Origin of the sequence: Acetivibrio mesophilus (assembly GCF_004102745.1) — a bacterium.
GTDB classification, from domain to species: Bacteria; Bacillota; Clostridia; order Acetivibrionales; family Acetivibrionaceae; genus Hungateiclostridium; species Hungateiclostridium mesophilum.
This window is the reverse complement of the sequence record NZ_RLII01000005.1, coordinates 57,672-115,342: the sequence shown is the minus strand read 5'-3', so window position 1 is coordinate 115,342 and position 57,671 is coordinate 57,672. Positions and strand designations below refer to the sequence as shown.

Annotated in this window: 41 protein-coding genes and 1 other annotated feature (1 of these 42 only partly in view); of the genes, 11 read left to right on the top strand and 30 right to left on the bottom strand. The window is 37.5% G+C overall.

Annotated elements, in window-relative coordinates:
- The 3 genes from EFD62_RS06390 to EFD62_RS06380 all read right to left on the bottom strand — a co-directional run.
- A protein-coding gene (locus tag EFD62_RS06390; RefSeq protein WP_069194153.1) for an OmpA family protein crosses the window boundary here: on the bottom strand, window positions 1-781 show its 5' portion. The gene continues 176 nt to the left of window position 1, outside the view; only the first 781 of its 957 coding nucleotides appear in the window; the start codon lies at window positions 779-781; its stop codon lies beyond the left edge, outside the window.
- Window positions 782-817: 36 nt separating this feature from the next.
- Window positions 818-2,293, bottom strand: a complete 1,476-nt coding sequence (locus EFD62_RS06385) for a MotA/TolQ/ExbB proton channel family protein (protein ID WP_069194154.1) — start codon at window positions 2,291-2,293, stop codon at window positions 818-820.
- 203 nt (window positions 2,294-2,496) lie between these two features.
- Window positions 2,497-3,135 (bottom strand): class II aldolase/adducin family protein, encoded by a 639-nt coding sequence (locus EFD62_RS06380; RefSeq protein WP_128705876.1) that lies wholly within the window; start codon window positions 3,133-3,135, stop codon window positions 2,497-2,499.
- Between the two features lie 211 nt (window positions 3,136-3,346).
- On the opposite strand from EFD62_RS06380, the gene EFD62_RS06375 reads away from it, so the two are divergent.
- Together EFD62_RS06375 and EFD62_RS06370 are read left to right on the top strand one after the other, a co-directional pair.
- A complete protein-coding gene (locus EFD62_RS06375) occupies window positions 3,347-4,105 on the top strand; it encodes a L,D-transpeptidase family protein (RefSeq protein WP_235832582.1) in 759 nt (252 codons plus the stop codon).
- Between the two features lie 99 nt (window positions 4,106-4,204).
- Window positions 4,205-4,867: a DUF4190 domain-containing protein gene (locus EFD62_RS06370; RefSeq protein WP_069194156.1), complete on the top strand. Its 663-nt coding sequence runs from the start codon at window positions 4,205-4,207 to the stop codon at window positions 4,865-4,867.
- A gap of 98 nt (window positions 4,868-4,965) precedes the next feature.
- On the opposite strand, the gene EFD62_RS06365 is transcribed toward EFD62_RS06370, so the two are convergent.
- The 3 genes from EFD62_RS06365 to EFD62_RS06355 form a co-directional block, all read right to left on the bottom strand.
- Window positions 4,966-6,912, bottom strand: coding sequence for a PA14 domain-containing protein (locus EFD62_RS06365; protein WP_235832581.1), 1,947 nt, complete (start codon window positions 6,910-6,912; stop codon window positions 4,966-4,968).
- Window positions 6,902-7,657 (bottom strand): RNA polymerase sigma-I factor, encoded by a 756-nt coding sequence (gene sigI / locus EFD62_RS06360; protein ID WP_069194157.1) that lies wholly within the window; start codon window positions 7,655-7,657, stop codon window positions 6,902-6,904. Before sigI ends, EFD62_RS06365 begins: the two co-directional genes overlap by 11 nt.
- Window positions 7,658-7,857: 200 nt before the next feature.
- Window positions 7,858-9,063 (bottom strand): glycosyltransferase, encoded by a 1,206-nt coding sequence (locus EFD62_RS06355; RefSeq protein WP_069194158.1) that lies wholly within the window; start codon window positions 9,061-9,063, stop codon window positions 7,858-7,860.
- A 259-nt stretch (window positions 9,064-9,322) separates the two neighbouring features.
- Here EFD62_RS06355 and EFD62_RS06350 point away from each other — a divergent pair, with 259 nt between their 5' ends.
- Complete coding sequence (locus tag EFD62_RS06350) at window positions 9,323-9,541, top strand: zinc-ribbon domain-containing protein (RefSeq protein ID WP_069194159.1); 219 nt, start codon at window positions 9,323-9,325, stop codon at window positions 9,539-9,541.
- A 73-nt stretch (window positions 9,542-9,614) separates the two neighbouring features.
- Here EFD62_RS06350 and EFD62_RS06345 read toward each other — a convergent pair whose 3' ends face one another.
- The 3 genes from EFD62_RS06345 to uvrA all read right to left on the bottom strand — a co-directional run bounded on the left by EFD62_RS06345 (window position 9,615) and on the right by uvrA (window position 16,455).
- Window positions 9,615-10,643, bottom strand: coding sequence for a nucleoid-associated protein (locus EFD62_RS06345; RefSeq protein ID WP_069194160.1), 1,029 nt, complete (start codon window positions 10,641-10,643; stop codon window positions 9,615-9,617).
- 290 nt (window positions 10,644-10,933) lie between these two features.
- Window positions 10,934-13,297 (bottom strand): ATP-dependent Clp protease ATP-binding subunit, encoded by a 2,364-nt coding sequence (locus tag EFD62_RS06340; protein ID WP_069194161.1) that lies wholly within the window; start codon window positions 13,295-13,297, stop codon window positions 10,934-10,936.
- 329 nt (window positions 13,298-13,626) lie between these two features.
- Window positions 13,627-16,455: an excinuclease ABC subunit UvrA gene (uvrA, locus tag EFD62_RS06335; RefSeq protein WP_069194162.1), complete on the bottom strand. Its 2,829-nt coding sequence runs from the start codon at window positions 16,453-16,455 to the stop codon at window positions 13,627-13,629.
- Between the two features lie 635 nt (window positions 16,456-17,090).
- On the opposite strand from uvrA, the gene EFD62_RS06330 reads away from it, so the two are divergent.
- Window positions 17,091-18,155, top strand: coding sequence for a 3D domain-containing protein (locus EFD62_RS06330; RefSeq protein ID WP_069194163.1), 1,065 nt, complete (start codon window positions 17,091-17,093; stop codon window positions 18,153-18,155).
- Window positions 18,156-18,278: 123 nt separating this feature from the next.
- On the opposite strand, the gene uvrB is transcribed toward EFD62_RS06330, so the two are convergent.
- From uvrB to EFD62_RS06305, 5 genes are all read right to left on the bottom strand, one after another.
- Entirely contained in the window at window positions 18,279-20,258 is a 1,980-nt protein-coding gene (gene uvrB, locus EFD62_RS06325; protein WP_069194164.1) for an excinuclease ABC subunit UvrB, read from the bottom strand.
- A gap of 168 nt (window positions 20,259-20,426) precedes the next feature.
- Window positions 20,427-20,762: a DUF2752 domain-containing protein gene (locus tag EFD62_RS06320; protein WP_083225124.1), complete on the bottom strand. Its 336-nt coding sequence runs from the start codon at window positions 20,760-20,762 to the stop codon at window positions 20,427-20,429.
- Window positions 20,763-20,819: 57 nt separating this feature from the next.
- Entirely contained in the window at window positions 20,820-21,179 is a 360-nt protein-coding gene (locus tag EFD62_RS06315; RefSeq protein WP_069194166.1) for a DUF4234 domain-containing protein, read from the bottom strand.
- A gap of 177 nt (window positions 21,180-21,356) precedes the next feature.
- Entirely contained in the window at window positions 21,357-23,540 is a 2,184-nt protein-coding gene (locus EFD62_RS06310) for a DNA gyrase/topoisomerase IV subunit A (RefSeq protein WP_069194167.1), read from the bottom strand.
- 72 nt (window positions 23,541-23,612) lie between these two features.
- Window positions 23,613-25,598, bottom strand: coding sequence for a DNA gyrase/topoisomerase IV subunit B (locus tag EFD62_RS06305; RefSeq protein ID WP_069194168.1), 1,986 nt, complete (start codon window positions 25,596-25,598; stop codon window positions 23,613-23,615).
- A gap of 330 nt (window positions 25,599-25,928) precedes the next feature.
- Between EFD62_RS06305 and EFD62_RS06300 the strand changes: the two genes are divergently transcribed.
- Together EFD62_RS06300 and EFD62_RS06295 are read left to right on the top strand one after the other, a co-directional pair.
- Window positions 25,929-26,375, top strand: a complete 447-nt coding sequence (locus EFD62_RS06300; protein WP_069194169.1) for a hypothetical protein — start codon at window positions 25,929-25,931, stop codon at window positions 26,373-26,375.
- Window positions 26,376-26,510: 135 nt separating this feature from the next.
- Window positions 26,511-26,696 (top strand): hypothetical protein, encoded by a 186-nt coding sequence (locus tag EFD62_RS06295; RefSeq protein WP_069194170.1) that lies wholly within the window; start codon window positions 26,511-26,513, stop codon window positions 26,694-26,696.
- Between the two features lie 57 nt (window positions 26,697-26,753).
- Here the strand turns inward: EFD62_RS06295 and EFD62_RS06290 are convergent, their stop codons facing one another.
- Window positions 26,754-27,194 (bottom strand): threonine/serine exporter family protein, encoded by a 441-nt coding sequence (locus EFD62_RS06290; RefSeq protein ID WP_128705875.1) that lies wholly within the window; start codon window positions 27,192-27,194, stop codon window positions 26,754-26,756.
- Between the two features lie 14 nt (window positions 27,195-27,208).
- Complete coding sequence (locus tag EFD62_RS06285) at window positions 27,209-27,964, bottom strand: threonine/serine exporter family protein (RefSeq protein WP_069194172.1); 756 nt, start codon at window positions 27,962-27,964, stop codon at window positions 27,209-27,211.
- Window positions 27,965-28,167: 203 nt separating this feature from the next.
- Between EFD62_RS06285 and safA the strand changes: the two genes are divergently transcribed.
- Window positions 28,168-28,776: a SafA/ExsA family spore coat assembly protein gene (gene safA / locus EFD62_RS06280; protein WP_069194173.1), complete on the top strand. Its 609-nt coding sequence runs from the start codon at window positions 28,168-28,170 to the stop codon at window positions 28,774-28,776.
- A gap of 155 nt (window positions 28,777-28,931) precedes the next feature.
- Here the strand turns inward: safA and EFD62_RS06275 are convergent, their stop codons facing one another.
- From EFD62_RS06275 to EFD62_RS06260, 4 genes are all read right to left on the bottom strand, one after another.
- Window positions 28,932-30,302: an MATE family efflux transporter gene (locus tag EFD62_RS06275; protein WP_069194174.1), complete on the bottom strand. Its 1,371-nt coding sequence runs from the start codon at window positions 30,300-30,302 to the stop codon at window positions 28,932-28,934.
- Window positions 30,303-30,400: 98 nt separating this feature from the next.
- The gene (locus EFD62_RS06270) at window positions 30,401-32,647 is read right to left on the bottom strand and encodes a methyl-accepting chemotaxis protein (RefSeq protein ID WP_083225125.1); all 2,247 of its coding nucleotides are present in this window, start codon (window positions 32,645-32,647) and stop codon (window positions 30,401-30,403) included.
- Window positions 32,648-32,721: 74 nt separating this feature from the next.
- Window positions 32,722-34,203 (bottom strand): hypothetical protein, encoded by a 1,482-nt coding sequence (locus tag EFD62_RS06265; protein WP_069194175.1) that lies wholly within the window; start codon window positions 34,201-34,203, stop codon window positions 32,722-32,724.
- 220 nt (window positions 34,204-34,423) lie between these two features.
- Window positions 34,424-35,629 carry a methyl-accepting chemotaxis protein gene (locus EFD62_RS06260; protein ID WP_069194176.1) on the bottom strand — a complete coding sequence of 402 codons (1,206 nt, stop codon included), beginning with the start codon at window positions 35,627-35,629 and terminating at the stop codon, window positions 34,424-34,426.
- 408 nt (window positions 35,630-36,037) lie between these two features.
- Window positions 36,038-36,244: a binding site (T-box leader), on the top strand.
- An 86-nt stretch (window positions 36,245-36,330) separates the two neighbouring features.
- Between EFD62_RS06260 and EFD62_RS06255 the strand changes: the two genes are divergently transcribed.
- Window positions 36,331-37,449, top strand: coding sequence for a phosphoserine transaminase (locus EFD62_RS06255; RefSeq protein ID WP_069194177.1), 1,119 nt, complete (start codon window positions 36,331-36,333; stop codon window positions 37,447-37,449).
- Between the two features lie 346 nt (window positions 37,450-37,795).
- Here EFD62_RS06255 and EFD62_RS06250 read toward each other — a convergent pair whose 3' ends face one another.
- Window positions 37,796-38,635 (bottom strand): GNAT family N-acetyltransferase, encoded by an 840-nt coding sequence (locus EFD62_RS06250; protein WP_141695911.1) that lies wholly within the window; start codon window positions 38,633-38,635, stop codon window positions 37,796-37,798.
- Window positions 38,636-39,126: 491 nt separating this feature from the next.
- Window positions 39,127-39,483 (bottom strand): RidA family protein, encoded by a 357-nt coding sequence (locus EFD62_RS06245; protein ID WP_069194178.1) that lies wholly within the window; start codon window positions 39,481-39,483, stop codon window positions 39,127-39,129.
- Between the two features lie 780 nt (window positions 39,484-40,263).
- On the opposite strand from EFD62_RS06245, the gene EFD62_RS06240 reads away from it, so the two are divergent.
- The 3 genes from EFD62_RS06240 to EFD62_RS06225 all read left to right on the top strand — a co-directional run bounded on the left by EFD62_RS06240 (window position 40,264) and on the right by EFD62_RS06225 (window position 43,639).
- Window positions 40,264-40,689 carry a DUF4279 domain-containing protein gene (locus EFD62_RS06240; RefSeq protein ID WP_069194179.1) on the top strand — a complete coding sequence of 142 codons (426 nt, stop codon included), beginning with the start codon at window positions 40,264-40,266 and terminating at the stop codon, window positions 40,687-40,689.
- 410 nt (window positions 40,690-41,099) lie between these two features.
- Complete coding sequence (locus EFD62_RS06230) at window positions 41,100-41,471, top strand: hypothetical protein (protein ID WP_069194181.1); 372 nt, start codon at window positions 41,100-41,102, stop codon at window positions 41,469-41,471.
- 125 nt (window positions 41,472-41,596) lie between these two features.
- Window positions 41,597-43,639 (top strand): thioredoxin domain-containing protein, encoded by a 2,043-nt coding sequence (locus EFD62_RS06225; RefSeq protein ID WP_128705873.1) that lies wholly within the window; start codon window positions 41,597-41,599, stop codon window positions 43,637-43,639.
- Between the two features lie 242 nt (window positions 43,640-43,881).
- On the opposite strand, the gene EFD62_RS06220 is transcribed toward EFD62_RS06225, so the two are convergent.
- From EFD62_RS06220 to EFD62_RS06185, 8 genes are all read right to left on the bottom strand, one after another.
- Entirely contained in the window at window positions 43,882-45,165 is a 1,284-nt protein-coding gene (locus tag EFD62_RS06220; protein WP_069194183.1) for a homoserine dehydrogenase, read from the bottom strand.
- Between the two features lie 68 nt (window positions 45,166-45,233).
- The gene (locus tag EFD62_RS06215; RefSeq protein ID WP_069194184.1) at window positions 45,234-47,591 is read right to left on the bottom strand and encodes an ATP-dependent DNA helicase; all 2,358 of its coding nucleotides are present in this window, start codon (window positions 47,589-47,591) and stop codon (window positions 45,234-45,236) included.
- Window positions 47,592-47,596: 5 nt separating this feature from the next.
- Window positions 47,597-48,748, bottom strand: coding sequence for a CheR family methyltransferase (locus EFD62_RS06210; protein ID WP_069196287.1), 1,152 nt, complete (start codon window positions 48,746-48,748; stop codon window positions 47,597-47,599).
- 96 nt (window positions 48,749-48,844) lie between these two features.
- The gene (locus EFD62_RS06205) at window positions 48,845-52,321 is read right to left on the bottom strand and encodes a response regulator (protein WP_128705872.1); all 3,477 of its coding nucleotides are present in this window, start codon (window positions 52,319-52,321) and stop codon (window positions 48,845-48,847) included.
- A gap of 47 nt (window positions 52,322-52,368) precedes the next feature.
- Window positions 52,369-53,643 carry a hybrid sensor histidine kinase/response regulator gene (locus EFD62_RS06200; protein ID WP_128705871.1) on the bottom strand — a complete coding sequence of 425 codons (1,275 nt, stop codon included), beginning with the start codon at window positions 53,641-53,643 and terminating at the stop codon, window positions 52,369-52,371.
- 54 nt (window positions 53,644-53,697) lie between these two features.
- Window positions 53,698-54,435, bottom strand: a complete 738-nt coding sequence (gene truA, locus EFD62_RS06195) for a tRNA pseudouridine(38-40) synthase TruA (protein WP_069194187.1) — start codon at window positions 54,433-54,435, stop codon at window positions 53,698-53,700.
- Between the two features lie 119 nt (window positions 54,436-54,554).
- A complete protein-coding gene (locus tag EFD62_RS06190; RefSeq protein WP_069194188.1) occupies window positions 54,555-55,763 on the bottom strand; it encodes an NADP-dependent isocitrate dehydrogenase in 1,209 nt (402 codons plus the stop codon).
- A gap of 384 nt (window positions 55,764-56,147) precedes the next feature.
- Window positions 56,148-57,509 (bottom strand): ATP-binding protein, encoded by a 1,362-nt coding sequence (locus EFD62_RS06185; RefSeq protein WP_128705870.1) that lies wholly within the window; start codon window positions 57,507-57,509, stop codon window positions 56,148-56,150.
- Between the last annotated feature and the right edge of the window lie 162 nt (window positions 57,510-57,671).

Below are 57,671 nucleotides of genomic sequence, written 5' to 3'. Positions count from 1 at the left end.
CAAAATAGGCTCCATATTTTTGCTCAAGGTTTGGATTTGCTTCCATTAAATAGTTTAGAACTGCTGTTGATCTTTTGGTAGACAGCTCCCTGTTGTAATTGGAATCTCCCATGTCATCGGTATATCCCTCAATATTTATTGAATCAATATAATCTCTAATGCTCTTATCATCTAAAATTACTTCAAAGGCTCGGGCAAACTGTCCTAAGACTTTCTTCCCCTCATCTTTGATGGTGTAGGAATCGTACCCGAAGACCAAACTTTCATTTATAATAATATTGGCATTATCACCTATAGTTACTAAAGCCTCGCCTTTGTTATTTGTTTTCCCTACCACATTTTCTATTGATTCTTTAACCTTCTCCAATACGCTAAGACGAAGCACTGCAATTTGCTCCAGCTTTTTTCGAAGCTGTTCAAGCTCCTGATTGCTCATTGTAATTATCTCACGCTGTTTTTCAATCTCTTTCTGAGAAAGTACCAATTTTAAATTACGCTGTTCCACCTCTTCTCGAGTCAATTCCAATTCGTTCTTTTTAAGCGCCAGCTCCTTTTCCGCTTTTTCCAGTTCAAGCTGCGAACTCTCCAGCAACTTTTCAGTATTCTTAAGCTGATTCCTTTTATATTCCAGATTGCTTCCGGTGATCAAATTCTGAACATATGCCAGGAGCATAAGAAAAAACAGCACTAGCGCAATAGTAGACATCACATCCGTAAAGGAAGGCCAAAAATTCTCCGTCTCATAAGAATTACCTCTAAAATTCCTTCTCCTGGTTTTCACCTGTCCTCACCTCGATAATAGCATGGAATATTCTGGTTACTCAAATTTTCTAAACAATCTCTTTACCTCGTCAAGCTGCTTATTCATCTGTGCCGCAGCCGCTTCATTGTATGCAGTAATCTGTTCGGGAAGCATAACTATTGTTTTGGCAAGAATTTTTTCATTTTCCTTATATTCATCCATAAGTTCCATAACTTCCTTCATAACGTTATCTACGCTACTGACAACCTTCTCTGTCACAGCCTTGCTGTTTTCATCAAGAGTTCTCGAAAAAGCCTCCGCCGTTTTTTGTCCCAAAAGATTAATTTCTTCACTAAGCCTAGATGTCAAGCTGCTGAATTTTTCCTGATAATCTTTCAACTCGTCTGTTCTAACAACAAGGTCATTCCTTATGGCTTCCCCAAGCTCCCTTATTGATGAAACAGAAACTTTAACTTCCTCCACAATATTGCCGACATCCTGAACCACCTGTCTATTGTAACCGGTTATCTCCTCCGCTGCCCCTTTAATGTCCTTTGAAAAACTCTCAACAGAACTATAGTTATCAACAATTATCTTTGATGTGTCCTTAAGGGCCTCAGTAACCGTCACAAAGCTTACATCCATTTTTTCTATATTATTCTTTAGATTGTCATTAAACTCTGTAAAATCCTTTATGTTTTCGCCAAAATTCTTAAGCGACCGGTCAAATTTCTCCACAGTATTATCCAAGGTCTTTGACGTAATATCTACTTCCATTGCCACAGTGGTTAGCTTTTGACCGAAGGTATCCACCGTTTGCTGAAGAGCTCTTTCTATTTTCTCCCCAAACTCAACAAAGCTTTCCCTTAGTATCTTATTCATCATGGTGTATTCTGTTTCTTTATCTTTTGCAATTACAAGAGACACCGTATTATCGAGATATTCTTCAATGCGCACCATCAATGTTTCACGAGCTTCCTCCGCATTAAATACTATATTCACCAAAGTAAATATAATAGAACATGCTATGCCGAAAAGACTGGTAGTAAAGGCAACTCCCATCCCATACACTGAAGGCATCAGGTCTTTAAGAAAGGTACTGGAGAAAGTTGGGTCCGACATAGCATCGGATTCCATAATGGTATTAAATACCCCTACAAGGTCATTAACTGCAAGACTCAGCCCTAAAAATGTACCTAAAAGTCCTAAGGTGATAAGTATTGACACTGTGTGCTTAACAAATTTTTCGCACACCAACAGTACTCTTAATTGTTTATTGAAACAGTTTTCAATTATTGCCTGGGTATTAACTTCATTATAGTTGCCCTTGGCTGCATTTTTATATGTTTCGACTATCTTATTCAGGAGATTGGTTTTAAACTTCTCCGACTTCATGTTGCAAGTTCTTTCCAGATCCTTCTGGACCGCAATATATTTCCTTCGAATATTCAAATTGACAATAAAGGAGAATACAAAGACTGCTACGATAAAAAATATAATTGTCAACCCTACAGGATCCAATTTGAGTATCAAATCAGTAAAAAAGCGCATACTACCACTCCCAATTTCAATTTTTAAACCTACGAACTTCCTTATTGACATGCATAAAAAAGAATTTTAATAAGTATTACATAATAAATATATTCATTTGAGACCTAATATAAATATAATATCATATTTGCAGTAATTTAAATAGATGTTTTTTGCTTCGGAATATTTAGCCAAGCTTAAAGTAATATATTTAATTCCTAGAATTACTGGTAATTTTTACTTCTTTTTCTTATATCACCAAGTTCCTTTAATTTGCCCTCCGGAAGGTCCTTTTCTCCACCGAGAACCTGCGACAATATCAGGGTTTTAGCTATATCCTCTGCTGCCTTGAGCTTAAAATAGGCATCAAAAACATCTCTTCCGGCGGATACTATACCATGATTGGCAAGAAGTATAACATCGTACTCATTAATATATTCCTCCACACCGCTGAATATCTCATCCGTTGACGGAGTCCCATATGCTGCAAGAGGTATCTTCTCGAAAAAAATAACCATTTCTGCACATGCTTTTGATTCAATCGCCTTATTTGCAACTGCATATGCAGTGGTATAAGGAGGATGCGCATGTGCCACAGAATAAACATCCTTTCTTTCCCTGTATATTCCCAAATGAAGCTTTATTTCTGAAGAAGGCCTGTACATCCCTTCCAATACGTTTCCGTTCATATCGGTTTTTACAATCATGTCTTCCCTTAAAAAACCTTTACATATACCGCTGGGAGTAATATAAAGGTTATCGCCATCCCGAACGGATAAATTGCCGGCAAAGGCATTTACCATGCCCTTGTCATACATTAGCTTTGACACTTTAACTATCTGTTCTCTAATTGTATCTGACATTGTTTTCCTCCTTAAAAGTTATTCCTAATGGGATTCTAACACTTTAGTCATGAAAGATACAACTTATTTCTTTATATATATTTTACTTTATTTATTTATCGGGTTTTTAAACAGGTTATTATAGTCCAAGCAGTATAATTCATATAATTTAGCAGTCATATATATTTTAATGTTTATTGCAAAATATAAAGCATAATATGTGGTGATGTGATTGAAGAAAAAAATTGTGTTTTCACTGGCAGTGTCAATGCTTATACTTGTATTCTATAGCCTATGGAATAATATATTGATTCTGGACGACTTTCATCCTTCCGAAGATCTGCTTGATGTAAGCATCGACGATATGCTGGAGGAAACAGAAGATGCCGTCGCGGTTACCAAAGGTTACTATATATATATAAATCTCGATGAACTTAAACTGTACCTGTATAAAGACGGGGTGCTGTTAAAAACCTATATGGTGTCAGGAGGAAAGCCCGAAACCCCTTCTCCCGAAGGTACTTGGAAAGTAATAAGCAAATCCGATTGGGGAGGTAGCTTTGGAGGCTCATGGATGGGGCTTAATGTCCCCTGGGGGCAATACGGAATACACGGAACCAAACATCCATGGTGCATCGGCAAGCAAAATGCGTCCCATGGCTGTATACGAATGTATAATGATAGCGCAAAGGAGCTGTATAATATCATTCCTCATGGTACAATTGTCACTATTGTTCAGAAAAACAGGCCCTTTAAGGAGCTAAAAAGCGGAGATGTGGGCTCTGATGTCCTAAAGGTCCAAAAGGCATTAAAAAATCTGGGATATTATCATGACTGGCCCAGCGGTAAATTTCAAGACAATCTCAAAAAAAGTGTTATAAAATTTCAGAAGGATAATAATATTAAGGTTACCGGTACAGTAAACAAATCATTATATAACCTCATATTAAAAAAGTATGAAGAAAAGCTGGGAAAAGATCAAAACCAATAACCATAATAACCTCCTTTGCGTATATTGACTTTTTCATGTGGGTTTGATATAAAAAGATAGTCAGTTGTATAGAAAAATTGTAAAGGGGGATAAACTCAAGTGGCACGTTACACAACAAATATCGTTCTCAATAAACCCGATGATTTTGTAAACTTTATCATAAAGGATTTTATGAATAAGGAGGGCTTTAAATATAAGGTTTATAATGGTGAGAACGTATGGCAGTATGGAAATGGCTGGCTTGCTAGCCCGCAATTTATCAAAACCACCTATGTCAATGGAACCATAACAATTGAGGCATGGCTAAAGTTTGCATGGCTCCCCGGCGTTTATTCCGGTGAAATGGACTTAACTGGATTCACTGGAGCTTTAATTAAAAATGCGTTAAAAGAGAAAATCAACAGTTTAATTAATCTTCTTCAGCAGTCATTGCCCAATGAAGCAGGTTTAAATCATCAGGGAACCGAAGTTAACGACATACCTAATCGTCAAAACACTCGCCCAAGAGAGCCAATACCAGTGAAAACTCATGACACCACCAGCAACGCCAAATTTGGACTTATATTCGGATTAATATCACTGTTAGGCCTTATATTTCCGTTATTAGGAGTTTTATTCGGCTCACTGTCTATTGTTTACGCAAGAAGGGGTCTGAATTCCTCGAAAAGTGGAATGGCAACGGCAGGTATGATAATTGCCATTATAATGATCATTATTTCAGTTCTGCTCTGGTTTCTAAATATTTTAAGTAATATTTTGTAATTTGTCCTAAAGCTGACCATAGTTGCTTTAATAAATCATAAAACAGGACGGATACCGAAGCTTATAGTATCCGTCCTTTATACTATTAAAAATTAATACTAATTCGCATATAAGTTTTTGGTAGGTACTACCTCTTTCTTTTGCCTTCTGCTGGACCATAAAAGCTTCATGGACGCAGGCCCCCCATAGTTATAATACTCAATTTTAATATCATACTGTCGGCCGGCTTTTAATTCAATTTTTCCGGTGCTCTCAACTTCATTCTCCTGTTTTTTCCAATTATCAATTATCAACACATTGTTTATCCATACTCTTACCCCATCATCTGAAAGAGCGTGGAATGTGTACTCTTCAGTATATCTGGCATCTATTTTCCCCACCCATCTTACCGAAAACTTATTATCTTTTAATTCACTAACCGGAAGTTCCCTTCCCCAGCTAAAGTTTATGACCTCATCTATTTGGCTAAATCTCTTGTCTTTTAAATCCATATCCCCATAATACTCTGCATTCAGACCGTTTACAGCCTTTTGAGGCAAAGGCCCGTCAGACGGATACAGTTGACTGGAAGGTATTATCTCCTTTTCCTGGCTCATGCTTGACCACATAAGCTTCGCTGAAGCATCTCGTACATGCTGATAATACTCCATCTTGATATCATACTTCCTTCCTGCCTCAAGAGTAATTTGTCCGCTGTGTTCGGTAGCCGACTGGCTTTTCCATTGATCAATAAGCAGAACACCATTTACCCATAATCTTACACCATCATCAGTGCTGGTATAGAATGTGTATGTTTCAGAATACCTAGGTTCGATCTTCCCTATCCATCTTACAGAATAAGTATCCTTCGCAATAGATTGGTCAGGCGTACCTTCACCCCAGTCAAAGTTTATACAAGGGTCAATCCTGGCGAACTGAAAAAGGGTCAAATCCATATTACTGTAATACTCTCCTCTAAGTCCGCTGCCTGTGCCGTTTTTGGCTGTCGGCGTCGATGTTGGCGTTGCTTTAGTATGGTCATCTTTCAATGTGGGTATAGGCGTTGATGTTAGTGCTGGTGTTGGCGTTAATTTGGGTATTGAACTCTCCGTTGGTGTTATTGCAGGTTTTGACGATGTTATGGGTGTATTTGCAGGTGTATTTGCTGGCGTAAATATTGCTTCTAATGTTGTTTCGGGAGATTCTGGCTTATTTGTTGTCGGTGCAGCAGGACTTTCACTAGTTGGTGCAGCTTCATCCTGCGTTTTATCATATTCAACCCCAGTCAATTCAGCAAAATCCAGATTGTACTGTTTTAATATCTCGTCAATCCCCACGGATTTTAATTGCTCTATAGATAATTCCACTCCCATATCCTCCAATTTCCGATAAGTCAAATACCTTCCCATGGATATGTGATTTTCCTCTGACATTGTCCTATATTCAAACGGTACCTTTACAGTTTCCGGCTGTATAATACCGCCATAGGTCCTATCAATATCTGCCCTTATACTGTCCAGAAGCTCTTCAAGCTCTGCTTCTGCCAATAATCTATCGCCTTCTTTAGCATTGTAATTATAGTTTAAAACAGCACAAACCAATACATAGTTAGTTTTATTCTCATCTATAATCCCCTGAGCTTTCGACAGTTCAATAACCTGTGCAAAAGCTTCTGTAAAAAGCATACCTTCAAATTCGACACCTCTAATTAATTCCTGAGCCTCATCATTTAATGGATTTAATGCCTTTATCTTGCCGTGTCGGTCAATCGAAAAGTTTAAGCTAGGGTTTATGTCAACATCAATATATGCATATATATCATTTAGTCTGTTAACCCACATTAATGATATGAATACCAAAAATACAGCAGCTATACTGGCCATGACAGCTAAAGCTTGCTTTATTCTTTTACTTCCGCTACGCTCCATCTCATCATTAGGAACAAGTATTTTTTGTCCCGGAAACATTCCGCTTTTCTTTTTGATTTTTTTGAAAGAACAATCATCCGTCATTACAATGGCTTCGTTTCCTTGTATCTTAATGATTACTCCTATGTTATTCATCATACTTTCCCTCCCTTTCGAAGCCCTGTACATACTCCTTAAGATCATATAGATTGCTTCGTAAAATCAGGCTGACAGCAATTATAAATTTCCTGTTTCTCTGGATTGTCTTGTGGTTTACCTTTATTCGACTGAGCAGCTCTTTCATAGGTATATATTTCTTGGTGACCAGTTTTTTAAATATTTCATCATCCGCAGCAATTATTCTGGCGATTTTTATTAATAAAAGCCTTGAATCCTTATGTTTTGGAGAGGACAATACCAAGTCTTCCAGTGAAATTCCGAATTCCTTTAAATTTTTCTCAAAACTTACAAGTTCCTGCCTTACCTCAATTTTTTCGAATTGCCCATTTGAATCACATGACAAAAGTCTTTCTTCTACTCGAGTTGATTCTTCAATATATGAAAAAGGTAAAACATTTCTATGCTTTCTGTTTTTTCTTATAAAGTCAAACAATCTACTTTTGATAACCAAAAAGGAATAGGTATAAAAATTGCCGTTTTTATTGCAATCGTATCTGTCAATAGCTTCATTAAAAGCCGCAAGTCCAATGCTGAATTCTTCACTGTTCCTGTCATCCACCACTATACCCAATACATTTGAAATCGTTCTTATAATGTATGGAACATTATCTTTGATAAACTCTTCCTTAAGTCTCAAGTCACCTTTTTGAATCATTTTAATAACAAGCGCTATGGAACTAGTGTCCGTATTATTCTTCTTTTTGTTTATATACAACCCATGCAAGCTTTTTCACTCCTTTAATACTTGTACGCATCAAGTTATTTTTTTGAGGGGTTTATAAATAAACAACTTAAATGTAAAAATTCATTTGTGTATTTATGCTAAGCAAGAAAATATGTTGAGGTCAAAACTTTACATGGATATGTAATACCGAATTGATATGACAGTCACTTATTAAATCAGGCTTTTGCTACATATCTTATCTATAGTGAATCTACTAACTTCACGACTTTATCAAGATTATTAAAATCACTGAATACTTTCTCTTTCCAATCGCAAACACTATTTTTATAAGTTAAATTATTCAACACATCATTTATGTTCTCCTTCAAATTTGCACTATTTAGATTTCTTCTCGAGACCATTTTACCAATATGCAATTTTTCACACATTCTTGCATTGTATTCACGCTCAGTATGAGTAGGTATTATAACAGAAGGAGCTCCATAGTAAAATTGTGCCAGACAACTCCCATGACCACCGTGATGTATTATTAAATCAGAATTTTTATAGGCTACATCCAAAGGCACGTAATCAACTATGCTGACTCTGCCATTTTTTACTTTCTCTGCAGCAATATCTAAAGCAAGCGATTCATCATTTTTATTCCCAGTCGAAATAATAATGGAGGCGTCTATTTCATCAATAATTTTAATCATATTATCGAAAATTACTTTCCCACTTTCTCCTACGTTATCGTAAAATCTGGCTGTATAGCAAAAGACTATCGGTTTATCGGCATCAAAAAGCTTCAAAATCCTTTCAGAAACCTCTTCTTTTGGGGTATACAAAACAGGACCTACATAATGGGTATTATATTTTTCAATATCCGGTATCGGGTCAAAATCATAGAAACTGGGAATAATCGTCAACTCGCCTGTAAATATCTCCGTAAATGTATTTAATTGCGGTGCACCTTTCTTCTTCAGATATATATTTAATTTATCTAAAAGACTATTTTCAGCTTTATAATTATCTTCCCACCATTTTAATTTAACATTTGGATGATAACAACTCTGGTTAATGGCAATCAATGGAATTCTCATTATTCTTGCTGCAAGACAGGCTAAAATACCAAGGTCAGATAGTATGTAATCCGGTGAAAACTCTTTTAATAAACTCATTAATTCATCAACTTTACGTTCTACCCATGGCATATTTCCATATCCTATCATGGTCCAGAATTCATCTGCTGTGTTCCAGTACGGATCAAGACTTCCCTTCGTTATATCGCTTATACTGAATTCACTGCCCAGCTCTTCTATACCGGCTTTTTTCATATATGTTTTGGCCATATCATAGCCCAAATATTTTATTTCGTATCCGGCCTCAGCTAAAGCTAGAGCAATCGGAAGACTTCGAGACATTGGTCCGAGACCTGACCCAAATTGCAAAAATATACGTTTCATTGAAGTTTCCCCCTGTTCAGTCGATGATTAAATAATACATAACCAAATAATTTTTTTCATTTTAACATTGAAGGCGCAATATGTAAATATATAATAATAATCATTATATTTCTGTTTTTAGTTTATTATTGTATAAATTACTTTTTATCGGATAATAATATTAGCAAAGAATTAATTAATTTTGGACTCATACCTCCTTAATCAAACGGAGTAAAGTCAAAAATCAGTTAATTCCCAAGATCTAAGGAGGTAAAATAATATGGCAGACAAAACTTTAGTGTGCAAGGATTGCAATACGCAGTTCATTTTTTCCGAAGGGGAACAAGATTTCTATAAAGAAAAAGGATTTATGAATGAACCCCAGAGGTGTTCAAGTTGCAGGACTGCAAAGAAGCAGCAGAGGAAATCCTTTGGTGGCAACAATTATTCAAGGAACAGAGGATTTGGAAATAAACTGGACTTTAAAGCCTGGCAATAACTCTAAAATGTGGGCCTTATAAAAAGCTCGGGGAGCTACTATTCCCGAGCTTTTATTGCCATTCATAAAACCTTTATTTTTCCACTATACTTATTATATTTTTAATAATTATATTCCTCGTACCATCAGGGTTTTTTACTATTTCAAACTTTTCTCTGTCATTATACTGTTCATAATCAATGACCAGTTCTATATCACTCTCGGTTTTGAGCCTGATTTTACTAAGCTTTCTTTCAACCCATTCTCTATCAACTTCAAATTTGTCGCTGGTAAGTCCCTTTTCTTTCATGGTGCTTATGTACTCATCTCTAAGGTCAACCTTATTGGAAAACACCTTACTGGAAAAGGAATCCAAATCTATTTCATCCTCCTTGCGTATTGCCTCATTCACAAATTCTCGGACCACCTCTATAGAGGTCTCACCTTCTTTTGCTTTATTGCGTATCCAGTTTTCCGTCTCCTTTTTAAAAATCCGGGTACAGGTTTTACTATCCAATAGCAAGTCGGCCCCCAAAAATGTCTGAAGAAAAAACTGTGCTATTGGCTCCTCTTGATTCTTTTTGCTGATTTGATTATCCAGTATAATCAAATCATAATCTCCCACTTCTTGTTCCGCCCTAATAAAAGCACATTTTTGAATTCTTTGATTTACCCCGGGCAGGCTTATATCCTGCTTCTTAATAGATATTTTAAACTTGTTGTCAACCAACTCCACTTCATGTATAAAAGAAACCGTATAGTCCATTTTTAAGATTGCAACACTTTCTTCATCGTTTTCTTCATATATGCAAATTATTAAATCTGTGGACGAAATACTACTATTCGTCTTCATAGCCTTGAAAAGCTGCCTTGCTATCTCCTTTGAGCCTTCAATAAAGTAATCATTATCTATAAAAATCTTTTGGCACACTTCTTTAATGATATTTCTGCCGTTTTTGAAAACTGCCTTTCTTGATTCATCATCCCCCAGTGACCGGGTTATATGCTTCTCAAGGAAATAGTGGATATCATCATCAATACCAAGCTCAAATTCGTTCAGCATAGGCTCATTTGCCTCTTTATCCAACACATGTATTATTGCTCTTTTAATGTTTATTGGCAATACGTATTCCCCACCTTCATATGTTTATATTTTAAATAATTACGATTTTATCATAATAATGAATGCCTGAGCAAGCATTGTACACTTCGATATCTTTGCAGCAGCTTGCATTTGGTGATTGTTAAAAAAATTAACAATAATTTAATAATTCAATATAGGTTTTCTTGATATAATAATATTAAGCTCAACACATTTTTTCATACTCAATTCTTATACAATATATAACATAAAAAAGCATTTACTTAGGTGTCCTAAAGCAAATGCTTTTTTATGTTGTTATCTTAAAATACTCATCCGACGTTAGAACTGTCTATCGTTCCGCCTTTTATATCAAATGCAATACTTCCATCCTTAACACCAACTACAATATTGCTGCCTTCCGCAAACAAACCTTTGAGATACATATCGGTAAGTTCGTCTTCAATATACTTCTGTATTGTTCTTCTAAGAGGTCTTGCACCGTATTTGGGGTCATAGCCCTTCTCAAGGATAAACTCCCGGACCTCATCCTCAAATTCGATACTCATTTTCTTATTTTCAACTTCTTCGACAACATCTTTGAGCATCAAATCAACTATTTGTCTGAGTTCTTCCCTAGTAAGCTCATTAAATACTATTATCTCATCTATTCTGTTTAGGAACTCCGGTCTGAAGGTTTCCTTCAACACTTCCTTAATTTTATTCTCCATAGCAATATAGCTGTCATTTGCAAAGCCTATGCCACTCGCCTTAAGACTGGTTCCAGCATTGGATGTCATTATCAGTACTGTATTTTCAAAGCTTACAGTCCTTCCATGGCTGTCCGTAGCCCTGCCATCCTCAAGAATTTGCAGCAGCATATTGAATACATCAGGATGCGCTTTTTCAATTTCATCCAAAAGTATTACCGAATAAGGCTTTCTCCTTACTTTTTCCGTAAGCTGTCCACCTTCCTCATAACCCACATACCCCGGAGGTGCCCCGATAAGCTTAGATACCGTATGCTTTTCCATATATTCGGACATATCCATCCTAATAAGTGCTTCTTCACTTTCAAAGAGCTCTATCGCCAGCGCCCTTACCAGCTCCGTCTTACCCACACCGGTAGGACCCACAAAAATAAATGATGCCGGTTTCTTTCTTTTCTTAAAGTCAGCTCTATTTCTTCTGATGGCCTTTGCAACACTGCTTACTGCATCGCGCTGTCCAATGACTCTGCCATGAAGCCTCTCTTCAAGATTAAGAAGCTTTTTGGCTTCAACTTCAGTAAGCCTTTGAACCGGAATCTTGGTCCAAGACTCTATAACATAAGCTACATCGTCAAGGGTTATTTCCATATCCTTATTCTTATACTCTATTTCCTTTATCTGCTGAAGAAGCTTACATTCCCTAACCTTAAGGTCAGCCGCCTTCTGATAGTCCTCAATTGAATCTGCGGAAATGGCGTTCTCCTTTTCTTCCTGTACTTTCTTCAATTCTTCCTTTAAAGCTTCAAACTCCACAAGACCAACGTTTTTTATATTGGCTCTCGAACCGGCCTCATCCAGTACGTCTATTGCTTTATCCGGCAAAAATCTGTCCGTAATGTACCTCTCGGAAAGAATCACCGCAGCCCGTATTACCTCATCGGATATCTTAACCCTGTGATAGCTTTCATAGTAATCCTTTATACCCTGCAATATCTCAATGGTTTCCTCAATTGTAGGCTCATCTACCAATATCGGCTGGAATCTTCTTTCCAATGCTGTATCCTTTTCAATATGCTTTTTGTATTCATTTAGGGTTGTAGCACCTATAACCTGTATTTCACCTTTTGCAAGAGCAGGTTTTAAAATATTGGCAGCATTCATAGCTCCTTCGGCCTCTCCAGCTCCCATAATATTATGAATCTCATCTATAACCAGTATTATATTTCCCAGGGCCTTACATTCCTCGATAATACCCTTCATTCGGTTTTCAAATTGGCCTCTGAACTGGGTACCTGCTACTATACCGGTAAGATCAAGAACATAAACCTCAGCATTAAAGAGCTTTGCCGGAACATCTCTATCGACGATTCTCACAGCAAGGCCTTCTGCAATTGCTGTCTTACCTACACCCGGCTCACCGATTAGGACTGGATTATTCTTATTTCTCCTGTTTAATATCTGAATTATCCTTTCAATCTCCCGATTTCGCCCAATGACGCGATCTATCTTCCCTTCTTTCGCCTTGGTAATCAAGTTTGTACCATAAGTGTCAAGGTACTTTTTCTTTTTTGGCGCCTTTTTCTCCTGAGTCTTGGTTCTGGTATTGTTTTTGTTGTCCTTATCTTCCTTCTCTGCTTTGCCGTCGGATTCCGATTCCTCCTTTGAATCCTTCAATCCCATATTATCCATCGACCTGTGCAATGACTTGTTAATCAGGTTTAAAAACGGATTGGTAGGATTTGGACTGGCATCAGCATCATTTATATTGGTCAAATCTATTTCTTCAAAAAAGCTCCCTACCTGCTTGTTTAAATCATCTATTTCTTCATCGGATATACCGGTTTGTTCTAATATTTGATTTATCGGTTGAATTCCCTGCTTCTTTGCACATGAAAAACATAAGCCCTCTTGGGTTTGCTTGCCGTCTACTATCTTGGTAATAAAAACAACTGCCAAATTTTCTTTACAAACTGAGCACATCATCATAGCCTAATCATCCCTTTCACTTCGCTTGAAGCACAAAACGGAGCGAAACCGCTGCCTTCCAGCTAATTAGTAGTAATAAATATATTATTTTCAGCTCATAGTAATAATCCTTATTGTTAAATTGCGGATTGTCCATGTTTATTGCATAAAATTATTATGTTTCAAGTATAACACATATTTATGCATTAGGTCTAACAATATTCCATTGCCATTAAAACGCATCTTGATTAAAAATTGAATTTAAACCTGCCGAAAATGGCAAAACCTGCGTTTTAAGTAATCTATCTTCCTCTTTATCAAACATAAACACAAAAAAGTGTGGGCCGGATCTAGGATGGTAAAACATTTTTTAGAAAATGCCCTGTATAAGAACCCTCAACCTTTACTATCTCTTCCGGTGTTCCCCAAGCAACAACTGTGCCACCGCCGCTGCCACCCTCCGGTCCCAAATCAACAATATAATCGGCAGTCTTTATAACGTCAAGGTTATGCTCAATAACAACCACGGAATTGCCTGCTTCAACCAGTCTGTGAAGTATACCGACAAGCCTGTGGACATCAGCTATATGAAGCCCTGTAGTAGGCTCATCAAGAATATACATTGTCTTTCCTGTACTCCTTTTGGAAAGCTCAGTGGCAAGCTTTACTCTCTGCGCTTCTCCCCCGGACAGAGTGGTAGATGACTGTCCCAATTTGATATAACCAAGACCCACATCATACAATGTCTCCATTTTTTTCTGTATCCGCGGTATATTCTTAAAAAACTCAAGAGCCTCTTCAACGGTCATATCCAGAACCTCTGCTATATTCTTGCCCTTATATCTTACTTCAAGAGTCTCCCTGTTGTAGCGCTTGCCTTTGCAAACCTCGCAGGGAACATAGATGTCCGGTAAAAAGTGCATTTCAATCTTGTTTATACCATCACCTGTGCAAGCCTCACATCTTCCGCCCTTTATATTGAAGCTAAAACGCCCGGACTTGTATCCCCGGGTCTTGGCCTCAGTGGTACCGGCAAATATTTCCCTTATTAGGTCAAACACACCTGTATATGTTGCAGGATTGGACCTCGGCGTACGCCCAATGGGTGATTGGTCAATATCTATAACCTTATCAAGATGTTCAATCCCTTTCATTAAATCATGTTCTCCCGGCTTCTGATTTGCTCTATTGAGTTCATTAGCCAAGCGCTTGTACAATATTTCATTCACCAGAGAGCTTTTCCCTGACCCTGAAACACCTGTAATGCACGTAAATACCCCTAAAGGTATATTTACATTAATATTCTTTAGATTATTTTCTCTGGCTCCCATAATTTCCAGCCATTTCCCATTGGGTTTTCTTCTCACTTCCGGAACTTCAATTTTTTTCGTTCCGCTAAGATACTGTCCAGTGATAGAATTTGGATTCTGCTTAATCTCTTCAACAGTACCTTCTGCAACTATTTCTCCCCCATGGCTTCCTGCTCCCGGACCCAAATCAATAATATAATCCGATGCATACATTGTATCCTCGTCATGCTCAACAACCAGTAAGGTATTTCCCAAATCCCTCATCTTCTTGAGGCTCTTAAGAAGTTTGTCATTATCCCTCTGGTGAAGACCAATGCTAGGCTCATCCAGGATGTATATCACCCCCATAAGCCCTGAGCCGATTTGCGTAGCAAGCCTGATTCTCTGAGCCTCTCCTCCGGACAGAGTTCCTGCTGCCCTAGAAAGGGTTAGGTAATCAAGACCCACATCAACCAGGAATCCTAATCTTGCATTTATTTCCTTCAGTATTTGACGGGCAATGAGCCCCTGTCTTTCTGTAAGGCTTAGGTTGGCAAAAAATTCTTTTATTTCTCCGATGGACATGGAGCAGACCTCATGTATATTTTTACCGCCAACAGTAACGGCAAGACTTTCTTTTTTCAATCTTGCCCCCTTACACTCAGAGCAGAGAGTATTGCTCATAAAACCCTCATAGTACTGCTTCATACTCTCCGAATTTGTCTCTTTGTATCTTCTTTCCATGCTGTTTACAATTCCCTGAAAACTTGCTGTGAACGATCCTCTTTCATCTTCTCTTTCATAATCTATTTTAATTTTTTCCCCGTTATTGCCATAGAGTATAATATCAAGAATATGAGGAGGAAGCTTCTCAACAGGAGTATCTACACTGAATTTATAGTGCCTTGCAAGAGCATCTATATACATCCTGGCATAACTTTCGCCATTGGCTATATTCCATCCTGTTGCCCTGACAGCTCCGTCTGCCAAAGAGATCTTCTTATCAGGTATAACAAGATCTGGGTCTATTCTCATAAGAGAGCCCAAGCCGGTACATTCGGGACAGGCACCATAAGGATTGTTGAAGGAAAACATCCTTGGGGTTATTTCCTCCATACTCACGTTACATTCAGTACAAGCAAAATTCTGACTGAGAAGTATCTCTTTTGCGCCTATAACATCAACAATAAGTATTCCGCTGCTGAGGCGAAGTACGGTTTCAATGGAATCTGTAAGCCTTTTTTGAATGTCAGGCCTTACAATCAGCCTGTCCACTACAATTTCAATACTGTGCTTCTTATTCTTGTCAAGGTTTATCGGATCATTTACATCCATTACCTCTCCATCTACCCTAATCCTGACATAACCATCTTTTTTTACATCTTCTATCAGCTTATTATACTCACCTTTTCTTCCTCTCACGACAGGAGCAAGAAGCTGAATTCGGGTACCTTCCTCAAGCCCCATAATTTTATCCACCATCTGGTCCACTGTTTGCTGGGAAATCTCCTTTCCGCAAGAGTAACAGTGGGGAGTACCTATCCTTGCAAAAAGAAGTCTTAAATAGTCATATATCTCCGTAACCGTACCGACAGTAGAACGGGGATTACGGCTTGTGGTCTTCTGATCTATCGCTATAGCCGGCGACAGACCGTCAATATAGTCAATATCCGGCTTTTCCATCTGCCCTAAGAACTGTCTAGCATATGAAGACAATGACTCTACATAGCGCCTCTGTCCTTCTGCATATATCGTATCAAAAGCAAGAGATGATTTCCCCGAACCGCTGAGCCCGGTAATAACAACAAACTTGTCTCTTGGAATCGTAACATCTATATTTTTCAAATTGTGCTCTCTGGCACCTTTAACAATAATATTATCTTTTCTCATACAAACACCTGCTCAATTTTAATTTTAATTAAGGCTCTACTAGCACTTATATAACGAGAGGTAAGAAAATTTTTCTATAACCGGACAATTATCTTTGAACCAAATCGTTATAAACAGCTATTATTATACCAAATAAACTGCAATTTTCAAACATTTGTTCGAACTTTTTTATGAATATTTATATCCTCCTATAATAGACCTTAAACAACTATTTTTCTTCAGTGGCGAAGTATATAGTAAGGCATTCCTATTAACAAAGATAATTTTTTTCCATATTTTTTATGTTTTGTACTATGAAAGGATGCTTTTTTGTATTATAATATAAACAATACAACATGAATTTGCATTTTTATCCCAGACATTTGCCGATGTATAGTCGGTGCACCATCAATGATATTTTTTAATACAATTTATATGAATATGCCAAACATCTTTTTTAATAGAATATATAGATAATAATTGAAAATATAGACAACGCAATCTATACACCATATTTACTCAACTCCGATCGTTGTCTGACATTGCAAATAACTGCATTATACTGGTATCTTTAATGCAGTTTATATTGATTTATATTATATTATTTTTATTTGTTATAACCTGCAGAAAAGCGCTCTTAAGATGGGGGGATTACTATGGGAAATGCAATAGGAAATATTCTTAATTGCCCTGAACTCAGCAATATTCAGAACTCTAACAAGGAATATCTGTCAGAGTATTTTCAAGACGAAGATATTAATAGTCTGAACTACCCTGAAGTTCTCGAAGAGGTTCTGATGAACGCAACACATTTAAAACTAAACTATCCTGAAATACTCGATGAAATACTTAAAAAAGTGGATTCAGCTGTTCTATCTTCCAAATCAGGTAGTATTCTCGAACGAGTCAAATGCTGCAGCCATTCTATCCTCAGCAAAAAGGATCTTGATCTGAAAATGGTAGCAGCAGGGTCAGTAATGACTTTTCTGCTTACCTGCGCCAGCAATAATGCCATCAATTCGATCACAGAAAAAGCAGTCAACAATATGCAAAATATCAAAAGTTCCACTTGGATATCCCCAAGCAGCACAAAACCGTCCAGCCTCGTCAAAGAGAACATAACCTGCAATAAAGAGGGATTGTCTATGCCTGTTGTTGCTATCAATACCATGAATATTCCTTTGACTGAAATCAGCCAAAAAAATATAACAGATATAAAAGATATAAAAGACAAGAGTTCTTCAAGAACTCAAACCACACCTGTAAGCAGATCCAAAACCATTACACCGACTAATGCAACTGAACTTAAGGTTGCTGAAACTAATGTTTCACGCACAAAAGTTGAAGTTGCCGACATTATGCCTCAGTGCAAAAAGATAATTAATATGACAGCTACAGCATACGATCTCTCATATAAGAGCTGCGGCAAAACCCGCGAACATCCTGCGTATGGTATTACGGCCTCAGGTAAGCGTGCCACCGTTGGCAGAACCATCGCCGTAGATCCATCTGTCATCCCGCTGGGGACCAGGGTATACATTTCTTTTCCCGACGCATACAACTATCTTGATGGAATATACATAGCTGAAGATACCGGAAGCCTTATTAAGGGCAATAAAATAGACATTTTCTTCGGCGAGGACAAACCCGGCGAATCGATAATTTACAATAAGGCTATGGGATTTGGGTTGCAGGAAGTAGTAGTATACGTACTGGATTAATATAAGCTCGGGACATCGAGTCCCTTCGATTTGGCCTCTTTCATTTGATTCCAAGAGGCCAAATTATTTAAAAGCTCAGAAACCCTGCTTAAGTTTCTGAGCTTTTATAATGCTGACCGGTCTTTACTCTATTTTCTTCTTAAGCTCTGCAATTTTATCCCTTAGCTCCGCAGCCCGTTCAAATTGAAGCTCTGCTGCCGCTGTCTTCATTTCATTACTTAGCTTATCTATTATCTTCTCTACTTCATCCTTATCCATTGAGTCCTCATCACCGCGAATAAAGTACTTGGCATCCTCTTCCGCAACCTTTGTAACTTCAATTACATCCCTTATACCCTTTTGAACACTCTTCGGCGTAATGCCATGCTTCTGGTTATATTCCGATTGTATTTTTCTTCTTCTATTGGTCTCATCAATAGCCTTTCTCATTGAATCGGTAACGGTATCGGCATACATTATGACCTTTCCCTCAACATTTCTGGCCGCTCTTCCTATGGTCTGAATCAATGAGGTTTCCGAACGAAGGAATCCTTCTTTGTCGGCATCCAAAATAGCCACAAGGGATACTTCCGGAAGATCCAGCCCTTCCCTTAGCAAATTAATACCTACCAAAACATCAAAAACTCCAAGTCTTAGATTTCGTATTATTTCCATTCTTTCAATGGTCTCAATGTCAGAGTGCAAATATTCAACTTTAAAATCAAGCTCCTTCAGATAATCCGTCAGATCCTCCGCCATCTTTTTTGTAAGAGTGGTAACCATAACACGCTGATTATTTTGAATTCTTTCACTTATCTCCCCAATCAAGTCATCAATCTGTCCTTTTACAGGCTTCACAACTATTTCGGGATCAAGCAGCCCTGTAGGCCTTATTATCTGTTCTACTACCTGTTCCGAGTTCACCTTTTCATACTTTGATGGTGTCGCGCTGACAAATATAATCTGGTTAATCTTCTTCTCAAACTCTTCAAACTTCAGCGGTCTGTTGTCAAAAGCCGAAGGGAGCCTAAACCCGTACTCCACAAGGGATTCCTTTCTAGATCTGTCACCATTGTACATAGCTCCAATCTGGGGAATGGTAACATGGGATTCATCAATTATCATTAAGAAGTCTTCAGGAAAATAATCAATGAGCGTAAAAGGCGGACTGCCAGGAGTTCTTCCGCTTATATGCCTTGAATAATTCTCTATACCCTGGCAAAATCCTACTTCCTGCATCATCTCAAGGTCATATCTTGTCCGCTGTTCAAGCCTCTGGGCCTCAAGGAGCTTACCGTCAGACTTTAGCTCCTTAAGTCGCTCCGTAAGCTCTTGCTCTATTGTAATTATAGCCTTTTCCATCTTTGACTTTGTCGTAGCATAGTGGGAAGCCGGAAAAATAGCCACATGAGAACTCACTCCCGTTATCTCACCGGTCAATGAATCAATTTCGGTTATTCGTTCGATTTCTTCTCCGAAAAACTCCACCCGCACCACTTTATCGGAGGATGATGCCGGAAATATTTCCAGTATGTCGCCCCTGGCCCTAAACTTCCCTCTCTTGAAGTCAATTTCATTTCTCTCGTATTGAATATCCACCAGTTTTCTAATAATTTCATCTCTGTCCCTTATCATGCCGGGCCGCAGAGAAAGCATCAAATCGGTATAATCCTCCGGATCTCCCAGACCATAAATACATGAAACACTGGCAACTATTATAACATCTCTTCTCTCAAACAGTGCAGCAGTAGCCGAGTGTCTCAGCTTATCAATCTCATCATTTATTGATGAATCCTTCTCAATATAGGTATCAGTGGAAGGAATATAAGCCTCCGGCTGATAATAATCATAATAGCTTACAAAATACTCAACACAGTTATTGGGGAAAAACTCCTTAAACTCACTACAGAGCTGCGCCGCAAGGGTCTTATTATGGGCAATCACAAGGGTAGGCTTCTGAACTCTCTCAATAACATTGGCCATGGTAAATGTTTTACCCGATCCGGTCACTCCCAGAAGGGTCTGCCCCCTGCATCCTCTATTAATTCCTTCAACAAGTCTATCTATAGCCTCAGGCTGATCCCCGCGGGGGTTGTAATCAGACACAAGCTTAAACTCATGCATATAAACATGCACCTCAATTCAATCTTTAGGGTTATTTCACTTTATTATACCACAGTTGTGTGCACATTCAAACATATGTTTGGGCAATAAAAAAGAAAACATAAAAAAGAAACCACAAACATGTACTTTTGTGATTTCCTTTTGGTAAGTATATTATTATTCGATAAACTATCCGCCGAACAATCTAAACAGCTGCGGTATCAAAGCCTTTGAATTGTACTCCATCGGTGGAGTGTCAGGAAAAAACAGTATAAGCCTAACAATCCATAGAAGGATAAATCCTGCCGATACCGATACCCATAGGATATTGTTTTTATATAGGCGCACAAAAAAGCTATTGTTTTTGAAAACAACAATTATGGCCAATATAACAGGAAGCAGAAACAGAGGATGATAATAAAAAGCTGATGCTAAATCGAATTTAAATAAACTAAAATACGCTCTCGTCATTCCGCATCCTGGACATGGAAGTCCAAAAAAATTCTTAAAAATACATAATCCCACTTTTTATTACACCTCAGCACCCGCCACTTATAAGAAGTGGGGACGTTTATCGCCTCGTTATATTACATTCTGTTCCCAAATTTTATTAGCTGCCGACTGCATAAGTGCCATACTAACAATAGATAAACCAAAAACAGCAAGCAACAGATACAGTATCGCATTGTCTTCTGACCTTAATCCTGCCAGTTCCTGAGCTTCGGTTATCATCTTTCCATATTTATAATACCAATAAATCAAATAAAAACCACAGGTTACGATGCACAACAAAAGTTCTACCCCTGGGCTCGTCGATGACTTACCTGTAGCTCTCTGCAACTCCTCTGACATTTTATAAATCCAGTAGAAAGCATAAATGCCACAGGTTACAATTGAAAGAACCACAACTAATCCTGGTGACCTTACTTGATTCTTATACATTTGACCAACTCCTTTTGTAGATTATATGCATTCTGTAAATAAGTCCGGTACAACACCAAACCTCTCTACAATAACACAACTTCTGAAATTATTCAGATAAAGCCGTATTACATCATTTATATTACCAGAATAATTTCATAAACGCAATAAATTCGTGAACATTTTGCTGTTATCCCTTTAGAGATCAAGTTTTATCTGGTTATCATCAACATCTTCATCTTTAAGATAGCAACCGATAGCAGGAATATTCTTTGTCCTGTAATAGTCAGGATCTGTAAAAGAGACCTCGCTAATTTTTTTAATACAAGTCATTATACTTCCTTTTTTTGACTTAAGCACTTGAACACCTTGTGAATCTCTCGTGGACTTTGAATTTATGCCGGAAGTATTGAAGATAAGAACTTTATTTAAGCTACTAAAGGCCACCAATTCTTCATCCTCCATTATGTGTCCTATATAAATCAGCTTTGACAGACCGTTATATGCATTGGAAAGCTTCTTTCTATTTGTTTTGGTTGCATAACTTTCGAGCTCTATCTTAGCTACTTTGCCATTCTCAAAGGCAAATATCATTTGACCCTTATAGTCATCCGTAGCAACCATATGAATAATCTCCTCACCTTCTTCAAGGTTTAGAACATTTGAAAGAAACTCACCTAGGCTGCTTGCTTTACAGTCCTCAATTTCATATATCCTCATCTTGTACACGGTCTGTTTGTTTGAAAACAGCAGAAGATCTGCCTTGTTGTGAGTTTCCAGTTCCTGTACTATAAAATCATCCTCTTTTAGCTTATGCTCGGGACTGGTCCTTAATGATGTCAGAGGAATCTTCTTTAAATAATTTTGCTGGGTGAGGAACAGCTTTAAGTTGTAATCCTCTATCAGATGTTCTTGAGTTATCTCTTCGACATGCTCCTCTCCTATAATCTCAGTACATCTGGGCTTACCATACTTCTTTGAAACCTCCTCCAGTTGCTTTATGATAACCTTCTTGATTTTTTTCTCGCTACCGTATAAATCATTAAGCTCTGCTATTTCCTTCTTTAGGCTGTCAATCTCGCTAACACGCTTTATGATATACTCCTTATTAAGGTTTCTAAGCTTTATTTCTGCAACAAATTCAGCCTGAACTTGATCTATTTCAAAGCCCTCCATGAGGTTTGGAACTACCAATGCTTCCTGTTCCGTATTTCTTATGATCTTAATAGCCTTGTCGATATCTAATAGAATCTTCTCCAATCCAAGAAGGATATGAAGCTTTTGGGACTTTTTGTCTATGTCAAAAAGCGTTTGTCTTTTGATGCACTCCACTCTGAAACTAATCCATTCCCTAAGAATCTGCTTGATTCCCATAACCATAGGATGACCGTTAATAAGTATGTTAAAGTTGCAGCTAAAGCTGTCCTGCAGTGGAGTAAATCTGTAAAGCTTATTCATAAGCGTATCGGGATCTGTATTCTTTTTTACATCCAGCGCTATTTTAAGGCCGTTTAGGTCTGTCTCGTCCCTCACATCCGATATATCTCGAATCTTATTGCTCTTTACAAGATCGATAATAGAATCAATAATGGCTTCGACAGTTGTAGTATAAGGTATCTCGTATATTTCTATGCAGTTGTTTGCTTTATCATACCGATATTTTGCCCGGAGCTTAAAGCTGCCCCTGCCTTTTTCATAAATCTCCCGCATTTCCCCTTCATTATATATCAGTTGTCCCCCCGAAGGCAGATCAGGAGCTTTTAAGACTTTAAGGAGGTCCATGTTTTCATCCTTTATAAGCTCAATAGCAGCATTGCATACCTCTATAAGGTTAAAACTGCATATGTTACTTGCCATACCTACTGCAATACCCTGGTTTGCATTCACTAAAATGCTTGGGTAAGTAGTAGGAAGAAGCCTTGGCTCCTTCATTGTCCCGTCATAGTTGTCAACAAACTCAACAGTATCCTTGTCAATATCCCTAAAAAGCTCTTCACATATTTTTTCAAGCTTTACCTCGGTATAACGGGGTGCAGCAAATTTCATATCTCTCGAATAATGTTTTCCGAAATTACCCTTAGAATCCACATAGGGAAGCAATAGAGCATTGTTGCCGCGAGTCAGCCTCACAAGGGTCTCATAAATTGCCATATCTCCATGGGGATTAAGCTTCATGGTCTGCCCCACTACATTTGCAGATTTGGTCTTTTCACCGGTCAACAGTCCCATTTTATACATAGTATAAAGCAGCTTTCTGTGGGACGGCTTAAGTCCGTCTATCTCCGGTATTGCCCTGGAAACAATTACACTCATCGCATAGGGCATATAGTTCTTTTCAAGAGTATCAACTATCTTCTGCTCAATCAAATTGTTTGATGGCATATTATTATTTCACCTTTCCACTATTACTTTTTATATACTGACCTACCCACAATTTCAGTACTTTATATAATATTAGCTCACATCTATCATATCAAGATACTTATATCCGTTTTCTTCAATATACATTTTTCTTCCGGGAAGGTTATCCCCAAGAAGAAGATCAAAAAATTCCTCTGTTTTCTTAATATCATCGGGAACCACCTGAATAAGCCTTCTCGTTTCCGGATTCATTGTTGTCTGCCACATCATCTCAGGATCATTCTCACCAAGGCCTTTTGAACGCTGTATTGAGTATTTGCCCTTAAGCTTTGAAACGATTTGATTTTTTTCCTTGTCGCTATAAGCAAAATAAGTTTTATCCTTTGTCCTTATCTCAAACAGCGGTGACTCAGCAATAAATACCTTTCCAACCTGTATCAAAGTTGGGACTAGCCTATAAAGCATTGCCAGTATAAGAGTCCTTATCTGGAAACCATCCACATCGGCATCGGTACATATAATTACCTTGCTCCATCGGAGGTTGTTTAGGTCAAATGTACTGAGCTCCTTATTGTGCTTTGACTTAATCTCAACACCACACCCGAGCACCTTTAGGAGGTCAACAATAATATCATTCTTGAAAATACTGTCATACTCTGCCTTAAGGCAGTTTAAAATCTTACCTCTGACCGGTATTATAGCCTGAAACTCAGCATCTCGTCCAAGCTTACAGGATCCTAAAGCAGAGTCTCCTTCCACTATATAAATCTCTCTTTTATTAACATCCTTGCTTCTGCAGTCTACAAACTTTTTAACTCTGTTTGAAATGTCCACATTTCCGCTGAGCTTCTTTTTAATATTGATTCTGGTTTTCTCAGCAGTCTCCCTGCTTCTCTTATTCACCAGCACCTGTTCCAAAATCTTGGTGCCTTCCATTTTATTTTCTATGAAATAAACCTCAAGCTGCTGTTTCAGGAAATCAGTCATTGCCTCCTGAATAAATTTATTGGTAATTGATTTCTTCGTCTGATTCTCATAACTCGTTATAGTAGAAAAGGAATTTGTTACAAGTATAAGACTGTCCTGTATATCCTGAAATGTAATCTTGGACTCATCTTTATTGTATTTGCCCTGGGATTTAAGACACCTGTCCACCTCATAAACAAATGCATTCTTTATCGCTTTGTCAGGGGCTCCACCATGCTCCAAAAAGCTGGAATTGTGATAATACTCAAGGAGGTTCACCTCATTGTTGAAGCAAAAGGCTATTTGCATTTTAACCTTATACTCAGGCTTGTCCTCTCGGTCCCTTCCCCTTGTGCTTGTCTCATAATACTGAATTTCTGTAAATCTCTTATCTCCCGAAATCTCCTTTACATAATCCACAATACCATTTTCATAGCAGAATTCAAAACTCTGACCGGACTCTTCATCCTTCAATATAAATCTTAAACCGGCATTAACAACAGCCTGCTTCTTAAGCACTTCGGTATAGTATTCAAGAGGTATATTTATATCTGTGAACACATCCAGGTCCGGTCTCCATTTGATAATGGTTCCCGTGCTTTCATAGCTGCATTTCTCCTTTTTAAGCCCACCGATATTTTCACCTTTTTCAAAATGCAGGTCATACCTCATACCATCTCGGTAAACAGTGACATCCATATACTCCGAGCTGTACTGAGTTGCACAACTTCCCAGCCCATTTAATCCAAGGCTGAATTCATAGTTTTCACCAGAATTATTTTTATATTTCCCGCCTGCATAGAGCTCACAAAATACCAATTCCCAGTTATAACGCTTCTCACTTTCATTATAATCCAGTGGTATTCCGCGTCCATAGTCCTTTATCATAACAGAATAATCCTTGTATCTGGTAACCTCAATCACTTTGCCAAAGCCTTCTCTGGCCTCGTCTATTGAGTTTGACAGTATTTCAAAAACCGAATGCTGACACCCTTCAATACCATCAGAGCCAAATATAACTGCCGGACGCAGTCTGACCCTGTCAGCACCCTTAAGAGATTTAATACTGTCGTTCCCATATCTTTCAGCTCTATTCTGCTTTTCCTTTGCCATAACCTCTGTGTCACTCCTATTATTATTCTTTGAATTACCGATGTACCCTATGATTCAGCTTACATCAAACTTATGTTCGTGTCAAGTTTGGCCCTTGTTAAAGTTATTTAAAAAGGCTAAATATAAGCGAAAGAATATAATTCCAACTTTCTGTTGATTTTTGCTAAAATATGATATATAATTATTATGTTGGCGCTTCTTTCAATTTTTATTTGGCCAATTCTTAACTAAGTAATTTCTTTAATCATATTTATTCAAATTCCAATATAATATTGTGTAATAGTTAATATATATCAAGCAATAACTATAGAACTATAAGGAGTGATATAATTGCACGGACAGAGCAATTTAAGTCTTGATTGGGATCTTGCAAGGGTAGATTCAATATATCAGTTAGAAATGCTTCATTTAAAGGACATGGGAAACTATATTTACAATTTCCTGCTTCCTAATCTCCAAAAAAGTTATAAGCATGCCAAGCAACATCTTCCGGGAAACACACGAAAGAATATTTACTCTATGCAAAAGCTTCTTGCAGATCTGATTGAGGACTATGACTTTGTCAAATTATCCATTAACGAGGACATTGGCTCAGAGTACTTCACAAAGTATGAAGCACTGTTTTTGCTAATTGAAAGCGTTAATATGATTTACTTTTTTAGTGCAGTGGCAAAGTCAAAAATGAAAAATGATAACTCAGAGTATAAGCTAATATTACGCAATTTAATGAAACTTACCTCTGAAGTCCATAAAGATATAATTTGCATAATGGAATAATTTCCAAGTTATCCCTATTCCATACTCCCTAGGTGTAACAATATAGTATTTAATGAATATTATATTACAAAGCAAGCTTTAATGCCGTTCCCTTGACGGCATCACTTTTGAGCATTTCCAAAGGGAGGTAATAACGTGGCTGAAGAAAGCAATTTGGAGAAATTGAGGATTGAGAAAGCTTTAGATGAAAATGATATTATGCGAGATACAACCGAAGCTGTTACAACTTATGAAATAGACAGGAAAGATTGTTCTATCCCTATCGATGAAACAGCAGTAATACTGTTTTTTATTCTTATATTCCTCTTACTGTTTTATTAATGTAATTTAAAAACAGACAAAAGAAACATGCCGAATTCTGCCAACCTATCGGTTACTTCAAGCAGGATTCGGCCTTCTTTTTTTCAACTTCTTAGGTAATCGAAAAACTGCCGAGGTAAGCAAAATTCCAAACGCAATTGCACCGGCACAGGACATTGTCTCTATTCCTTTGCTCGCAGCTTCATATAACTGATTTTCTGCAATATGCTGTATGGTATTGTACGCACCTATACCCGGAACCAACGGAATTATCCCCGGTACTGAAAACACTGTAGCAGGTGCCTTTAACAATCTTGCCACACTTTCACTGTATATACCCACAACCACTGCTCCTAAAAATGATGCAAGTACAACGCTTTCCGCAAGCTCATTAAAGGTACTGTACGTAATCCATCCCAACATACCGCAGAAGCCAACCCATATCAAGTTTCTTTTTTCAACATTGTATATTACTCCAGGGCAAATACTACCTATAAACGCCAGAAGAATTTCTCTCATAATCCACCATCCAATCAAATCCAACGCAGACCAACAGACAAAGCTATTGCCACTCCTACACCCACCGCAGCGGCGATAAAAACTGCTTCTGTCAGTCTGAACATACTTGATACAATATCTCCGTAAAGGGCATCCTTTATTGCACTGGTTATGGCAAGACCCGGAAGCATAATTATTATGGAGGCAATAATAATTCTGTATAAATCCATAAACGGAAATAATTTTATCGCCAAAACGCTTAAAATACCTGCCGCCATCCCGGATATAAAATTCTCAAAGAATTCAAATATGCCTGTCCTGGTGATTTCTTCTTTTATGAAGTAAATAACAATCCCTATCACAAAAGATGCGCATGCTTCCGCTAAAGTTCCCCTAAAAAGCATGGCATATGCAAAAGGGGTAATTCCTGCGACGAGAAGCTTTAACGCATAACTATATCCCTCCAAGCCTATAATACTGTTCAAACCCGTCATTGCCTCCTGATAAGAAACAGGATTATTCTGAAGGCTTCTTGAAAAGGAATTTATTTTTTCTACCTTCTCCAAATTTACAGTTCTCTTTCTGATTCGTCGAACAAAGGATACGGGATTGCCTTCATTGTCGATTACAGTTATGAATATCCCCGTTGGAAGCACAAAACATTCAGCATCGACATTATAGCTCTCGCATATTCTTATCACAGTATCTTCGACCCTATATATCTCAGCTCCTCCAGTAAGCAAGGTCTCCCCTGCTTTTAGAGCCACTTCAATAACCTGGTTTGTTTTCATCCCATTCACCCACTGCTATTTCTTCCTGCATTTTAGAATACCCAAAAAGACTTCAATTACAATATTATAACACATCAGTTCGAATATCTCCTCGTTATTATATTATTTACTTTAATACAAGGTAAACATGGTATTAATTACATAATATTTATAACATAAAAACCTAGCAATCTTATAAAAATATTACATGAGGTGATATTTTTATGAAAAGAAAAAGTGTACTGGTATTCCTTTTTGTTTTAATGTTTACAAGCAATGTATTTGCCCAAACAAAGGTTTATACTGTTAAGCGGGGAGATACCATGTGGAAAATTGCTGTAAAACATCAAATAGGTATCAGTGAAATAATTTCAGCAAATCCCCAAATTAAAAATCCTGCCCTCATTTATCCCGGACAAAAAATCAATATACCGAGTATAGATGATGTAAAAGCGCAGGAAAATGAAGTCATAAGACTTGTCAACGTCGAAAGAGCCAAGAAAGGACTTCCCGCATTAAAGGCCAATTGGCAGCTATCAAGGGTTGCCAGATACAAATCCCAAGACATGGTGGACAAGGGTTATTTTTCACACACTTCCCCTACTTACGGTTCTCCCTTTAGAATGATGGAATCTTTCGGAATAAAATACACTGCTGCAGGTGAGAACATTGCCATGGGACAGAGAACAGCATCGGAAGTTATGAATGCGTGGATGAATTCCCCTGGCCACAGAAACAACATATTAAGTCCCTCTTTCAGTGAGATTGGAGTTGGACTTGCAAAAGGACCAAACGGAAGACTTTATTGGACTCAAATGTTTATCAAACAATAGCAAATTTGAGAAGTTGGATTTTATTGATTGAAATGTACATTATGAGAGCTGTGAAAAAAAACACAATATTTTTTCACAGCTCTTTTTCGGCCTCTTGGAATGAAAGAGGCAAAACGAAGGGACTCGATGTCCCGAGCTTTTATTGAAATTCAAATTTACGCCGGCATTTCTACGTTTTTGCTTTTTACAAGCGCCATCTTATGCCAAACCCGTGATCTCCAACGAAGGAGCATTGCAATTCCTCTAAACCATTCGTCACTTGCAAAGGCAATCCATACACCAACCAGACCAAATCCGCAAACTACTCCTAGCAGGTATGACAGTAACACCCCTATTCCCCACATCGATATAATGCCCATGATAACGGGGAATCTGACATCGCCCGCAGCTCTTAGCGAGTTTATTATGACAATGTTGAAGACTCTGCCCGGCTCCAAAATAATTGCAATCAGCATCAACTTGCTTCCCATTTCAATTATCGCCTGGTCGTCTGTAAAAACTCCCAGCAGCAGCTTCGAAAAGAGCGCAAATATCCCGGCTATGGCAACAGCAACTACTATAGCATATTTCAAGCTTCTCATACATGTCTTGTATGCCTTTTCATTATCGCCTGCACCGACAAGGTGACCCACAGCAATCTGATTTCCCTGCCCGACAGCTATCGAAAAAACCATTACAAACTGCATAAGGTTTAGTGTATATACCCTGGTTGTAAGAGCAGCCGTACCCAATACTGTTATTATACGGGTAATGGTAAGCTGGGAGCCCTCATAAGCAATTCCTTCCCCCGCCGAAGGAAGACCAATCTTTAATATATCTTTCAAAGTCTCCCACGGTATAGGTACAAGTTCTCGGAAAGAGAATTTAGTATTTAGTCCTGTCAACATTACAATCATCATTACAACAACACCGGCAGCCTGACTTATTACCGTTGCGATAGCAACACCAGCCACCCCTAGCTTCGGCGCTCCGAAAAATCCATACAGGAATATACTGTTTCCAATAATATTCATGATATTCATACCGATTGAAATATACATGGTTATTCTGGTATTGCCATAGCTTCTGATTATTGCGGACAAGGTAGCTATCATTGCCTGTGTAAAGGATAATCCTCCTACAATTCCCAAAAACGTCATAGCATATCCCATAAGTTCTGACGGGATATTAAGAAACATTAGTATCTGCCCTCTGAATAAGTACACAACAAGTCCAATAAATAAGCCGAATATCAAACTACCTGCAACCGAAGCAACAGCCACCACCGAAGCTTCTTTTTTCTTTTTGGCTCCTAGATACTGAGATATAAGCACGGTGGTTCCGGCTGAAACAATGCTGTACAACATGATAAGTATATAATGTATTTGATTTGCGACCCCGACTGCTGCTACAGCATCATCGGAATAATCACTTAACATAAAAGTGTCTACGTTGCCTAACATTGTTCTTAGCAGAGTTTCAATAAATATCGGCCAAGTAAGTGCAAAGACACTTATTTTTTTTCTTGAGGCCGCTTCATTTTGCATTTTCTATTCTCCAGTACAAAAAAGTTTTACACATATCAATTCTACGGTCGTAAAGATTTTATGTCAACTATGGATATTATCAATGGAATCTGAATCTTCTAATATTTACCAAAACCTTCATTATCAAGCTCAATTTTAATATCTGCTTTGGCAGTTCTTTTTCCCGTCTTCTTGCTTCCTGCTTCCTTTTTTTCCAGAACATCCTCCATATACTTCATAACTTCAGGATCTATTTCTGCTTGTCCCGGCATGTTTGCACTGGCTTTGAGATTGAACCTTCTTACCGTTTCCTTTAATAATTCTGCCTGGCTTGATAATTCTTGACTTGCCGCAGCACTTTGCTCCGCTATGGCCGAATTCGTTTGTATAACTTGTGAAACCTGAGATACACCCTGATTTATTTGTGCAATGCCTGTAGCCTGTTCATTGGAGGCTACCGATATATCCTGTACTATTGAAGCTGCTTTCGAAACTTCTTCTACAATAGTGTTTAAAGCATTCGCCGTATCCGATGCTATTCTCATCCCAGCCTCAACCGTATGGATAGAACCTTCTATGAGCTGTGTAGTCTCCTTTGCGGCATTTGCGCTTCTTGCCGCAAGATTTCTTACTTCCTCTGCAACAACCGCAAATCCCTTCCCGTACTGTCCTGCCCTTGCAGCCTCAACAGCAGCATTAAGGGCAAGTATGTTAGTCTGAAATGCAATATCATCAATAACCTTAATTATTCTTGATATATTATTTGATGCATCATTTATGTCCTGCATTGATTTCAGCATCTCACCCATTTTCTTGTTGCCGTCTATAGCGTTGTTCTTTGCGGTCAAAGCCAGATTATCGGCATTGCTTGCATTAACTGCATTTTGCTTTGTCTGTTTGGCGATTTCATCAAGAGAACATGTCAGCTCCTCGATAGAGCTTGCTTGCTCTGTAGCACCTTGGGACAGAACCTGACTTGAATCCGACACCTGTCTTGAACCTGCGGCCACTTGTCCTGCTGCAGAAGTAATTTCATGCATTATCTTATTTAATGATTTAATAATGGTGTTTAAGGCTTCATGTATATGTATAAAGTCTCCACGATAGTTTTCAGACAAGCTTACATCCAAATTTCCTCTAGACATTTCAGTAAGTACCCGAGATATTTCTTCAATATATAAATGTAACGTATCAATGGTATTATTTAAGGAATTCTTAAGTTCTGCATAATCACCTTTGTAATCCCCTTTTACACTCACATCCAAGTTTCCTGCAGCCAACCCCTCTAGAACCTCCTGAATTTCTAAAATAGGTTCACTTACAGCATCAAGAGTATTATTAATGCCTATAACTATATCCCTGTATCCTCCTTCAAATTTTTCTGCATCCCCTCTTGTATCTAAATGTCCTTCTGCAGCAGCTTTTGTGAGAACTCCAGTTTCATCCACAAGATGTTTTAAGTTCTCAACAACAGATTTCATGCTTTTTGATAAAATATCCTTTTCCGATCTAACAGTAATTTCGGTATCAAGGTATCCCTTTGAGATTTTCTCAGCAGCTTCTACCTTCTCTTTTATACTATCAGCCATCATTTTAAAATCGTTAGCCAGCTTGCCGATTTCATCCTTAGACGCAACATCCACCTCAATGTCTATATCTCCCAAAGCCATTTTTCCTGCTGCTTTGCTCAACTGTCCAATAGCATTTGATATTATTCTTAAGAAAATAATCGAAATTGTCAGTGCCAGAATCAGGGTTAAAATATCGACTGCCACTATCTGTCTAACCACGTTATTTTTCGTGACTTCAATTGAAGATATTTGATTACTTGCACTAAGATCAATCAATTCTCCTATTATGTCTATATCTTGTCTCGCCGCCTGAAAGCTCTCATTCCAGACCTGTGATAAAACCTTATTCTCAATCACATTATTGCTTTCTGTAATCCACTGATTAAAATTACCTTCAAACGACGTGAACAACTCAAAAATATTTCTTCCACTCTGGCTATCTCTAATTTCTAACCACGACTCACTATCTTTTTCCATTGTTCCTTTTATTTCAGTTACCTGTTGTCTAACCTGCTCTATATTATCTTTATATTCTTGAACTAAGTTATTATACTCTTCAGTGTTTTCTTTTAAATTGACGGTTCCCCACATTGCAACATATGCTTGGTACATATCTCTATCAGCATTTAGAATCATGGACATGGACTGAAAATGTTCATCGAAAATACTGGTTTTGACCTGTTTAAAAATGGCATTGATTGTAATAGTAGATAAGATTGTCACTATTATAAGTGCTACTATCGTAATAGATACAATTGTCAACAGCTTAGCCTTTATAGACATATTTTTGATCATAGCATGTGTTCACTCCTTAATTATATTAGAATTATACAACATATATAAATTATCGGAGTTACACGCCTTTTTGTTTACGATTCAATTTTTGCAAAATTTGACCCAGCAAGAATAGCAAATACCACCATAGCCGAATAATGATACCTGCCATGTACCTCAACTATGGTATGGATGGCACCAATTCCAAGAAACAGAAGCAGCAATGCCATAAGGATACTGTTATCTTCTTTCTTATATGTTCCCAAGAGTCCTTTAAAGGCCAATATGACAATCATGTAGTAATAGAAGTTGCAAATATATCTCAACAGCCCTTCACAGCTCTTCACATCTAATAAGGATGAAGCTTCCTCCTGCTTGCTCCCGGCAATCATATAAGTTACAACTTCATCATCCCTACCCCACATAATCATATTTTTCTTTATCGCCAACTTCAAATTACCGGTTCCTTGGCCCCTAACCCTTTGAATTGTCATATCAATCAACCGATCATGTACTTCCTGGGCATCAAAGGGGTCTCGGTTCATCAAATCTAAAAGCTCATTGGCATCACTCTGATTCCATGTTCCGCTAGAATTAATATTGGTTCCAACATAGATATTGAAACCTATGGGGCTCTTCGCCGTCCTATGTCCAATATTATTTGAAATATACATGCCTGTTAAATTAGCAAAAGAGAAATAAGCTATGATGAAAACTGCAAAGGGAATACATCCTGCCAAACTTTGCTTTAATCCTTCCCTCTTCTTAATTACCTTCATTACCTCAGCTACTCCCAGAATGATAATAAGCAATGTACCCATAGGGCGAACTGCATTGGCTGAAGCACATAAAATTCCAAGCAGAAGGTACAAGCCGCAAGAGTACAAGAAGCCCATTTTTTTGATTGACACCTTAAAATAGGCAAATATCAAAAGTACCATTAATAATGTGTATAATGGTTCAGTACATACAATTGAGGAATAAAACACATGAGAAGGCCATAGAGCCCAAACAATGGCTGCAGAAAATCCAATCTTCCAGTTTGAAATCATTTTTCCAAGACAATATATAAGAACCCCTGTTCCTGCTTCAAACAAAATATTCAAAAGCAGAGCAAAATACTTGTCGGGAGAAAAAACACCATACACCATAGCCAGTATAAAAGGATAGCCAAAAGTGTGGGGAAAAAGAGCTACATATTTGCCTCCAGCTGCTTCTCCCCTTGAAAACGCTTCCGCCAGAGTATTATACAGTGCAAAATCGCTGTTGGGCGTAATATCCACAATATTAATCCAAACAAACCTCGTTAAAAGAGTCATAAGAACAATAATCAATACTCTTATATACCCTTTATTAAATATATGTAAGTTTAAAGCTCTCTTAAAGATCCATAATGCTCCATATCCCACAACCCCCGCCATTACAAGAAACAACACATCTAACGCTTTATTCGTAAAAGGATTCTGAGACAATCGGACCAAACCGGAATTCAACATAAATACCACGATTAGAAAGAAGTACACACATGCTCCGGTAATAACCAGTTTATTCAATGACCACTTAAAAATGTTTTTCAAATTTCTCTCTCCTTAAGCCTCGTTATATAATTTCATTATGCCTTGAATACAAAATTAATATATATGTTGAAGTATCCAAAATCAATATAAAATGCTTATTTAGTAATATATAGCAATGCAAAAAGGACATACAGCACTCCCTCTAACTAGAAGGTTACTATATGTCTCTTAGAATATCAAGCAAAAAACAAGATTTATTTTTATCGAAGAAAAGGCTTTCTTACAGGTTGCTGTTCTCGCAAATTTCCAACAGCTCTTTTGAAAGCAGTTGAATATTCTCCATCGAATCGGTAATCTGCTCGAGGAAAACAGATTGGTTTTCAGCTGATTCCACCATACTGCTCAGCTCAGCGAGACTCTTTGAATTTATATCCTGTATATTTTTAATTATCTGCACAATATTATCCCCATTTTTTGACACACCCTGTGTAAGGTCTGTAACCCCCTGTATCTTGTCATTCACTTCTTCGCTGGCTACTGAAATCATTTCAAATGTATTGGCAGAGTTATTGATTACTTCCATACTTTTTGAAACCAGTTCGGCAGTTGTATCTATGTCATTAACCGCAAGGTCTGTATCTGCAAGAATTCCCTTTATCATCTGAGAGATTTCCTGGGCTGAATTATGGGATTGCTCAGCCAATTTTTTTACCTCACTTGCTACCACTGCAAAACCTTTTCCGTACTCCCCTGCTTTAGCTGATTCTATTGAAGCATTCAGGGACAGAAGACTTGTGTCATTGGCAATTCCGGTAATTACCTCAACCACTTTTTCAATTTTACTTGTTCTTTCTTTCAAGCTGTAAATGGTATTTTTTGTTTTGGTAGTATTCTCACTGATAATTCTGATTTCATCCATAGTTTTTTTCATTGATGATTTACTGTCATCAGTCATTATTTTTAACTGCTGCGAAATGCTTGATACGAAAACATACTCACTGGCTATTTTGTCCAGATCCTTCGATATGCTGATAGCGGCCTTTGTAGCCTCATTAACAAAGCTTAAAGTATCCTTCGAACCCATGTCAACATCGCTGGCACTTGAAGCAATCATTTTACTTGTCTCCAATGCATCTTTAGACATTCCAAATACCTCTTTTACAGAGCAAACCAACCCATTAGACGCCTTTGAAATGTCTTGAGCAGCAGACATCAGATTGTGGAGGGCTTTTTCCTTTTGCTCCAACTCCTGAGACTGGCTAAGTACAAATTTACTCAATATTATCAGAAATACTGCCACAGCAGCCCCAAATATTGCATGGACAACCAAAAACGCTATCCTGAATACGGTAACTTCCAGCGGCAACCATCCAAATAAGACAGCCAGATCACATACCACCATTATTGCACTGGAGATCGCCAGTATCCTTGTCACCAATAGATTGAAGCCTGTTATGTTTTTCAATAAGCCCTTCACTTTATCCATTTTCCGCACACTCCTTAAGATATTAAACTGTTTACTAATAAAAGATGAAATCAAATAGAATTATTTATTAATTTGCCGAACTTCCAAAGCAAAATATTGGGGATTGCCTTTGAAACCAATTAAGAACAATTAAAAAGCAAAACAGAATAACGAGATTATGTAAGATTATAATGAAATAGTATTATATATATATTATATAACACATATTAATTGTATGGAAACAAAAATTTTATGTCAAGTTGCAACAAGTTTGTTTTTTTTAATCTACCCCTTATCCCCCTTGAAATCTCTTATTACTTCTTTCAAATATTATAAATTATGAAATGTAATTAAAATTTTCATGCATCCCCTTGCATTGCAGTACAAAATATAATAAAATTAAGAAGTAATTATTTGATAGCCTAATATTTTAAGCCTGTGATGGGGAAAGTAACAAGTGCTCTGCATAAGAGAGTTGATGTTTGGTGCAAATCAACCAGAGGCCTCGTTGATTCCACCCCTGAGGCGTTGATGACGAATCAAACCGTTGCACCGGTTATCGTGCATAAAAGTGAGTTAGATATTGGATCTAACTAATTTGGGTGGCACCGCGGATAAATACCTCTCGTCCCTGATTATTGTCAGGGTTGAGGGTTTTTTTATTTATATAACTTTTACTTATCAAATGAATTTAAACAAAAATAAAGCGAGGAGAGAATAAAATGAAACCAACCAACAAACCTTTAAATCCATGTTTTTCATCGGGACCATGCGCCAAGCATCCCGGATATTCAATTGAATCCCTTAAGGATGCACCTCTTGGAAGGTCTCATAGGAGCAAGCTTGGAAAAGCAAAACTCTATGAGTCAATTATCAAAACAAAGGAAATTCTTAAGATCCCTGATGATTACAGGGTTGGCATAGTACCTGCATCCGATACGGGAGCTTTTGAAATGCTTATGTGGAATGTCCTTGGCGAAAGAGGTGTTGATGCAATTTGCTTTGAATCCTTTGGAAAGGGCTGGGCAAATGACATTACTAAAGAACTTAAACTGGAGAATGTCAATATAATTTCAGCTGATTACGGTGAGCTCCCTGATGTCAGCAAGGTTAATTTTGACAACGATGTGGTATTCACATGGAATGGAACAACAAGCGGAGTTAAGGTTCCAAACGGCGACTGGATTCCTGATGACAGGAAGGGGCTTACCCTCTGTGATGCTACTTCCGCTGTTTTTGCAATGGATATACCATGGAATAAAATAGATGCTGCAACCTTCTCATGGCAAAAGGTATTAGGCGGTGAAGCTGCTCATGGAATGCTTATATTGTCCCCAAGAGCAGTTGAAAGAATAGAATCCTATTCACCCTCATGGCCACTTCCTAAAATATTTAGAATGAAAAAGAAAGGTAAGCTTGATGAGACTATTTTTGAAGGCTCTACAATCAATACACCGTCTATGCTGTGTAATGAAGACTATCTGCAAGCTCTCCGTTGGGTAGAATCCATAGGTGGTCTTGAAAAGCTTATTGCCAAGAGTGAAGAGAACTTAAAGGTAGTTGAAGCTTTTGTTGAACAGCATCCATGGATAAGCTTTCTTGCAAAAGATAAGTCCATTCGTTCCAATACAAGTGTCTGCTTAAATGTAGATTTACCGGAAGATAAAATCAAAAAGCTTGTCAACTTGCTTTCTGAGGAAAAAGTAGCTTATGACATTTCTTCCTATAAAGAAGCTCCTGTGGGCCTTAGAATATGGTGCGGTGCAACCGTTGAAAAATCCGATCTGGAAATACTGTGCCAATGGTTGGAGTGGGCATATACTGAAGTTGTAAATTCATAAAACTTAGAAAGTTCGCCCACTTGCTGCCGGTCAAATGATTGCTGCAGGTGGGCGATACTCAATATATGACATATTTAGATTGCATCAAATTTTTTCATACTTCTTTAAAATCATTAACCCATCTAATGTAAAAATTGCATCCCATTTAGGTAATTGAGGATAAGGGTTAACAACACTTCCATTCTCCTTAATACTATCAATAAATACCTTTGCACCTTTATCAACAATGTCATTTGAGCTAAAAGGTATTCCATTGTTGTAATTGATGAATACCCTAACATATGTATGTGGCCCTTTGTAGGTCCCTTTTGGAACAGAATATCTATTTCCTTTTATAAATTTACAACTATGTAATAGACAACTCAGGGAACTTAAAATCGCCTAAATTGCAACGTAATCCTCTAACAAATAACGGGTCTGTTTCATATTCTTTCATTATGTAATTTACGTCAGACCAGTAGGGCATAAAACCAAACTCAACCTTTTTAACATTGGTAAACGGCAGATATCTAACTAAATCAGAGAAGCAAATATCTTTCATTGAGAAAACCCCAATGAGTTTAAGAATCTCTCCTTTCTGCTCTGCGATAACTATAGTGTTAATCTCTGGAAGTTCGTAAATGCAATCCTTAAGATATCCCAAGTATATATGAAAAATATTTACGCTAGCAGTATTTAAGCAATCAAGTTTTTGCGAAAAATTCACACGTTTGTAAACATAGTTCCACACCTTGGGATCATCATAGCTAAGTTTATTTGGCATAGCATCGTTATTTATTACACACTCACAAATTGGTAGCTTTTCGTATATGCGTTCAAACCCAAATTTCGGATAAAAATCTATCACGCCGTCATTTGCCGATAAATACATTGGAACATTATCGTATTTTTTAATAATATGCTCCATTAATACTCGGGATAACCCCCTACCTCTGTATTCCTTTTTCGTCGCAACAGCTCCAACGGATAGACCGGAGTATTGTTTTTGATTAAATAGTATTTGTGTCTTAAAAACACAGATATTTGAGACTATCTCGCCATTATCGATAATAGAATAGCTCTCATAATTTTCGTCCCAGAGATTTAAATCATACCAAAATTGAAAGTCAAAGAAAATATTCTTTAACAGATTATTAAGCATATATTGATATTCCTTGTTGTTTCGATTGTTAAAGGAAATTTGCATAATTTCACCTCATCTTAGTAATTAGATTTTAGCAAATAGTTTTGTTATACAAAGATAGCTATTGACTAAAACACTGGATTCCCCTCCTTTCTGTGATAAGCAAAAAAGGCTGCAAATGAACAATCGTACATTTACAACCCCATGCAAATTACTTTTCTATAGCTAAATACTAACAGCCATAACCAAATCCAAAATACCGTTAATATAACACCTGCATATTAGGTATAAAAAATACCGTGCAATTAAGGCACGGAAAATCCAATTTGTAAAACCAAAAAGGTTGCAGTTGATACCGTTGTTCTTAACAATGTATTACCTGAAAAAGAAAACCCTACTAAACCTAATAAAATATAGGTTAAGTAAAACTCTTTTATCAGATGCAATATTAAATTGTTTAGTTAAGAACAACTGGCATACTCCAATTCCCCTTTCGAGTTAGATATTAATAGAATTTTAATACAATATTATCTATCGGTCAATATCATGATTGATCAAAATTTCTTATATGCTATTCCATCCATCATACATAAGCAAGAAGAGTCCACAAAGTTTGTCGTTGTTGTCATTCTTGCGGGAAAACCATTCTCAAAATGTTTATAAAAAACATCTCTTGCCTTCCTGAAATCCTCAATATTCTTCAGGTACAAATTAATCTGAACCATATCATCCAAAGACGCACCAACAAACTGCAAAGTGTTTTTTAAGCTATTGAAGCATGCTTCCATCTGATATTCAATATCATCCTTGTCAAATCCACCAGCATGATGTGCAAGAAATATATAATCCCCTGCAACCACACATGAAGGGCAAGTATCATCTCCACAATGGGTAGGCATTCTTTTAATCATTTTTATCTCTCCTATCTCACAAGAATATTAACATGAAAATCATACCAAACATACGTTTGCCCGTCAACATAACGAGTAATATTTCACTTGATTTAGAAACCCATCGTTTTATTGGATGATATACGAAGATAGCTAATAACAGCTTTATAATTTTTGCTTGAATTCGTGGAACATAATGATAAGATATTATCATCTTAACAAAGTTTGTAAATAGTTATATATCAAAAAAATCAAAGAAAAAATTTAGATATATTTCTTTGCACAAACAATAGTCATAAACTGGTAAGGTTTGATGGTAGCCTCATACCCATAAAATTTGAGTTTAGAGAGATTATTATGGAAATAAAGATTATATGCAATTGCGAAAAATGTTTACTAGAGGTTTACAAATGATTATTGCACATGATTTATCAATAATTGAGTTGATATCTAAAATTGAAAATGGTGAGAAAATTTTTTACAGGGCAGCTGTTGATGATGGAAGTTAAAAAACTTTAATCTAATGGATGTAATCTTTGAGGAATGCATGCTGACTATTGATTTCTCAAACTCAAATCTGCATAACTAAAAATTTATAAACTCCAATATCAAAACATGTATCTTCTGTAATGCAGATTTAACTAATGCTTCTATTGAAGGTTGTTCTGTTGAGAGTATTGATATTAAAGGTGCAAAATTAGGTGGACTGATTTTTATTAATAATTGCTGTTATGGTGCAGTTTTAAATCAAGATGATATTGAAATATTGCTTACAAAATACATGATTAAAAGGAAGTGTCTATGAGCAAGAATGTTTTTGAAATAGATAAAACAAATGCAAAGGTTGAGTTCAATATAATTGGAGACGCCTTTAATCCAGATATTGTAACACAGAAACTAAAAATAAATCCTACTGAGGTTTGGATAAAGGGAGAGCAAATCAAGGGCAAAGACTTGTATAGGAAATATACTCTCTGGTCTATAAGTACTGAATATGAAGAGTCCCTCGATATCAATTACCAGTTAAAGGCAATCCTAAGTGTCCTGACTCCAAAAACCTGCGAGTTATTAGAACTAAAGAACACCTTGGATATTGAGTATAGATTTTGTGTTGTCATTAATATTAACAATAACGAAAATCCTGCAATGTATATAGATACTGGCACTATTAGGTTTCTTAATGAAATAACAGCAGAAATTGATTTTGATTTATACATTTACTCATAGTGAAATCTAATCAAAGAGCCTATAGTATTGAATATGTAAGGAGGAAAGCTTTTGAAATACCAGATGATATTTCACTTATATCCTTGTTTGAATGTGAGCCAACATTATTAGATACTGGAGTACCATACTTTTGTAATGAAGCAACATACAAGTTTTCAAATCAGAATAATGAAGATTTTTGTGTTAGCATTCGTCCATCATACAATGAAAGTTTCTGTCACCCTATCAGGGAGTAATGAACTGATTTCTGCTTTAGATATTAGCAACATTGAGACAATGGAAATACTCTCTGATAAAAAGGATGAGTCAAAAATAATGATAACTAGCCCAAATAGCATTATCAAAATAAACTTTAAGCCTAAGCATAAGATTTTTATTAACCAGTTTTATGAGTAAGGAGGAGAGTTTCAATGAAATTTCCTGATACATATGAGGAGATAGTTGATACATATTTGGAATGTGCAAAAATACATTATGACATTGATTATGCTGACAAAAGTTCTGTCAAAAAGGGTAATAAAGCTGTAACTACCATGATAGGTATTGCCAAGCTTATTAATGAAAAATATCCTGAAAGGATAGAAGACTTTTCTACCCTACTTAACACTACTACTAATAGGATAGATATTTGGGTTGCACATCATATCCTTGAATATATGAACTATTCAAACAGTTTGGAAAAAAGGGCATTAGCTGTTATAAAAAAATACTCAAAGGAAAATACAGTTAATGGTCTTGGGAATAGAATGTGGCTTGATGAATGGAAGAAAAAGAAAAAGTAGTACATTCCTTTTCTCAAATTTTCAAATTGAATATATAATTACTTTCTTTCAAATAATAATTTGGTGGTAAATAAAAATAATACTTTACTATAAAAACCAAATTATGAAAGGAAGGTGATGCTCACATGTCAACTAATAAACAAGCCAATAGACTAATCCATGAGAAATCCCCATACCTCTTGCAACATGCACATAACCCCGTAAACTGGTATCCTTGGTGTGATGAAGCCTTTGAAAAGGCTAAGTCGGAAGATAAGCCTATCTTCCTCTCTATCGGCTATTCCACCTGCCACTGGTGCCATGTAATGGAGAGGGAATCCTTTGAAGATGAAGAAGTTGCCGACATTCTAAACAAAAACTTTATTTGCATTAAGGTGGACCGAGAAGAGCGCCCGGATATAGACAATATATACATGACCGCTTGTCAGGCACTGACAGGACATGGCGGTTGGCCGCTAACTATTATTATGGCCCCTGACAAAAGGCCTTTCTTTGCCGGAACGTACTTCCCAAAGAAAGACCGTATGGGAATGCGCGGACTTGTATCCATCCTTAACAGCGTACACGACACTTGGGTAAATGAAAAAGATGCTCTCGATAGATTCAGTACCCAGATAGTCAATGCAATCAGTGAGTCAATTGATGATGGCTCCTATAATTCAATTGATGAAATTTCAGAGGACATTTTTGAAGATGCTTTTTCACAGTTCAAATATGACTTTGACAACATTCATGGAGGTTTTGGAAGCGCTCCCAAATTCCCCACTCCCCACAACCTGTATTTTCTGCTGAGATACTGGCATAAAACCAAAGATGAGTACGCTCTCAACATGGTGGAAAAGACTCTTAATTCTATGTATAGTGGCGGAATATACGACCACATAGGCTTTGGCTTCAGCCGCTATTCCACTGACAAAAAATGGCTTGTGCCCCATTTTGAAAAAATGCTGTACGATAATGCATTACTGGCTATAGCCTATCTTGAGACCTATCAGGCAACAAGGGATGAGAAATATGCCGATATTGCAAAGCAAATCTTTACTTATGTGCTAAGGGATATGACTTCACCGGAAGGCGGATTCTACAGCGCCGAAGATGCAGACTCCGAGGGTGAAGAGGGAAAATTTTATGTCTGGTCTCCTGATGAAATAAAAGAAATACTGGGAGACAGTGATGGAGAAAAGTACTGTAAATATTATAACATCACTGAGGAAGGGAATTTTGAAGGCCTTAATATTCTAAACCTCATAAACAGCACAATATCTGACGAAGACATGGAATTTGCTGAATCATGCAGACAAAAACTTTTTGAATACAGAGAAAAAAGGGTGCATCCTCACAAGGATGATAAAATTCTTACTTCCTGGAACGGTCTTATGATAGCTGCCATGGCAATTGGAGGGAGGGTTCTAGGTATTGAGAAATATTCCCTTGCCGCTGAAAAAGCTGCAGAATTTATATTCTCCAGACTTGTAAGGTCCGACGGAAGACTTTTGGCGCGCTATAGAGACGGGGAAGCTGCATTTTTAGCATATGTCGATGACTATGCCTTCTTAGTCTGGGGACTTATTGAACTATATGAGACAACTTACAGGCCACAGTATCTCAAAAAAGCCCTAAAGCTAAACAATGACCTGATTAAGTATTTCTGGGATAATGAAAAAGGTGGACTTTTCATATATGGTAGCGACAATGAGCAACTAATTACCAGACCAAAGGAAATATATGACGGAGCCACTCCCTCCGGTAATTCGGTCGCAGTCCTAAACTTTCTAAGACTTGCCCGTCTGACCGGACAGCAAGAGCTGGAAGAAAAAGCGCATCAGATGTTTTCCCTTTTTGGAAGCAAAGTTGGCAGTATGCCAAGGGGATATGCATTTTTCCTAACAGCAATGCTTTTCTCGCAATCCAAAACAAAAGAAGTTGTTCTGGTGGGAGATAGTCACAAGGATACCCAAAACATGCTAAATATTATAAGCGAAGATTTTAGACCCTTTACAACATCAATTTTGTATTCGGAAGAGCATAAGGATATAAAAGAACTGGTTCCTTTTATTGATAATTACACTGCAGTTGAAGGCAAAACCACAGCTTATATTTGCGAAAACTTCACCTGTCAGTCACCAATTATTGACAGCAACCAGTTCCGTGAAAAGTTAAATAATTAGTATTAAAGTAATATAAAAGTACAGGTTTCATAAAAAAAATGCAAATTTTTTAAAAAAAAAATTTTTTATGACAATAAAAACAGAAAAACTTACGAATTAGTATTAATAGAAAGACAGCTAAGGTATAACATAATAAGGTTATTAAATTCTGCTAACAACTGTAGATTTAATACCTACAGTTTAATTTACCACTTCTAGAAGTATCCCTCGCCCCAGGGATACTTTCTCTATTTATAGCTTTATTAACGCTCTACAGGTATGATGTTTTCAACCATTAATACATCCTCTTCCTTTGCAATATCGGATATAGCCTTTTTCATGGAAAGCTCCTTGGCCAAATGAGTCACAAATATCAGCGGAACAGCATCCTTTCCCCTGTCCTTCTGGATTACCGATGCTATGCTCACTCCATATTTACCAAAGTATCCGGCAATTTTGGCAAGAACACCGGGCTTATCCTTTACTGTAAGTCTAACAAAGAATTCACTTTCCCAATCATCGTTGAATTTTAGTTTTTCGGCAGAGCCTTCGTCGTTATAAAAGCTTATATACCTGTGTTTGCTTCTCTGATGATATGCAGTAATTATATCCGATACAATTGCACTTCCCGTAGGAAGGTCCCCTGCACCTTTGCCATACAGCATTATATTTCCCACTGCATCTCCCTTTAAGAATACTGCATTAAAGGAATGCCGGACGGCAGCCAAAGGATGATCAACAGGTATGAATGTGGGATGAACTCTTACTTCGACGGTGTTGTTGCGCTTTTTGGCAATAGCAAGAAGGCGGATTGCAAATCCCAACTCCCTACCATATTCAATATCTTCTGTCGTAATTTTAGTAATCCCTTCCCTGTAAATATTGTTGACATCTACCCGCTTATGAAAGGCCATGGAGGACAATATGCAAATTTTATACATCGCATCAAAACCCTCTATGTCAGCAGTTGGATCCGGTTCTGCAAACCCAAGCTTTTGTGCCTCTGAAAGTACATCACTGAAATCTCTGCCCTCTTCCGACATCTTCGTCAGTATATAATTGGTGGTACCGTTAATAATCCCCATAATCTCGCCAATCTTGTTTGCCTGAAGCGACTCTGCAAGAATCTTGATAACCGGAACGCCACCTGCCACGCTCGCTTCATAATACAGTCCCACTCCATTTTCCCGGGCAACCGTTTGGAGCTCCAGGCCATGCTTTGCAATAAGCTCCTTATTTGCCGTAACCACCGTCTTCTTATTCATAAGGCAGGACACAATATAATCTTTGGCTGGCTCTACACCTCCCATGAATTCAGCAACAATAGAGATTTCAGGATCATTGGCGATTTCTTCAAATTTATCCGTCAGAATTGAATGCTCCAATTCTATATCTCTTTTCTTATTAATATCCCGTACAAGAATTTTTGCTACTTTGAGTCCAACTCCTTCACTTAGCAAAATATCTTTTCCATTATCGCGAATAATTTTATAAGCACCGGTTCCAACATTCCCAAAACCCAGAAAACTAATTTTTACTTCTTCCATATCCAATCGCCTCCAAAAATCATAATACCAATCTGTTTACTTTGATTATACCAATAAAACCTTCTCTTTCAACCCCCATGTCCATTCCAAAACTTTTTTATATTCTCTGATATATTACTCCCTGCTACCCTGACATAGGGGAACCATTCATTGGGAAAAAGTGCAAGATAACTTGGATTTGTAAACCTGTCATCAATTAAAAGTATTACCCCCTTGTCATCTTCCGACCTTATAACCCTCCCTGCTGCCTGCATAACTTTGTTCATTCCGGGATACATATATGAATATTCAAACCCAAGCCGGTTTTTATTCCGGTAATAATCCCTTATTATATTCCTTTCATAGCATATTTGAGGAAGGCCCACTCCCACAATAATTGCCCCTATCAGCCTGTCATCCTTAAGGTCAATTCCTTCAGAAAAAATTCCTCCCAATACGCAAAAACCCAGCACTGTTTCTTCAGGATCAGCCTTAAAATGTTCAAGAAAATCCTCTCTTTCCTTTTCCGCCATGGAAGCTGACTGAACATAAACCCTTATATCGCTGCATTCTTTTTCAACCAATTCATAAATCATGTTCATATACTGGTACGACGGGAAAAAAGCAATGTAATTTCCCTTTTTGGCTTGAACAGTAGACTTTATGCACTGTACAACCTCATTGCAGCTTTTGTCTCTATCCTGATACCGGGTAGATATCCTGTCGGCTATCATGAGACACCTGTTATTCACTTCAAAAGGTGAATTCAAATACATTGTATAGTCATCCGGCCCGCCCCCCAATATCTCCTTGAAATAGTCCAAAGGCAGTAGCGTAGCTGAAAAGAAAACCGCAGCCTTTCCTCTTTTTAGAGCTTCACTCAAGAGATGGGAAGGGTCAAGGCAAAAAAGCTTTATTATAACATCGTTATCGGATTTCTCCACAAAGGTAACATACCTATCATCATAGAGCTCGGATATCTTAATATACATAAGTACATCAAAGTAGAGTTGGAGAAGATCTTCATTTTCAACGCCGCTTTTCGCCTTTTCCGCCAAGTATTCTTCACATTCACCAATGAGTCTTCTTAAAAGCAGATATATTTCACTTTGTTCTTCTTTACTCACATAATAATCGTTATCGGCACAGAGCTTTTTCATTGTCAGCATAAATGTATTAAGTTTATTCAGTGTTTTGGATATTTTAGGACTCTCCTCTTTCATTGCTTTCTTCAACTTAAGAAATTCCTTTTTCGAAAGCTGTGCCGAAAACATTTCTCTTGCCCTGTCCACAAGGTTGTGGGCCTCATCAACCAGAAAAGTATAGTCACCGCCCGCATCGGAGAAAAACCTTTTTAAGTATACCTTCGGGTCAAACACATAATTATAGTCGCAAATTATAGCATCAGCCCAGAGGGTAAGATCCAATGCAAACTCAAAGGGACAAACTCTGTGCTCCTTTGCATATTGCTCTATAACTTCTCTTTTAATTTCATCTTCCCTAGTAAGTATATCCATTATTGCTTCATTTACTCTATCAAAATGCCCTCTAGCAAACTCGCATTTTTCCGGCTTGCATGCAGATTTTTCCATAAAACATATTTTTTCCTTTGCAGTGAGAGTCACCGTCTTAAGCAAAAGACCCTTTTCCCTCATTTTTGCAAAAGCTTCTTTAGCGACACCTCCTGTAATGGTCTTTGCTGTAAGGTAAAAAATTTTTGAGGTATGTCCTTCCCCCATAGCCTTAACTGCCGGAAACAAGGTTGAAATAGTTTTTCCAATACCCGTAGGTGCCTTTACATAAAGTTTTTTACCCTCTGTAATGGTCTTGTAAACAGCTACAGCAAGCTTTCTTTGACCCTTTCTATATTTCTCAAAAGGAAACACAAGGTCTTTGATTGAGCTGTCCCTCTTAATCTGCCAATCAAACGCAAGTCTTGCCCATACATGATATTTTTCAACGAGTTCATCAAAAAACTGTTTCAACTGTGCAAAACTGAACTCTTCAACCAGGTATTTTATTTCTTCCGTATCCAAATGACAATAGGTAAGCCTTACTTTTATATTGTCCAAATTTTCATTTACTGCCTGAATATATGCATAGCATTTTGCCTGTGCCCAGTGCAGAGGATTGTAAAACTCATCTATTGATTCCAAAGGTACTGCTGTTGTTTTTATCTCGTCAATCGTAAAACAGCCGTCCTCATTTATTACACCATCCGCCCTTCCTTCAACAGTAAGAAAAAAATCGTCAAATTCAATAGTGGTCTTTAGGAAAACTTCCGAACTATACTCTTTGCCCTGGGCCTTCTGTATTTTTTTATGAAGTCTTGTACCTTCAGCAGCCCTGTTGCTGCCGCCAAAAGAGCTGTCAATATCACCTGTTCGCAGCACAAACTCGACCAGATTCCTTACCGCTATCTTTAATTCCTTTTTGCATTCACTCATTAGACTCAACCTTTTCCATTATATGGACTTTCATGATTAATAAAAGATAAGTTCTTTCTTCTAAAAACCTTGTGTTTTTCATTGTAATCGACAAAATGCTCATATCCGTTATTAAGAAGCATACCTTCACTCTTGCCCATTATCAGAAATCCCCCATCATCCAGTGAATTGTAAAAATGCCGAAGCACTTTCTTTTGCAAGACTATGTCAAAATAAATCATTAAATTTCTGCAAAGAATCATCTGAAATTCATTGAGGATCCCCTTTTCAATTACACTGTGCTGAAAAAACAAAATATTCTCTTTTAGCTCGTCCTTAATCTTCATATAGTTGCAGGTAATATCAAAATAGTCGGTAAAGTCTTTTGCTCCCCCTGCTTTTTTATAGTTGTCAATATCGTCATCTATTGTACTAATGGAATAAAGACCGTTCTTTGCCTCCTCAATAACGTAGGGATTTATGTCGGTGGCGTAAATCTGCACCTTGTGAAGAATACCCAATTCCTTCAGAATCATTGCAAGGGAATACGGCTCCTTCCCGTTGGAGCAACCAACGCTCCATATCTTAATATGAGAATAGGAATCCAAACGAAGCAATACACTCTCTTTAAGGAATGTAAAAACTTCAGGATCCCTGAAGAAATTCGTAGTATTGATAGAAAAATCCAAAAAAAGCTGTTCAAATACGTCCTGATCGTTGAGAACCCGCTCTCTGAATTCCTCAAAGCATGTCATGCAGTATCTTAGCATTGATATTTTTATTCGTCTTATTATACTATCCTTCCGATACTCTGTAAAGTCATATCCATACTTATCGTAAATGTCCCTCAGAAAATCTTCCACCTGTTCCGGCTCAAAATCCTGACAGTTTAATTTTTCATTACTCTGATAAGTCTTATTTAATAGGGATTTTTTCTTTACCAAAAAACATTTTATACCAAGAGACAGAAAATATGAATATAAGTATGCTTTAAGCACAAATACCTTGCATCTATTATCCTCCTGCATCTTCATTATTCTTTCAACAATATCCCGTGTAACAATATTTGCATCTAAAAAGGTAATATGTATTTCATATCTGCCACTTTCATGAATGCACTCTAACAGTCTGTCTGCCTCAGCTTTCGAATCCAATTCCCCCATGACTGAAATATGCATTATCTGTCCTTCTTTTGCCCTATGAATATTCAAACAACTGCACCCCAATAGTAAAATATTAAAAATGAAATTAAGAATATAAATTTTTATTATAATCTATTTAGCTATCCAAGCTTTTATAAGACGTATCAGCACGTCATAATCTACAGGCTTTGAAATATAGTCATCCGCTCCAGCCTCAATACACTTTTCCCTGTCAGCTTTAAGGGATTTGGCTGTAACTGCGATAATAGGAATATCTCTAAGCTCACTATCGCCCCTAATCGCTCTCATGGTCTCATACCCGTCCATTACCGGCATCATGATATCCATCAATATTAAATCCACTTTCTGAGTCCTCAGCAATTCAAGAGCCACCTTGCCGTTTTCTGCAGCTACAATATTAGCTCCATAATCTTCAAGAGCAGATGCCAAAACAAAAACATTTCTATGGTCATCATCAACAATCATAATGTTCTTTTCCTTTAGGCTTAATGCATACTCCCTCTTCATTTTTGAAAATAGGTAGCAGCTATTGTCGATGTTTTCTTTAATCGCCTGTAGAAAAACAGTCAGCTCATCCTGCAGCCTTTCCTCTGAATTTGCTGTCTTGATAATTATTCTATCTGCATATCTTCTTATTTCATCTTCCTGTTCTTGTGAAAGGTCTTTTTCTGCGTAAACAATCAGTGGAATATCCACATGTTGCTCAGCTATATACCTGCAAATATTTATCCCGTCCCAATCTTTTAATTCCATATTCATAATGACAGCGTCATATATTTCGTTTTTAAGCTCAATTTTGGCCCGATTCTCTGTAGACACCACTTTTGCCTTTATATCCTTTTCTTTAAAGAGCTTCCTTATCGTATTCTGCCAGACTGCATCACCGCCAAAAATCAGAATATCTCTAGGATTCTTTTTGGAATAGTTTAATAAATAAGCCATAATTTGTAAAACATTATCATCTTCAAGGGCAGAAATCACATGCACAGGTATCTTTTTTAGCTCATCGGTACTCTTAAGCTCCCTGAGCACTTCAACTCCACTCATATCGGGAAGCATAATATCCAGTAGAATTCCATCCACCCTGATGATTTTGGCCAACTCCAAGCCTTCTTTACCGCTGCTTGCCATGAGGGTATTAAATCCCATACTCTCATTTATCTCTTTTATGTACTTTGCAAAATCCGCATCATCTTCAATAATTAATATGGCCTTGCCGTTCTTCGGTGCCTTTGGAATTTTCTTATTTCCACCTTGCTTTATTGTCATGCTATCCCCATCGCTCTTTTTTGTGTAAATAAGACCAGGTAATTTGAGGGAGAATGTGCTTCCCTCTCCAACCTTGCTACTGACCTCTATTTCTCCTTTCATAAGGGACGCTAGCTTCTTTGATATGGATAGCCCAAGCCCGGTTCCCCCATACTTTCTTGATATTGTCCCATCCACCTGTTGAAACTCCTGAAATATAACGGAAAGGTGTTCCTCAGAAATACCAATTCCTGTATCGGTTACTGAAAACAAAGCACCTCCTTCTATATTCTCATCCTTCACTGCCCTTAAGGTTATAGAACCCTCCGCAGTAAATTTAAATGAGTTGGAAAGAAAGTTCCTTAGTATCTGAGAGATTTTATCTCTGTCACCTACCAACATGGAATTTATCGAATCCTCCACTACAAAAGAAATATTTTTCTCTTTTGCGGAGCTTTCGAACATCTGTCTCAAGTCCTCTATCAGTTCACTAGAATGGAAAGTAAAAACATTCAAATCCATTTTACCCGATTCAACCTTCGAGAGGTCCAGTACATCATTAATCAGCCGTAAAAGCTCCTGGCCCGCTTTATTAATTACTTCGATCTTTTCCTTATCCTTTTCGTTAAGCTCACTTATCTCCTTCCGTATAAGCATTTTAGAAAGGAGAATAATTGAGTTAAGCGGCGTCCTTAGCTCATGGGACATATTGGCCAAGAATTCCGTCCTGTATTTATTGACCTTTTCCAATTCTTCAGACCTTACTCTAAGCTCCCGGGTTGTCTTTTCAAGATCCATATTCTTGGTATTCAGCAGCCTCGCCTGCTCCTCAAGAAGCAGCTGCTGCTCCTCAAGCTGGGAATTAGTCTGCTGCAGTTCCTCACTTTGCTGTTGAAGCTTCTGCTGCTGTTCTTCAAGCCTGGTATTGGTCTGCTGAAGCTCCTCAGTCTGCTTTTGCAGAAGGATTTGCTGTTCTTCCAATGCCCTGTTGGCCTCTTCCAGGTCACTCGCTTTCCTTCCTGCATCTTGTTTGGCAGCCTCTGTAATTTTCAAGAGGTTTACAATCCTATTATTTTGCACTGCAGTATATAGATATGTAGATATAATCCTGGCAGCTTCGTTCATTAATTCCTGTTTTAATTCTACAAAAGGCTCAAAAGAAGACAGCTCCAATACACCGTAAAGGTGATCCTGATATAATAGTGGCATGGCATAAACATTAAGAGGTGCTTCGCTGACAGTACCTGTAGTAACCAGAGCTTCTTGCCTTTTTACATTTTTTAAAAGAATTGGCTTTCTCTCAAGAGCTACCTGACCTATGATTCCTTCTCCCAGCTCATACTGATTTGACAATCGATCCCTCTCGGTAAAGGCATAGGATGAATTCAAATACAGCTTCTTATCCTCATCATTATAAAGATAGAGCACCCCGTTTCCCGCCTCCATAACACTTGCCAGATATGTTATCGCTTTGCCTGTAAGCTCCGTGAGATCGAATTTACCAGCAAGTTCTTCATTTAGCGTGTTACAGCTGTCTTTCATCCAGAATTGCTCCTTTAAGTTTCTGACAAGCTTGTTGTAGTAATTAGCCATGTTAACCAATTCATTTTTTCCGATAAGATCTGCCTCTATCAATTCTCTGGTATTTGCGCTGGTGCGCATTACATGCTGCAAATATGAAATAGGCCATATTATGCTTCTTATCACAATAGTAAACAAAACAACCGAAATAAGCACTATTATGCCGGTCCAATAGAATATACTGTTTTTATGGTACGTCTGTATTTGTGCAGATCGGTTTATAAGACTCAGTGCCGCACCTTCTTCAATCTTGTCCAGTCTATCAAGACGTTTTTCCAATTCTTCGGCAAATTCATTGTTTTCGGCAGTAAGTATTTGTATTTTTTCCGTATGCCTATTCTCCAGTATCAAAGCCACAATGTCATCACGAGTCTTTCTCCACTCGTCAAATATCTCCGTTGCTTCATTTACAAGCTGAGTTATTTCCCCATTATATTCGGAATTGACCCGTATTGTATCAAAGTTCTGCAAAACCTCATTATCCAATTCTTTGATTTTAATCAATTCATAATAGATATTATCAACATTATCAAGCAGCAAAAGCTCTCTTATGCCTCTTTGAATCTTTATTATTCCAACCCTTGCTTCTCTAACGGCATTTGATGTGCTCATCGATTGGGTGTAGATGTCTTTGGATACTTGTCCGATTTCATTTATATTGGAATAAGCAGCCACTGCAAAAACAATGAACAATATGAGCCAAACTGCAAATAATCCCCACATTCTGTGCTGAATAGTTATATGCCTTAGCAGTTTCATTAATAATACCTCCCCGAAAATTCATTGGATGTGTGCCGATATACGTCTTAATAGTAAATGTCAGAAAATTCTATATGTACATTATGATGAATTTTTTCACTTTCTTCTCTTTTATCCGTCACATCTCCCAAAGGAGTGTCCGTGCCCGCTAAGTCTGCAGGAATCTCGACTATAAATTCGCTCCCCTTGCCATATTCGCTCTTTACCCTAACGCTTCCGCCATGCATCTCTATCAGGGACTTAACCAGACTTAGGCCTATACCGCTTCCTTCATTTTTCCTGGTCAAAAGATTGTCTACCTGCTTAAACCTTTCAAAAATTACTTCCAGTTTATCCTCACTGATTCCTATTCCGGTATCTTTTACGCTTATCGCAACAGTCATGCCGCAGTCCTTCACCTCTACATTTATAGACCCCCCTCGAGGTGTAAACTTTATTGCATTAGATAGAAGATTTAATATTATTCGCTCTATTGCATTCTGATCACAGGATACAAACTTTTCTTCCACATCGGTATCAAATATCAGGGATACTCCTTTGTTCCTCGCATATTCCACAACCAATAAAGAAACATTTTCAACTATCTCAACTATATTTAGCCGGGATAATTCCAGTTCAAAATAGCCCGAATCTATCTTGGTAATATCGATAAGATTATTAACCAGCCTCAGCAAACGATGGCAATTTTGCTGCTGCATCGCAATCTTGCTGCGAATTTTTTCTCTGTCCAGCATCCGGTCATCCTTCAGGTATGAATTAATTATTTGCGTTGTGCTGTACAGTATATTAAGAGGAGTTCTCAGTTCATGAGATATATTTGCAAGAAAAATGCTCTTTGCTTCGTTTGCCGCCTCTGCTGCCTCCTTTGCAGCCCTTAGCTCTTCTGTCTGTTCTCTTACCCTTTTTTCAAGTACTAAATTCATTGTCCTCTCTTTTTCTATGAGCTTCAGGTAGACATTAATTCTATTAATAAGCTGGTATTCGTCAATAGGCTTTGTTAAATAATCCACAGCACCAATTTCAAAGCCCCGGCTTTGAAACTCATCACCAATATAGGAAGCTGTCAAAAAAACTATAGGTATACTGCTTGTCCTTTTTCTGTTCTTTATTATCGAAGCCAGTTCAAAGCCATCCATTCCCTCCATTTGGATGTCAAGTATAATAAGATCTACCCTGTCTTTGAATAGAATTTTTAATGCCTTTTCTCCCGAATTTGCTTCTTTTACATCTGCATTTATATGTTCTTCGATAAGAGATCTCAATGAAAACAAATTATTTTCGTTGTCATCTACAATTAGAATTGTGTACACAGGATCCAGCACATTTATCCCCCTTTTAAGATAAAATAAATTAACTTTTTTCTCTCAAAAAAACTCTCAATACTCCACCTCATATAGGAAAAGCCCGTTTGATGGTGCAGTATATCCGGCAAGACTTCTATCTTTGCCACTTAGTATATTCTCCATAGCATCAGGGCTTATTTTTCCAAGACCAACTTCAATCAATGTTCCTGTCATAATTCTAACCATATTGTACAGGAATCCATTTCCATAAAATATTATATCAATTATTTTGTCCTTTATCTCTATGTCAATGGAATAAACCCTTCTTACCTTGGACTTCTTTTTGCTTTTTAGAGTCGTAAAGCTAGTATAGTCGTGCTCTCCAATTAAAAATCGGGCCGCCTGTCTCATTGAATCAATATCCAGACAATTAGGTATATGACAGGCGTACTTTCTGTAAAATGGATTGTGGAATCTGTCATTCCATATCCTATAAAGATACTTTTTTGCTTTCGCATTATATCTGGAATGAAACATTTTATCCACTTCTTGCATATCCAGGACCACAATATCCTCGGGAAGGTACCTGTAACAGTAATCGAGCATAGCTTCCGGAACCATACTGCTTTCAGTATGGAAATTGGCCACCTGTCTTATGGCATGGACCCCTGCATCGGTCCTTCCCGAGCCAATAACCTCTATATCTTCCCCAGTCATTACACTTAGAACTTTCTCAATCTTGCCCTGAATTGTTCTGTCAGAGTCCCCGAGTCTCTGCCACCCCTGGTATCTACTTCCATCGTATTGTAATATCATTTTCATGTTTTTCATAATCTGGTACCCCATATATATAAGAGTATATCTAATAGTATATATATTGCAATAAAATAACCCGGTATGGCTTCAATTATACCGTACCGGGTTAACAATCCTACTAATAGCAATATTATTTATGCCATACCTTCAAAAGTCTTCCTGATTTCTTTTAGGAAATCCTCCGTATTAACTATTTTCTTTTCTGCAACTTCTGACAGCGAAGCAAGGTCCTTTGTCATTATACCGTTTTCTATTGTTTGAATAGATGCCTCTTCGAGCTTAGTTGCAAAATCAACAAGCTCCTCTATGCCATCCAGCTCTCCACGCTTCTTTAATGCACCTGTCCATGCAAATAAAGTTGCCATTGAGTTGGTAGATGTCTCTTCTCCCTTAAGATGCTTGTAATAGTGTCTTGTAACAGTTCCATGAGCTGCCTCAAACTCATATTTTCCATCGGGTGAAACCAGTACGGATGTCATCATGGCAAGACTTCCAAAGGCAGAAGCCACCATATCGGACATAACATCACCGTCATAGTTCTTGCATGCCCAAACCATGCCGCCTTCCGATCTTATAATACGTGCCACCACATCATCTATTAATGTATAGAAATACTCTATGTTTTTAGCCTCAAATTTTTCCTTGTATTCAGTATCGTAGATTTCTTGGAATATGTCTTTGAATCTGTGGTCATATATCTTTGAAATTGTATCCTTGGTTGAGAACCAGAGATCCTGATTCATGTCAAGAGCATAGTTAAAGCAAGCTCTCGCAAAGCTCTTAATGGATTTGTCGGTATTGTGCATACCCATTATCACACCACAGTCATTAAAATCATGAATGGTCTGTCTTGAAACCTCTCCATTTTCAGATGTAAACACAAGTTCAGCCTTTCCTGCCGACGGTACATAATATTCAACATTCTTATATACATCGCCATAAGCATGTCTTGCAATGGAAATTGGCTTCTTCCATCCCTTAACAAAGGGCTTTATGCTATTTACAACTATCGGTGAACGGAAAACCGTACCATCAAGAATTGCCCTAATTGTACCGTTAGGACTCTTCCACATTTGCTTTAAGTTGTATTCTTCAACCCTCTGAGCATTAGGAGTAATAGTGGCACATTTAACCCCTACACCATATTTCTGAATAGCTTTTGCAGAATCGATTGTAACCTGATCGTCGGTCTTGTCCCTGTTTTCAAGCCCCAAATCGTAGTATTCGGTATTGAGCTCTATATATGGCTCTAAGAGATTTTCCTTTATCATTTTCCATATAATTCGGGTCATTTCATCTCCGTCTATCTCGACCAACGGCACTTTCATTTTAATTTTGCTCATAATTCCACTTCTCCTTCTATTTAAATATTTAGATTGCTTTATAATGCTTACTTTATAATCATTGTTACGAATTTATCAAAGTCACCTATTATTTTAAATTAAAATCACACTATTATCAAGGTTCTTTTAGGTAATATTGTACAAATATTTGAATATATCGCTTACTCAAATTTCCCTAAAAAAAACAATGAATATCATGGAAGTCTAGCCCTGCCACGGTATTCATTGCATATAATAAGTTAGTTTTTGACTTAGAAAATCAACTATTTATTTCGCTTTTTCAACACCTTATTAATATAATACAGACAAATTTACTAATATCAATATACTCAATTTTATTTTGTCTGTTTTGTTAATTGATCACATAGAACTATGTGATATAAATCACTTTATTAAATTCTCACTGCCTTCCAACCAGTCAACAAACTGCCTTGCAGTCCTTGCCGACCGTCCGTTGTACATAAGCTCCCATTTCATTGCCTCTTTTTGAAGCTTATCTCTATCGATGCTAATGCCTCTTTTAGCCGCAAGACCTTCGACAATCTCTAAAAACCGTTTTTTATCCGGTGATGAAAAAATAACGGTAATTCCAAACCTTTCTGAAAGAGAAAGCTTTTCCTGCAGTATGTCCTGAGCTCTGACCTCATCGTCGGGGTTATCAGACCTAAAGCCTGCCCTGTCACTAAACTTCTCTTTAATAAGATGACGTCTGTTGGAAGTGGCATATATAAGTACATTATCCGGTCTGTTTTCAACTCCTCCTTCAAGTACTGACTTGAGAACTGTATAGCTCTCCTCACTATCTTCAAAAGCCAGATCGTCAACAAAAATAATGAATCTACACTTTCTACCTTTAATCAGCCTTAATACCGCAGGAAAATCCACAAGATACTTTCTTGGTATCTCAATGATTCTAAGGCCCTGTTCTCTATATTCATTTGCAATAGCCTTTACGGTTGAAGATTTCCCTGTTCCTCTGTCTCCATAAAGCAAAACATTATTTGCAGGCAATCCCTTAACAAACTTTTCTGTGTTCTCTATTACTTCAAGGCGTTCCTGCTCATATCCGATAAAATCAGATAGGCGAATCGGGTCAGGAGATTCAATACCTCTAAGGCTTGGTTCTCCTCCTATCGGCTCCCATACAAAAGCATTATAGCGAGCAAAAATTCCAGAACCGTTAGTGAAATAGAACTCCGAAAGGTTCTTGACACATTCTCCCCACTTACTGCTTGTTGCAAGAACATCAATCATTTTCTCGAAATTAAGGGACGATCTCTTTGGTCCATACTCACGTTTATTATCAAATTCCCATGCTGGAAGACTACTTATAAACCTCTTTTCACCCTCGCATGTGCAGATATTCGCCAGAGCATATTCTTTAAGCTGCTGGGATGTAATACGTGATATATCATAGAGTCTGTCCAGATCCTTCGAAGTCGCATCAATCATTATTTCATCAATACTATCTAGGGGTAACTTCTCCGCTTGCCGTGAGAAAGGGTTTTCATCAAAAAGTATCAGCTTTATTACATACTCCTTCAAGGATTGTATTGTGTTTGAGCTTGTCAGCTCAAAGAAGAACTCATTATATTTTCTTATAAATTCATCAGCCCCAGGCTGTTTCCTGCAAACCAGTACTCCAAGTTCGTATAACTTCTTTATTACACCGTCATTAAGCAAATTTCTATACACACACAATGAATCAAATGCAAGCATCAATTCATTGATATTAAAATCAGTCATATAATCCCTCCATCCTACTTTCATTCATCTTAAGTATATACTTTACCTATATAGGTCGCAATAAATATCTGATAATTAACATTACACTTTTATCATGGCATCACCTTCTTTAAGCAGACACACAATAATTAAGCTTTGTGTTAAATATACAAATAGAATGGT

What these genes read in the sequence shown, in the direction of transcription:
- EFD62_RS06260 (WP_069194176.1), bottom strand. Translation starts at nt 35,629, where the DNA reads ATGGATAAAGTGAAGGGCTTATTGAAAAACATAACAGGCTTCAATCTA.
- EFD62_RS06285 (WP_069194172.1), bottom strand. Translation starts at nt 27,964, where the DNA reads ATGAAAACAAACCAGGTTATTGAAGTGGCTCTAAAAGCAGGGGAGACC.
- EFD62_RS06315 (WP_069194166.1), bottom strand. Translation starts at nt 21,179, where the DNA reads ATGTATAAGAATCAAGTAAGGTCACCAGGATTAGTTGTGGTTCTTTCA.
- uvrA (WP_069194162.1), bottom strand. Translation starts at nt 16,455, where the DNA reads ATGAGAAAAGATAATATTATTGTTAAAGGTGCCAGAGAGCACAATTTG.
- EFD62_RS06240 (WP_069194179.1), top strand. Translation starts at nt 40,264, where the DNA reads ATGAGCAAGAATGTTTTTGAAATAGATAAAACAAATGCAAAGGTTGAG.
- EFD62_RS06385 (WP_069194154.1), bottom strand. Translation starts at nt 2,293, where the DNA reads ATGCGCTTTTTTACTGATTTGATACTCAAATTGGATCCTGTAGGGTTG.
- EFD62_RS06255 (WP_069194177.1), top strand. Translation starts at nt 36,331, where the DNA reads ATGAAACCAACCAACAAACCTTTAAATCCATGTTTTTCATCGGGACCA.
- EFD62_RS06185 (WP_128705870.1), bottom strand. Translation starts at nt 57,509, where the DNA reads ATGACTGATTTTAATATCAATGAATTGATGCTTGCATTTGATTCATTG.
- EFD62_RS06215 (WP_069194184.1), bottom strand. Translation starts at nt 47,591, where the DNA reads ATGAGTGAATGCAAAAAGGAATTAAAGATAGCGGTAAGGAATCTGGTC.
- EFD62_RS06305 (WP_069194168.1), bottom strand. Translation starts at nt 25,598, where the DNA reads ATGGCAAAGGAAAAGCAGAATAGAGCTGAAAGATATGGGAACGACAGT.
- EFD62_RS06245 (WP_069194178.1), bottom strand. Translation starts at nt 39,483, where the DNA reads ATGATTAAAAGAATGCCTACCCATTGTGGAGATGATACTTGCCCTTCA.
- EFD62_RS06190 (WP_069194188.1), bottom strand. Translation starts at nt 55,763, where the DNA reads ATGAGCAAAATTAAAATGAAAGTGCCGTTGGTCGAGATAGACGGAGAT.
- EFD62_RS06310 (WP_069194167.1), bottom strand. Translation starts at nt 23,540, where the DNA reads ATGCCATCAAACAATTTGATTGAGCAGAAGATAGTTGATACTCTTGAA.
- EFD62_RS06230 (WP_069194181.1), top strand. Translation starts at nt 41,100, where the DNA reads ATGAAATTTCCTGATACATATGAGGAGATAGTTGATACATATTTGGAA.
- EFD62_RS06250 (WP_141695911.1), bottom strand. Translation starts at nt 38,635, where the DNA reads ATGCAAATTTCCTTTAACAATCGAAACAACAAGGAATATCAATATATG.
- EFD62_RS06275 (WP_069194174.1), bottom strand. Translation starts at nt 30,302, where the DNA reads ATGCAAAATGAAGCGGCCTCAAGAAAAAAAATAAGTGTCTTTGCACTT.
- EFD62_RS06205 (WP_128705872.1), bottom strand. Translation starts at nt 52,321, where the DNA reads ATGAAACTGCTAAGGCATATAACTATTCAGCACAGAATGTGGGGATTA.
- EFD62_RS06270 (WP_083225125.1), bottom strand. Translation starts at nt 32,647, where the DNA reads ATGATCAAAAATATGTCTATAAAGGCTAAGCTGTTGACAATTGTATCT.
- EFD62_RS06365 (WP_235832581.1), bottom strand. Translation starts at nt 6,912, where the DNA reads ATGATGAATAACATAGGAGTAATCATTAAGATACAAGGAAACGAAGCC.
- truA (WP_069194187.1), bottom strand. Translation starts at nt 54,435, where the DNA reads ATGAAAAACATGAAAATGATATTACAATACGATGGAAGTAGATACCAG.
- EFD62_RS06380 (WP_128705876.1), bottom strand. Translation starts at nt 3,135, where the DNA reads ATGTCAGATACAATTAGAGAACAGATAGTTAAAGTGTCAAAGCTAATG.
- EFD62_RS06330 (WP_069194163.1), top strand. Translation starts at nt 17,091, where the DNA reads ATGGGAAATGCAATAGGAAATATTCTTAATTGCCCTGAACTCAGCAAT.
- EFD62_RS06210 (WP_069196287.1), bottom strand. Translation starts at nt 48,748, where the DNA reads ATGCATATTTCAGTCATGGGGGAATTGGATTCGAAAGCTGAGGCAGAC.
- safA (WP_069194173.1), top strand. Translation starts at nt 28,168, where the DNA reads ATGAAAAGAAAAAGTGTACTGGTATTCCTTTTTGTTTTAATGTTTACA.
- uvrB (WP_069194164.1), bottom strand. Translation starts at nt 20,258, where the DNA reads ATGCATGAGTTTAAGCTTGTGTCTGATTACAACCCCCGCGGGGATCAG.
- EFD62_RS06290 (WP_128705875.1), bottom strand. Translation starts at nt 27,194, where the DNA reads ATGAGAGAAATTCTTCTGGCGTTTATAGGTAGTATTTGCCCTGGAGTA.
- EFD62_RS06220 (WP_069194183.1), bottom strand. Translation starts at nt 45,165, where the DNA reads ATGGAAGAAGTAAAAATTAGTTTTCTGGGTTTTGGGAATGTTGGAACC.
- EFD62_RS06350 (WP_069194159.1), top strand. Translation starts at nt 9,323, where the DNA reads ATGGCAGACAAAACTTTAGTGTGCAAGGATTGCAATACGCAGTTCATT.
- EFD62_RS06340 (WP_069194161.1), bottom strand. Translation starts at nt 13,297, where the DNA reads ATGATGATGTGCTCAGTTTGTAAAGAAAATTTGGCAGTTGTTTTTATT.
- EFD62_RS06355 (WP_069194158.1), bottom strand. Translation starts at nt 9,063, where the DNA reads ATGAAACGTATATTTTTGCAATTTGGGTCAGGTCTCGGACCAATGTCT.
- EFD62_RS06225 (WP_128705873.1), top strand. Translation starts at nt 41,597, where the DNA reads ATGTCAACTAATAAACAAGCCAATAGACTAATCCATGAGAAATCCCCA.